This window comes from uncultured Oscillibacter sp. (genome assembly GCF_910579365.1).
GTDB lineage: Bacteria > Bacillota > Clostridia > Oscillospirales > Oscillospiraceae > Oscillibacter.
The window spans coordinates 1-41359 of record NZ_CAJTUX010000019.1 but is presented as its reverse complement, the minus strand read 5'-3'; the positions used below and the strand labels follow the sequence as shown (position 1 = coordinate 41359).

40 protein-coding genes and 1 pseudogene are annotated in these 41359 nt (G+C 59.1%); 28 read left to right on the top strand and 13 right to left on the bottom strand.

Translation table 11 applies throughout. From position 1 onward, the window contains the following. Positions 1-96: 96 nt before the first annotated feature. The 11 genes and pseudogenes from QZ329_RS06950 to QZ329_RS06900 all read left to right on the top strand — a co-directional run. Positions 97-1407, top strand: a complete 1311-nt coding sequence (locus tag QZ329_RS06950; RefSeq protein ID WP_295750218.1) for an MATE family efflux transporter — start codon at positions 97-99, stop codon at positions 1405-1407. Positions 1408-1538: 131 nt separating this feature from the next. Continuing rightward, positions 1539-2507: a BglG family transcription antiterminator LicT gene (gene licT / locus QZ329_RS06945; RefSeq protein WP_295750216.1), complete on the top strand. Its 969-nt coding sequence runs from the start codon at positions 1539-1541 to the stop codon at positions 2505-2507. A gap of 65 nt (positions 2508-2572) precedes the next feature. Then, complete coding sequence (locus tag QZ329_RS06940; RefSeq protein ID WP_295750213.1) at positions 2573-4462, top strand: beta-glucoside-specific PTS transporter subunit IIABC; 1890 nt, start codon at positions 2573-2575, stop codon at positions 4460-4462. 4 nt (positions 4463-4466) lie between these two features. Further along, the gene (locus tag QZ329_RS06935; protein WP_295750205.1) at positions 4467-5906 is read left to right on the top strand and encodes a 6-phospho-beta-glucosidase; all 1440 of its coding nucleotides are present in this window, start codon (positions 4467-4469) and stop codon (positions 5904-5906) included. A 268-nt stretch (positions 5907-6174) separates the two neighbouring features. Beyond that, positions 6175-6567, top strand: coding sequence for an Hsp20/alpha crystallin family protein (locus tag QZ329_RS06930; protein ID WP_295750202.1), 393 nt, complete (start codon positions 6175-6177; stop codon positions 6565-6567). A gap of 101 nt (positions 6568-6668) precedes the next feature. Next, the gene (locus QZ329_RS06925; RefSeq protein ID WP_295750172.1) at positions 6669-7058 is read left to right on the top strand and encodes a hypothetical protein; all 390 of its coding nucleotides are present in this window, start codon (positions 6669-6671) and stop codon (positions 7056-7058) included. 338 nt (positions 7059-7396) lie between these two features. Beyond that, positions 7397-7573 (top strand): DUF4177 domain-containing protein, encoded by a 177-nt coding sequence (locus tag QZ329_RS06920; protein WP_295750169.1) that lies wholly within the window; start codon positions 7397-7399, stop codon positions 7571-7573. A gap of 371 nt (positions 7574-7944) precedes the next feature. Continuing rightward, a complete protein-coding gene (locus QZ329_RS06915) occupies positions 7945-8472 on the top strand; it encodes a GNAT family N-acetyltransferase (protein ID WP_295750167.1) in 528 nt (175 codons plus the stop codon). A gap of 213 nt (positions 8473-8685) precedes the next feature. Further along, complete coding sequence (locus tag QZ329_RS06910; protein WP_295750165.1) at positions 8686-8883, top strand: recombinase zinc beta ribbon domain-containing protein; 198 nt, start codon at positions 8686-8688, stop codon at positions 8881-8883. Next, the gene (locus QZ329_RS06905) at positions 8847-9173 is read left to right on the top strand and encodes a hypothetical protein (RefSeq protein ID WP_295750162.1); all 327 of its coding nucleotides are present in this window, start codon (positions 8847-8849) and stop codon (positions 9171-9173) included. Before QZ329_RS06910 ends, QZ329_RS06905 begins: the two co-directional genes overlap by 37 nt. Before the next feature lie 24 nt (positions 9174-9197). Further along, positions 9198-9389, top strand: a pseudogene (locus tag QZ329_RS06900) (KilA-N domain-containing protein); the annotation flags it as partial. A 333-nt stretch (positions 9390-9722) separates the two neighbouring features. On the opposite strand, the gene QZ329_RS06895 reads toward QZ329_RS06900, so the two are convergent. Beyond that, entirely contained in the window at positions 9723-10145 is a 423-nt protein-coding gene (locus QZ329_RS06895; RefSeq protein ID WP_295750160.1) for a hypothetical protein, read from the bottom strand. 69 nt (positions 10146-10214) lie between these two features. Further along, the gene (locus QZ329_RS06890; RefSeq protein ID WP_295750158.1) at positions 10215-10463 is read right to left on the bottom strand and encodes a TOBE domain-containing protein; all 249 of its coding nucleotides are present in this window, start codon (positions 10461-10463) and stop codon (positions 10215-10217) included. A gap of 246 nt (positions 10464-10709) precedes the next feature. Between QZ329_RS06890 and QZ329_RS06885 the strand changes: the two genes are divergently transcribed. From QZ329_RS06885 to QZ329_RS06865, 5 genes are all read left to right on the top strand, one after another. Further along, positions 10710-11180, top strand: coding sequence for a 3'-5' exonuclease (locus QZ329_RS06885; protein ID WP_295750155.1), 471 nt, complete (start codon positions 10710-10712; stop codon positions 11178-11180). A 506-nt stretch (positions 11181-11686) separates the two neighbouring features. After that, positions 11687-12430 (top strand): DeoR/GlpR family DNA-binding transcription regulator, encoded by a 744-nt coding sequence (locus tag QZ329_RS06880; RefSeq protein WP_295750152.1) that lies wholly within the window; start codon positions 11687-11689, stop codon positions 12428-12430. Between the two features lie 3 nt (positions 12431-12433). Next, positions 12434-13336, top strand: coding sequence for a 1-phosphofructokinase (gene pfkB, locus QZ329_RS06875; RefSeq protein WP_295750149.1), 903 nt, complete (start codon positions 12434-12436; stop codon positions 13334-13336). A gap of 91 nt (positions 13337-13427) precedes the next feature. Continuing rightward, the gene (locus QZ329_RS06870) at positions 13428-15314 is read left to right on the top strand and encodes a PTS mannitol transporter subunit IICBA (RefSeq protein WP_295750146.1); all 1887 of its coding nucleotides are present in this window, start codon (positions 13428-13430) and stop codon (positions 15312-15314) included. A gap of 15 nt (positions 15315-15329) precedes the next feature. Continuing rightward, on the top strand, positions 15330-16592 hold the full coding sequence (locus tag QZ329_RS06865) for a zinc-binding dehydrogenase (protein ID WP_295750143.1): 1263 nt from the start codon (positions 15330-15332) through the stop codon (positions 16590-16592). A 52-nt stretch (positions 16593-16644) separates the two neighbouring features. Here QZ329_RS06865 and glmS read toward each other — a convergent pair whose 3' ends face one another. Beyond that, positions 16645-18483, bottom strand: coding sequence for a glutamine--fructose-6-phosphate transaminase (isomerizing) (gene glmS, locus QZ329_RS06860; protein ID WP_295750140.1), 1839 nt, complete (start codon positions 18481-18483; stop codon positions 16645-16647). Between the two features lie 634 nt (positions 18484-19117). Here glmS and QZ329_RS06855 point away from each other — a divergent pair. From QZ329_RS06855 to QZ329_RS06840, 4 genes are all read left to right on the top strand, one after another. Beyond that, a complete protein-coding gene (locus tag QZ329_RS06855) occupies positions 19118-19465 on the top strand; it encodes an inorganic pyrophosphatase (RefSeq protein ID WP_365351587.1) in 348 nt (115 codons plus the stop codon). Between the two features lie 160 nt (positions 19466-19625). Beyond that, on the top strand, positions 19626-20960 hold the full coding sequence (locus tag QZ329_RS06850) for a glucose-6-phosphate isomerase (protein ID WP_295750138.1): 1335 nt from the start codon (positions 19626-19628) through the stop codon (positions 20958-20960). A gap of 174 nt (positions 20961-21134) precedes the next feature. Then, positions 21135-22295: a mannitol-1-phosphate 5-dehydrogenase gene (locus QZ329_RS06845; protein WP_295750136.1), complete on the top strand. Its 1161-nt coding sequence runs from the start codon at positions 21135-21137 to the stop codon at positions 22293-22295. 200 nt (positions 22296-22495) lie between these two features. Next, positions 22496-23515, top strand: coding sequence for a CapA family protein (locus QZ329_RS06840; protein ID WP_295750133.1), 1020 nt, complete (start codon positions 22496-22498; stop codon positions 23513-23515). A 322-nt stretch (positions 23516-23837) separates the two neighbouring features. On the opposite strand, the gene QZ329_RS06835 is transcribed toward QZ329_RS06840, so the two are convergent. The 4 genes from QZ329_RS06835 to QZ329_RS06820 all read right to left on the bottom strand — a co-directional run bounded on the left by QZ329_RS06835 (position 23838) and on the right by QZ329_RS06820 (position 27561). Further along, a complete protein-coding gene (locus QZ329_RS06835; protein WP_295750130.1) occupies positions 23838-25001 on the bottom strand; it encodes an iron-containing alcohol dehydrogenase in 1164 nt (387 codons plus the stop codon). A gap of 28 nt (positions 25002-25029) precedes the next feature. Beyond that, positions 25030-26328, bottom strand: a complete 1299-nt coding sequence (locus QZ329_RS06830) for an amidohydrolase (RefSeq protein WP_295750127.1) — start codon at positions 26326-26328, stop codon at positions 25030-25032. A gap of 16 nt (positions 26329-26344) precedes the next feature. Further along, complete coding sequence (locus QZ329_RS06825; protein ID WP_295750124.1) at positions 26345-27247, bottom strand: purine-nucleoside phosphorylase; 903 nt, start codon at positions 27245-27247, stop codon at positions 26345-26347. Between the two features lie 173 nt (positions 27248-27420). Then, positions 27421-27561: a hypothetical protein gene (locus tag QZ329_RS06820; protein WP_295750122.1), complete on the bottom strand. Its 141-nt coding sequence runs from the start codon at positions 27559-27561 to the stop codon at positions 27421-27423. A 229-nt stretch (positions 27562-27790) separates the two neighbouring features. On the opposite strand from QZ329_RS06820, the gene QZ329_RS06815 reads away from it, so the two are divergent. From QZ329_RS06815 to QZ329_RS06795, 5 genes are all read left to right on the top strand, one after another. Then, entirely contained in the window at positions 27791-28657 is an 867-nt protein-coding gene (locus QZ329_RS06815) for a hypothetical protein (RefSeq protein ID WP_295750119.1), read from the top strand. Then, on the top strand, positions 28654-29349 hold the full coding sequence (locus tag QZ329_RS06810) for a DUF4230 domain-containing protein (protein ID WP_295750115.1): 696 nt from the start codon (positions 28654-28656) through the stop codon (positions 29347-29349). The genes QZ329_RS06815 and QZ329_RS06810 overlap by 4 nt, the downstream gene beginning before the upstream one ends. 210 nt (positions 29350-29559) lie before the next feature. Continuing rightward, complete coding sequence (locus tag QZ329_RS06805; RefSeq protein WP_295750113.1) at positions 29560-30219, top strand: peptidylprolyl isomerase; 660 nt, start codon at positions 29560-29562, stop codon at positions 30217-30219. 363 nt (positions 30220-30582) lie between these two features. Continuing rightward, positions 30583-31698: an Ldh family oxidoreductase gene (locus QZ329_RS06800; RefSeq protein ID WP_295750110.1), complete on the top strand. Its 1116-nt coding sequence runs from the start codon at positions 30583-30585 to the stop codon at positions 31696-31698. Between the two features lie 17 nt (positions 31699-31715). Then, positions 31716-32888 carry a malic enzyme-like NAD(P)-binding protein gene (locus tag QZ329_RS06795; RefSeq protein WP_295750107.1) on the top strand — a complete coding sequence of 391 codons (1173 nt, stop codon included), beginning with the start codon at positions 31716-31718 and terminating at the stop codon, positions 32886-32888. Between the two features lie 19 nt (positions 32889-32907). Here QZ329_RS06795 and QZ329_RS06790 read toward each other — a convergent pair whose 3' ends face one another. Then, positions 32908-33474, bottom strand: coding sequence for a glycerol-3-phosphate responsive antiterminator (locus QZ329_RS06790; protein ID WP_295750104.1), 567 nt, complete (start codon positions 33472-33474; stop codon positions 32908-32910). Between the two features lie 217 nt (positions 33475-33691). Between QZ329_RS06790 and QZ329_RS06785 the strand changes: the two genes are divergently transcribed. The 3 genes from QZ329_RS06785 (at position 33692) to QZ329_RS06775 (ending at position 36265) form a co-directional block, all read left to right on the top strand. Further along, positions 33692-34444 carry a glycerophosphodiester phosphodiesterase gene (locus QZ329_RS06785; protein WP_295750101.1) on the top strand — a complete coding sequence of 251 codons (753 nt, stop codon included), beginning with the start codon at positions 33692-33694 and terminating at the stop codon, positions 34442-34444. Positions 34445-34764: 320 nt separating this feature from the next. Next, on the top strand, positions 34765-34953 hold the full coding sequence (locus QZ329_RS06780; protein ID WP_295750099.1) for a hypothetical protein: 189 nt from the start codon (positions 34765-34767) through the stop codon (positions 34951-34953). A 175-nt stretch (positions 34954-35128) separates the two neighbouring features. Continuing rightward, positions 35129-36265, top strand: coding sequence for an aminotransferase class I/II-fold pyridoxal phosphate-dependent enzyme (locus tag QZ329_RS06775; RefSeq protein WP_295750096.1), 1137 nt, complete (start codon positions 35129-35131; stop codon positions 36263-36265). 134 nt (positions 36266-36399) lie between these two features. On the opposite strand, the gene QZ329_RS06770 is transcribed toward QZ329_RS06775, so the two are convergent. From QZ329_RS06770 to QZ329_RS06750, 5 genes are all read right to left on the bottom strand, one after another. Beyond that, positions 36400-37326 carry a 3-hydroxyacyl-CoA dehydrogenase NAD-binding domain-containing protein gene (locus QZ329_RS06770; RefSeq protein ID WP_295750093.1) on the bottom strand — a complete coding sequence of 309 codons (927 nt, stop codon included), beginning with the start codon at positions 37324-37326 and terminating at the stop codon, positions 36400-36402. 12 nt (positions 37327-37338) lie between these two features. Continuing rightward, the gene (locus QZ329_RS06765) at positions 37339-38286 is read right to left on the bottom strand and encodes an MBL fold metallo-hydrolase (RefSeq protein ID WP_295750090.1); all 948 of its coding nucleotides are present in this window, start codon (positions 38284-38286) and stop codon (positions 37339-37341) included. A gap of 54 nt (positions 38287-38340) precedes the next feature. After that, positions 38341-39252 (bottom strand): hypothetical protein, encoded by a 912-nt coding sequence (locus QZ329_RS06760; protein ID WP_295750087.1) that lies wholly within the window; start codon positions 39250-39252, stop codon positions 38341-38343. Between the two features lie 21 nt (positions 39253-39273). After that, the gene (locus QZ329_RS06755) at positions 39274-40236 is read right to left on the bottom strand and encodes a PEP/pyruvate-binding domain-containing protein (RefSeq protein WP_295750084.1); all 963 of its coding nucleotides are present in this window, start codon (positions 40234-40236) and stop codon (positions 39274-39276) included. A 75-nt stretch (positions 40237-40311) separates the two neighbouring features. Then, positions 40312-41359 (bottom strand): PEP-utilizing enzyme (locus tag QZ329_RS06750; RefSeq protein WP_295750081.1); only part of this gene is annotated, 1048 nt, incomplete at its 5' end.

Below are 41359 nucleotides of genomic sequence, written 5' to 3'. Positions count from 1 at the left end.
CCTCGCTTGTCAGAGGACTTGCGATCAAAAATCGTTGAAGTGGGATAAGCCCGTACAGGGTTTATCCCACTTCTCATTTTATTTGGAGGTGTTTTTTTGAACGTAAGCTGGAAAAATCTATGCCGGTACATCTTCCCGGCTATGGGCGGGCTGTTTGTAACCTATCTCTACAATGTGGTGGACGGAATCTTTGTGGGCCAAGGGGTTGGTTCGGCGGCATTGGGGGCGGTGAATATCGGCGTTCCCTTCATTACCTTTGCCGTGGCCATAGCGGCGATGTTCCCTATGGGCGGCGGGACGGTGGTAGCCATCCGCATGGGACGTGAGGATAAGGAGGGGGCGAATCACGCCTTTATGACCGCGTTCCTTCTGACCGTGCTTGCGTCTTTGCTGCTTACACTCATTGGGATGGCATTTTCCCGGCAGATCGTGGACCTTAGTGGCGGGCAGACCCTCAGCCATACCATGCGGGACATGGCGGCGGATTACCTGTTTTATTACTGTGCTTTTTCTGTTCCCATGCTGATGAGTACCTGTTTGTCCGTTTTTGTGCGGAACGACGGCTCTCCAACGTTATCTTTTGTGGGGATGTGTGTGGGGGCTGGGGCGAATATCTTTCTGGACTGGCTGTTCATCTTCCCTATGAAAATGGGGGTGATCGGTGCGGCTGTCGCCTCCGGGCTGGGGCAGGTATTTTCTGTGGCTGTCCTGCTGTCCCATTTTGTGAGGAAACGGGGAAGCCTGCGCTTCCAGCGATTCCCTGTCAATGGCGCATTGATCGGTAAGATCTGCAAACGCGGTGTGCCGGAAGCGGCCTCCCAACTGACCACGCCGGTAACAGCTCTCTGTTATAACCTTATGCTGGCAAAGCTGGTGGGCGATATCGGTGTGTCCACCTTCAGCGTCTTGAGTTTCATCTACTCGCTGGTCAACGCCATCCTCTCCGGGACAGCCCAGGGACTGCAGCCCCTTTGGGGCCTCTGCTATGGGGAGCGGGATACAGATAGAATAAATTTATATTTTCGCTGGGGAATCCGCATCAATGCCATATTGTCCGTGGTCATTTATGGGCTTCTGTTTCTCTTTGCCGAACCCGTGATCCAAATTTTCAACCGGGACCCGGAGCTTGTCCAAAATGCCTCTGCCGCCCTGCCGCTGTTTGGTCTGTCCTTTATCCCCATGGCGCTGAATCTAATTTATACAGCCTTTCTGTACTCCACCAAGAGGACCCTGCAGGCCGATGCCATCTCCCTGAGCCGGGGTGTTGTTCTGAAAGCGGCGGCGATTTTCTGTATACCGGTTCTTTTGGGCATTGACGTTATTTGGCTTGCACCTTTCGCCGCGGAGCTTCTGACGCTGGTCCTGGCTTTGGCGCTGACCAGAGGCTGCAAACTGGTTGAATGCTGAGATTGATAAATTATTTTTATATGATATAAAAAACTTTGATTTCACAAATGGGCAGACTGCGGTTATAATGGCAATCAATCCAAGAATCTTTGCCAGTTCCGCAGAGCGGTTTGCTTTTACAACGAAATAGATTGGCTTGTTACTATTCAATTAGGCAATACCAAACATCAATGCCGGCGCGCTTATGGCGGGTCTTGGCTGGTGTTTGGTATTTTTACTTTTCATTTTCTGTGGGACTGGGAAAGAAGGGGGATACGATGGTCGTTGATAAGGTTTTGAACAACAATATCGTCAGTTCTTTCGATGAAAGCGGTCGGGAGATCCTTCTGGCGGGCCGGGGAATTGGGTGGCAGGCAAAACCAGGGCGGGCCGTAGACCGTTCCAAAATCGAAAAGATCTTCCGCATGGATTCCCCGGACTCCACGAGCCGCCTGAAACAGCTGCTGCTGGAGGTGGACCTGGAAGCGGTTCGGGCAGCCACGAGGATTATCGAATACGCCCGGGAAACCCTGAAGAAAAAGCTCAATAAGAATCTTTATATCACTTTGACAGACCATATCAGCTTTGCCGCCGAGCGGATGAAGAACGGGCTCACATTTCACAATATGCTTTCCCTGGAAACCAGGAAGCTCTATCCGCAGGAGTATGCCATTGGCCTTCGCGGCCTGCAAATCATTCAGGAGACCATGAGCGTTTCCCTCCCTGAAACGGAGGCCACCTCCATCGCTTTGCATATCATCAACGCTGAATATGACTGCGATATGGAGAAAACCCAGGGAACCCTCAAAATCGTGCAGAACTCTCTCAATATTGTGCGTTATAGATTGTGCGCCAGCTTCGATGAAGAATCGCTGGACTACCAGAGATTTTTGACCCACCTGCTCTTTTTCGCCCAGCGGGTTATGGAAAACAAAATGCTGCCGGATGAAGAGGATTTTCTCTATCAGAACATCAAGCGGCAGCACCCTAGGGCATTTGACTGTACGCTCCGCATCCGGGATTTCATCAAAAAAGACTATCAGATCGATTTGCCCGCCGAGGAGCTCACTTATTTGTGCGTGCACATTGCGCGGGTAGCAGGGGATCGGAAGTGTCCCTAATAAGCGGCTATAAGGCGGAGGCGCCCCGCCAGAAGCATAAAAACTGAATGGGAGGAATCCGAAATATGGCATTGGATTATGTCGAGACCTCGAAAAAAATCGTGGACGCTGTCGGCGGCGCATCGAACATCACCAGCGCCGCCAACTGCATGACCCGCCTTCGTCTGGTGTTGAAGGACGAGGGCCGGGCCAAAGATGACGCCGTTCAGGCAATCAAGGGCGTCAAGGGTGTGATGCGCCAGGGAGGCCAGTATCAGATCATTATCGGAAACGAAGTTTCCAACCTCTTTAAGGAATTCAAAAAGCTGGGCAATTGGGACGAGGGCAGCGCTCCCGCGAAAGCCGAAGGCGGCGCTGTACAGAGACTCTTTGGATTCATTGCCGGCTGTATGACGCCGCTGCTTCCGGCCATGCTGGGCACCGGTATGCTGAAGGTGGTCCTCACGCTGCTGACCACCTTTGCCGGAATGAGCACGGAAAGCTCCACTTATATCCTGCTCTATTCCTTTGCGGATTGCTTCTTTATGTTTCTCCCCATTTTTATGGGAATTACCATCGCAAAAAAGATGGGCGGCAATCCCATGCTGTTTATGGTCGTGGGAGCGGCGTTGTGTTACCCCAATCTTACCAGCCTGATGAGCGGCGCGACACTGGAATTGGGAACCTTCCTTGGTATGCCCTGCACCTACCTCTTTGGCATCCCGGTGATCTGCTCGACCTATACATCTTCTGTTCTGCCCATGCTGCTGATGGCCCCCGTGATGAAATGGGCGGAGGACTTTGCGGATAAGGTATCTCCCAACGTGCTGAAATCCTTCCTCAAGCCCCTGCTGTTCATCATCATCTGCATCCCCTGCTCTCTCTATGTGCTGGGCCCCATCGGCAACGTCATCGGCAATCTGCTGGCGGGTGTGTTCTCCGCCCTGTACAATAAAGTGCCCTGGCTGACGGTCGGCATCCTGTCCGCCCTGATGCCGTTTATTGTCATGACCGGAATGCACTACGCGCTGGTGCCTTTGGCGATGAACAATCTTGCCACTCTGGGTTACGACGTGGTGGTTGCGGTCACCATGTTCTGCTCGAATATTGCCCAGGGCGGCGCGACCTTTGGCGTGGCGCTGAAAACAAAAGACCAGGATACCCGCTCGGAGGGAATTGCCTGCGGCATCTCCGCCACGGTCGCCGGCGTTACGGAACCCGCCTTGTACGGAATCAATATGCGCTATGGAAAGCCTATGATCGGCGCGGTCACCGGCGCGGCGGTTTCCGGCCTTTTCTGCGGACTCAGCGCGGTCCGGGGTTATACGGCCGGCGGTTCGCCTTCGTTCCTTTCTCTGATCTGCTTCATTGGCGGAGAAGGCAATCCTATGCACGGAGTGATTTTCGGCGCAATTGGAGGGATTCTGTCCCTGCTCATTTCTGGCGCAATCGCCTTTATTCTCTATAAAGACCCTGTGAAGCCCGCCGCGGCGCCTGTGGATGCTCCCGCCCCTGCTGATCCTGCCGCTCCTGCCCGCACAGGCAAAAAGGTTTCCATTGCCGCTCCTGTACCCGGTCAGGTAGTCGCGCTGGAGAGCATCCCCGATCAGACCTTCGCCGCCGGAGTTCTGGGACACGGCATTGCTGTGGAACCTTCTGAGGGAAAGGTTTATGCTCCCTTTGACGGCACCTGTGAAAGCGTCTTTGATACCAGACACGCTCTGAACCTTTTGTCGGAGGACGGCGTAGAACTGCTGATCCATGTGGGTCTGGAGACGGTTTCTCTGAAAGGCGAACCGTTCAAGGCCCATGTCAAGGACGGCGAGAAAATCAAGAAGGGCCAGCTGCTTCTTGAATTTGATATGGAAATGATTCATAATAAGGGTTGTAAGACTGTGACGCCGGTGATTGTCACCAATGAAGACGACTTGGCCGGCGTGAGCATTGAAAACGGCGAAATCATTGTAGGAGTGTGAGTGTATGAGCTTTCCGAAAAACTTCTTATGGGGCGGCGCGGTAGCCGCCAACCAGTGCGAGGGCGCGTGGGACGTGGACGGCAAAGGGCCTTCTACCTCTGATATGTGTACCAATGGCAGCCATACGACGCCCAAAAGGATAACCACCAAAATCGAACCCGGTACCCTGTACCCCTCTCATGAGGCCATTGACTTCTATCACCACTACGAGGAGGATATTGCCCTCTTTGCTGAGATGGGATTCAAGTGCTTCCGTACCTCCATCAACTGGACCCGCATCTTCCCCACCGGCATGGAGTCCCAGCCCAACGAGAAGGGACTGGAGTTCTATGACAAGGTCTTCGATTGCTGTAAAAAGCACGGCATCGAGCCGCTGGTAACTATCTCCCACTATGAACTGCCCTACGCCCTGGTGGAAAAGTGCAACGGCTGGGAGGGCCGGGAGGTCATCGGTTATTTTGAGACCTACTGCAAGGTCATTTTCGAGCGGTACAAGGACAAGGTGAAATACTGGCTGACCTTCAACGAGATCAACTCCGGCACCATGCCCTTCGGCGCGGTGTTATCTACTGGAACTGTAAAAGGCTACTCCGGACCTGTCATGGAGGTTCCCAACGATATGCAGGCCCGGTATCAGGCCCTGCATCATCAGTTTGTCGCCTCCGCCCGCGTGGTGAAATATGCCCATGAGCACTATCCTCAATTTAAGCTGGGCAACATGATTTGCTTTGGGGCGGCCTATCCCTATACCTGCAGCCCCGACGATATGCTGGAGGCCCAACATCAAATGCGGAACATGAACTGGTACTGTTCCGATGTCCAGGTCAAGGGCGAGTATCCCTACTATGCCAAGGCGTTCTGGAAGCGGAACGGCATTGCGATCAAAATGGAGCCCGGCGACCTGGAGGAGCTGAAACAGGGCACGGTGGACTTCTACACGTTCTCCTACTACATGAGCAATTGCGTGGGCGTCAGCCGCGACGCGGCCTCTGTGGAGGGCAATATCGCTCAGGGTTTGCAGAACCCCTACCTGAAAGCCAGTGAGTGGGGCTGGCAGATCGACCCCAAGGGCCTGCGCTGGGCGCTGAACGAAATCTATGACCGCTACCGGGTTCCTATCATGATTGTGGAGAACGGTCTGGGAGCCAGGGATGAGCGGGCCGGGGACGGCAAGTTCCACGACAGCTGCCGCATTGACTACCTCCGTCAGCACATTGAGCAGATGAAGCTGGCTGTGGAGGAGGACGGCGTGGACCTCATCGGCTATACTCCCTGGGGCTGCATTGATTTGGTCAGCGCCTCCACCGGAGAAATGGCCAAGCGGTATGGCTTTATCTACGTCAACAAATTCGACGACGGCGCCGGCGATCTGAGCCGGGAGCGGAAGGATTCCTTCTATTGGTACAAGAAAGTGATCGCCACCAACGGCGAAGATCTGAGCTGACAGCAAAGCGGGGCGGACTCCAAGACGGGTCCGCCCCGCTTCAAGCCTACAGAAACGGAATGGAGCGCCTGAACGATGAATCCGTCTGAATGCGCGGCGCCGGGATATTCCTTCAGCGCCCCACTATTGATAAATAAATCTTATAAGTTATAAAATAGATTTCACAATAATTTAGCACTCGATCGTTGACAGTGCTAACACACCGGCCTATACTATAAGCATAAACCAATTCCGGCAGGAGGCCGAAATAATGAAAGGAGCAATTTTTATGCTGACCCCTTATCTGGTGGCAAAGAACATGTTTGACGAACTGGCGGAGACCGCTTTCAGCGCCAACACCCTGCGGGGCATGATGAACACGGACATCAAGGAGAGCGACCAGGGATATGAGCTGGACATCGACCTGCCCGGCGTCCACAAGGAACAGCTGGCCGCCGAGCTGAAAGACGGCTATCTCTGCATCAGCGCGACGGTGGAGCAGACCAGCAATGAGAATGTCCAGAACGAGCGCTACCTGCGCCGGGAGCGGTTCCTCGGCTCCTGCCGGCGCAGCTTCTATGTGGGGGAACGGGTGAAGCAGGAGGATATCCGCGCCAGGTTTGAGGACGGTATCCTGCGGCTGTTCATCCCCAAGGCGACCCAGCAGGCGCAGCTGGAGTAGAAAAACCTGATTGCCATTGAGGGCTGAAAACGACCGCCTCCGACGCCGCTTTGACTGCGGATTCGGAGGCGGTTTCTGTTTGACGGAGAGGGACGTTTCAAATGAATGAAGTAAAATCACCCAAAAAGCCGTTGATTTATTATTACGGCATGGTCCTTCTGATCCTGGTGCTGTTCAATTTCCTGGCGATGCCCTGGTTTGCGCGGCGGCGGATTCTTGAGGTGGATTACGGCGCCTTTATGGATATGACGGCTCGCCATGAGATTGGCCGGGTAGAAATCCAGGACAACTTCACGGACAGGACGGGCACGCAAATTTATAAGACGGGGCGCATGGTTGATCCGGGGCTGGTCTACCGGCTTAAAGATTCCGGAGCGGTATTCTCCAGTGAGATCATCGAGCAGATGTCGCCGGTCCTCAGCTTTCTGCTCTCCTGGGTCTTGCCAATTGCCGTTTTGTTGGTCTTGGGCAATTCCTGTCAAAGAAAATGATGGAGAAAGCGGGAGGCGGCAACTCTTTGATGTTTGGCATGGGGAAATCCAACGCCAAAGTATATGTGAAATCCTCCGAGGGAGGCCGGGCGTCCCTTCCCTGCCCAGTATGGACAGGCCAGCAGACGCCAACAGCGGCTTGTGCATCGGACGGAGCTGCACCAATGCACCGGGGCTTGGGTGCCATCGGCCCCAACAAGCTGCGCCGGGTATATACCGATGTATTGCTTACTGCTACTGTCAGCATCTGTTAATGAGGGTTGAATGTCATTCCCATTGGTGGTATACTTGGCTTGCGACAAATCGACAAATCGGCATTTGCATGGAGGGATCTTCAAGTGAAAAAATATGAGTATAAAGTACTGACAATTGCAACTGCTTTAACTGTAAGTACAAAGCAATATGAAAAGGTTGCGCAGGAGTTTGAAACAAAATTAAATGAATTGGGAGCCGATGGTTGGGAACTTGTTCAGCGCATGGATGGTTTCTTTTTTCTAAAAAAGGAAATTGAATAAATTCCAGTTTATGGGGGGGATATCATCTTTTGGGTGAAATCCCCCTTGACAAATGTTCTCTTGGTTGCTTATGGAGTTGGATTCGCCTTGGAGCGTGTCCTCGTGCGACAATCTCGGATAAAGGGCGGTAATGAGTTTTTGGGTGGTCTGTCTTGGCATAATGTCCTCCGTTTCCGACAGCCAGCCCCACTATTCCGTAGATTTATGATACCATAGGGCGGGGCTGGCCGTACAGTCTTTTCCGCTTCTTTATAGAAGATAATATTTTTACTTTTATATCAAGGCTTGTCGTTCAAGTTGATGATGGAAAGTTTATTTTTTCTGTGGTAAACTATTTTCGTCAAAATCTGTATACTAAGGCGGTGTAATGAATGAAAATTGTACAGGCTACAAATGACAATTTGACAGAGCTAATGTCTTTTTACAGTGTAATGTGTGATGTCCTTGGTGAAAAAAGTTTCCTGCCAAACGGGGATAAAGGTGGTTTTCCCTCGCAAGCAATGGTAGAGGAATCTATCAAAGGCGGATGTCAATTTATCGGCATAGAAGATAATAAAATCGTTGCAGCATATATTCTAAACCATGATTGCGACAGTGCATATAATACAGTTCGCTGGCAAATCAACGCTGCAAAAAATGAAGTAGTCATTATGCACGCACTTCGTGTTCTGCCGGATTATGGCGGGCGTGGATATTCAAAGCAGCTTGTCGAACATGCAATCCAGACAGCAAGAAGCAGAGGTTGGAAAGCAATACGGTTAGACTGTCTGAAAGGGAATGATATACCTGTCAAAATGTATCAGTCATACGGTTTTAAATATGTGGATACTGTGGATATTACTTATGTCGATATAGGTATTCCCATGCCATTTCATCTTTATGAGCTTGTTTTGGGATAAACAGCTTAAGCGCAATCAGCAGTCATGCCCGGTTTATGCGGTAAAAGGCGGCTTGTGTCCGGCTGCGCTTTCGGCTTCCAGCACTTTCATCATCTTGCCGGCGGCGGGGGCGGTGCATATCTACGACAGTTACCTCGCCGGCCGCAGCATCCGCAGTATCCTGAAAAATGAAAAATACTGCGGCGAGCGCGGGACTCTATACCGCAGGTGCGTATGGGTAAGAAAGGCCGGCGGTTCGCTGTATGGCGCTGCGCCAGCCGGATCAACCACGGCACGAAATACTGCCACGACTCCCCCGCGCTCCGGGAGGAACCCCTGCAAGCCGCCATCCTCGCCGCTGTCAACCCCGTTATGAGCCAGCAAGAGGCGCTGGGGTGGGACAGATCGAGGGCGCCATGCGGATGGAGCTGACTCCCCGGGAGCGGGCATGGTATATCAAAGCGGCTGGGCAGCTCGGCTGGTCGAAGATGGAACTGGCCGGAAATATCCGTGAGCGCATCCATGAAGGCACGGCCCGCGACAACACAGCCGATCCATGTTATAGTAACGGCAGCGAAGGCGATGAGGATGGCGAAGAAGAAACTTCCAGGGCATTTCTGCAAGGTCTGCGGGATGCGGAAGCCCAACGAGAGCTTCAGCGGCAGGGGGTGCCTGACCCTGTTCTGGAACTCTTATCTGCTCTTGCGGAACTCTTTGAGTAGATACAGAGCTTCCGCTATGCTATAATTACAGCAAAGCAGTGGAGGGTCAGTCACCCAGATTTGAAAGGAAACATCCAAGACTACGCCAATATTTCGCAATTAGTCTGTCTCTTAAATCTGGAGAACTTGAACGCCGTCTTTATCAATGACGGCATACCGCAGTCAAAACGGCTTGCCAAACTGAACGCAATTGCAATCAGTCAGATGAAAGTGTAAACCGAGGATCACCGGGCACTCTCGTTAGATACTCCCCAGAAACACAAAAAATAGAGCCTCCAGAGGCGAATTAGTCTTGTGGTGCGTTGAGAATAAATATTGAAGAAGCTGGTCATGCCAATGCTTTGGAGACGCCGCCTTCCTGCTTCCTGAGCCGCAGGTTCGAAAGTGGGCACGCGCTCCAAGTTAAAAGCCCACTTTAGATGCCGTAGGCGGAAAGCTTACGGCATCAGTAGTTTCCAGGCTTTTTACCCTCCTGATTTTCAGCAGTCGCAAAAAAGATGTAAACAGGGTTTGACCGTCCCACTGGATTCAAACCGCAGAGCGGCATATTCAAAAAGGCGCCAGAACATTTTTGCCGAAAAAGCGTCCAAAGTTGATTGAAAATGACAAATAGATATACCAGCCGCCCTGGAAGAGCCAGCGGAAGGCCAGGCCAATGGCTATCGTAGAGGTAACATAGGGGAGGAAATAGGTGGTCTGAAAAGTTCCGCGCCCCTGGGCAAGCGAGTTGATAAAGAGAGCTGAGCCCAGGGCCAGCGCTGTGGTAATCGGAACTCCGATCAGAACAATGATCAGGGTGTTCCGCAATGCGAGGCGAAAGGCCGGGGCCCGCAGAACATAGCGGAAGGAACTGAGGCCAAAGCCCGCGCCGGTGCCGGTGAGATAGATATAGCTTTCATAAAAGCCCATCCGCAGGGTTATCACGATGGGATAGAGGACAAACACCGTCAGAACCAGAAAGGCCGGCAGCAAATACAGATAGGCTTTGGCGCTGAAGCGGGTGTTGCCCGGGGTGTTTTCCGCCCCCCCGCCGCAGGCGCCTCACGCGCTTACCTCCCGCAGCCGCTGTCCGCTGGTCTCGTCGAAGAAATACACGAACCGCATACGAAAAGACAGGCCCGCTTGGCCGCCGGGCCGGATGAGCTCCGCCCCGTCCAGCAGAGCCCGGACCTTGGTCCCTGCCAGAGTGAAGCCAATTTGCAAATCCTTTCCCTTGGGCTCCGCGGTTTGGACTTCCGCATGCAGGTCGGACCCCTGGCGCCAGGCTTCGGGGCGGATGCCGGCCAGCACGGGCCCCTCATGGTCGAAATTCAGCGGCAGCGAGAAGCTGCGGACAGCTACACGCGGCTGTCATGACGGGGGAAATGAAATATAGTCAATGGGCGGATTTCCCAGGAAGGACGCCACAAACTGGTTTGCCGGGTCCAAATACATCTATTTGGTTTAAGATGCTTCATCTCTGCATATGCAAGTGGCATAGGGTTCATAAAATATTGGAAACCCTATGCAGCCGGTATATGGTTTTTCTGCTGGAAATTGGTAAGGTGGAGGGAAAGAGGACGCTCCGGTTCGGCGAATCTCCGGCAGGGAAGCCTGACGCTGCGCCTGCGCGGCGGCGTGGAAGCGCTGCCCCAGGTCGTGGACATGCTTGCCCTGCTGGACATGGACTGCGAGGTTTTGGAGGATGGCCGCCCCCAGTCCATGCCGGAGCGGACCGAACCGGACTTCGACTCCTTCGTCTGCTTCGATCTGGAGACCAGCGGCACCTATGGAGCCGCCGGCGGCGACGCTCCCGCCGAGATCACGGAGATCGGAGCGGTGCGGGTGGTGAATGGGGAGATTACGGAGACCTTCTCCCAGCTGGTGAACCCGGGGCGGAAGGTTGTCCCCCGCATCGCCCGCATCCCCCATATCACCGACGGGATGGCAGCGGACCAGCCGGGGCCGGAGGAGGCTATCCGCCGCTTTGCCCGTACCCTCAAGGAGGCCGGGGCTGAGAGAATGTGAAGCAGGAGTACCTGTCCCAGGTCTTCGGTATTTCCCGGCCGGACGCCCAGGCCAACGCTCTTCTGTATGGGAAGCTGAAGGCGCTGGCGCGCTGAAACATAAGATACCTATTTGAGAAGCATTGACGGAAGGCCCCGGAATCCCCATCTGCTGGCGGAATACGGCTGACGAAACTTCCAGTCTGCCGCCAGCGAGTGCGCGAAAGAACCTTTGACGTTTCCCGGCCTTGCGCGGAGGCGCGGTCCGGCGGGCGGTCCGGCCTGCCGGGGCTGCTGGCCGGCGCTGTGAATATGGAAGTGCGCCGGGCGGCGGCAATGGCACGCCATTCCGGTTTGCCGCATCCGCTTTCTGTCCCGGAGATCACACCTTTGGCAAACCGCACAAATTTTCGGTCCTGCTTTTGTGATCGAACTTGATTGGATAGTATTGACTTTGATTGTTATTGGCGGTATTATAAATAAGAACTCCAAAAGCAATAATTTCCAGTCAGAAAGAGGGGGTGAACTATGCTGGCTGAACAACGCGCGGAGCGGATTCTCAGGGAACTGGCCCAGCGGCGGGCCGCCACGGTGACAGACCTCTGCCAGGTGACGGGCGCCTCTGAGGCGACTATCCGGCGGGATTTGAACGCGCTGGCCAAGCAGGGCAAGCTGAGCAAGGTCCATGGCGGCGCTATGCTGATGACGGCGGAGTTCCTGGGCGAGGAGCTGGACATGGAGACCAAGCGGCAGCTTCGCACGGAGGAAAAGGACCGGGCGGCCCGGTACGCCGCCGGATTGATCCGGGACGACGACGTGGTCTTTCTGGACGCGGGCACCACCATTTTAAGGATGGCGGAACATCTGCCCTCTTCCAAGGCCCTGTTTTTGACCAACAGCATCGAATGCGCCTGCCGCCTGATGGAGCGGAATCTCCGGACCCACGTGCTGGGGGGGATGCTGAAGGCGGGCACCATGGCCCTGATTGGGGCCGAGACGCTGGAGGCCCTGCGCCGGTATAACTTTACCAAGGCGTTCCTGGGCGTCAACGGCGTCACCGTCGCCCAGGGCTTCACCACGCCGGACCCGGAGGAGGCGGCGGTGAAATCTCTGGCGGCGGAGCGGGCCCAGACGGTCTACGTGCTGGCGGACTCCAGCAAGTTCGGGCAGGTGACGGCGGCGGTCATGTTTCCCATTGAGGCCGCCTGCATCATCACGGACCGCCTGCCGGACCAGCGGTATCGGGACTATACGGATATCAGGGAGGTGTAAGCGGTGGTCTACACGGTGACGCTCAATCCCGCCCTGGACTATGAGGTCCATGTGGACGGCTTCCGCGCCGGGAGCCTGAACCGCACGGAGGACGAGACTTTGCATTTTGGCGGCAAGGGCGTCAACGTCTCCACGGTGCTCCACAATCTGGGTGTGGAAACGGTGGCCCTGGGCTTCGTGGCCGGCTTCACCGGCCAGGCGCTGGAGCAGGGGCTGCGGTCCGCCGGAATCCGGACCGACTTTGTCCATTTGCAGGAGGGGCTGACCCGCATCAACGTCAAAATCCGCTCCGGCGGGGAGACGGAAATCAACGGCCGCGGGCCCGTCGTTCCCCCGGAGGCGCTGGAGGCGCTGTTTCAAAAGCTGGACCGGCTGGAGGAGGGCGACGTGCTGGTGCTGGCGGGTTCCCTGCCCGCTGGGCTGCCCGGCGACACGTACCAGAGAATCCTGTCCTGGATTGAGGGCCGGGGCGTGCTGACGGTGGTGGACGCCGCCCGGGACCTTCTGAAGGGGGTTCTTCCTTACCGGCCCTTCCTCATCAAGCCCAACAGCGCCGAGCTGGGGGAGCTGTTTGGACGGGGTTCCCTCACGGGGGAGGAGCTTCTCTCCTGCGCCGAGAGCTTACGAAACCAGGGAGCCAGAAACGTGCTGGTCTCCATGGCCGGAGACGGCTCGCTGCTGCTGGACGAGACCGGCGTCCGCCGCTATCTGGGCGTGCCGGAGGGCACGGTCCGCCACTCGGTGGGGGCGGGGGACTCCATGGTAGCCGGCTTCCTGGCCGGATGGCTGCGGCACCGGGATTACGCCGCCGCCCACCGCCTGGGAGCCGCCGCGGGTTCCGCCACCGCCTTCTCCAGGGGCCTTGCCACGGGAGAGGAAGTCCAGGCCCTTTTGGGCGCGTTTTGAAAATCCCCTTTTTTCCGCGTTTTTCCCCAGCCGGGAAGTGGTACGCTTACTTCCTGATTCCCAAACATATCAAGAGAAAGGACGTTTATCTATGAAAGAGCGCGTTCAAAAATTTGGACGGTTCCTCAGCGGCATGGTCATGCCCAACATCGGAGCCTTCATCGCCTGGGGCCTGATCGCCGCCTTCTTCATTCCGGACGGCTGGTTCCCCAACGAGACCATCAACGGCATGGTGGGACCCATGCTCCGCTTCCTGCTCCCCATCCTGATCGGCTATACCGGCGGCAAGGCCGTGGGCGGGCAGAAGGGCGCGGTCACCGGCGCCCTGGCCACCCTGGGCGCGATTGCCGCCACGGAGAGCACCATGTTCATCGGGGCCATGATCTGCGGTCCCTTGGGCGGCTGGTGCATCAAAAAATTTGACAAGGCCATGGAGGGCCATATCCCCGCCGGCTTTGAAATGGTGGTCAACAACTTCTCCGTGGGCATCATCGGCGCGATCCTGGCCATCCTGTCCATATATGTCATCGCCCCCGTCTGCGTGATCCTCACCGGCTGGCTGGGCTCGGGCGTGGAGTTCCTGGTGGACCGGAGCCTGCTGCCCCTCACCGCCATCCTGGTGGAGCCCGCCAAGGTGCTCTTCCTGAACAACGCCATCAACCACGGCGTCTTTACCCCCATCGGCACGGAGCAGGCCATGGAGATGGGCAAGTCCATCCTCTTCATGATCGAGTCCAACCCCGGCCCCGGCCTGGGATTGCTGCTGGCCTACTGCGTGGCGGGCAAGGGCGAGACCCGCTCCTCCGCCGGAGCCGCCGCCGTCATCCAGTTTGTGGGCGGCATCCACGAGATCTACTTCCCCTATGTCCTCATGAACCCCATCGTCATCCTGGGCCCCATGATCGGAAACATCGTGGGCATCTTCACCCTCTCCGCCCTGGGCGGCGGCCTGGCAGCTGCGGCCTCCCCCGGCAGCATCATCGCCGAGATGCTCATGACCCCCAGAGGGGGCTACTTCGCCAACATCGCGGGCATCGGCGTCGCCGCCGTGGTCAGCTTCCTCATTTCCGTCTTCCTGCTGAAGTTCTTCGGCAAGGACGCCAGCCTGGAAGAGGCCCAGGCCCAGGTGGCCGCCAGCAAGGCCGCCAGCAAGGGCCAGGCCGTTCCCTCCGCTTCCTCCACCGGCGCCTCCGTCTCCGCGAAGGACGTGCGCAAGATCGTCTTTGCCTGCGACGCGGGCATGGGCTCCTCCGCCATGGGGGCCACCATGGTCCGCAACAAGCTCAAGGACGCGGGCATTACGGACATTGAGGTCATCCACTACCCCGTGGGCGAGATTCCCGGCGACTGCCAAATCGTCGTTACCCATCACGAGCTGTCCGGACGGGCGGCGGAGCGCGCTCCCCAGGCCCGGATCATCCCCATCAAGAACTTCATGGGCGCGCCGGAGTACAATGTGCTGGTGAAGGAGCTTCTGGAGGCCCGGAAGGGCGGCTCTCCCGCACCCGCTCCTGCCGCCGCCGCGGAGGAAAAAGCCGCCGGGGACCAGCCCATCCTGCTGGAGAAGAAGAACATCCTCCTGAACTGCAAGCCCGTCAGCCCTGAGGAGGCCATCCGGGCCGTTGGCAAGCGGATGGTGGAGAGCGGTTATGTGGAGGAGGCCTATATCCAGGGTATGCTGGACCGGGAGAAGAGCTTCTCCGTGGCCATCGGCAGCCATGTGGCCATTCCCCACGGCACCGAGGAATCCCGGAAAGCCATCAAGAAAACCGGCCTGATCGTCATGACCTATCCCGAGGGCATCGAGTGGGGCGAGGACACCGTCCGCCTCGTGGTGGGCATCGCCTCCACCGGCGAGGACCACCTGGGCATCCTGGGCAAGATCGTGGAGGTGGCCGAGACCGAGGAGGACACCGACCGGCTGGTGGACAACGCCAGCGTGGACCAGCTCTACAAGCTGCTGAACGGCCTGGAGTGAGAAAGGACTCTTGCCATGAAGTCTAAGGGTGTGCGTCTCTACGGAGCTTACGACATCCGTCTGGAGGAGTTTGACCTGCCGGAAATCCAGGACGGCGAAATCCTGGTCCGGGTCATGAGCGACAGCATCTGCATGTCCACCTACAAGCTTCTGGTCCAGGGAAAGGCCCACAAGCGCTGCCCCCAGGACGTGGACGAACACCCTGTCATCATCGGACATGAGTTTGCCGGCGATATTGTAAAGGTCGGGAAGCGGTGGCGGGGCCAGTTCCGCCCGGGTGAGAAATTCGCCCAGCAGCCCGCCCTGAATTACAAGGGAAGCCTGGCCTCCCCCGGTTATTCCTATCCATACTTCGGCGGGGCGTGCACCTACTGCGTCGTCCCGCCGGAGGTGATGGAACTGGGGTATCTGCTCCACTATGACGGAGAGAGCTATTTCGAAGCCAGCCTGGGGGAACCCATGAGCTGCGTTGTGGGCGGCTACCACGGCAGCTATCACACCAGCCGCCACAGTCATGAGCACATCATGGGCGTCAAAGAGGGGGGGCGCGTCCTCATTATGGGCGGCTGCGGCCCCATGGGCCTGGGGGCCATCGAGTACCCCATGACCCTGGAGAAAAAGCCCGCCATGATCGTGGTAACCGACCTCTCCGACGAACGGATTGCCCGGGCGCGGCAGCTGATTCCCGAGTCCCTGGCCGCCGCCCACGGCATCCGCCTGGTGTACGTCAACCCCGGCCAGTGCCGGGACGAGTTTGCCGAGCTGATGGCGCTTACCGGCGGGGAGGGGTATGACGACATTTTCGTCTACAACTCCATCCGCTCCCTGGCGGAGATGGGGGACCGGCTGCTGGGCTACGACGGGTGCATGAACTTCTTCTCCGGCCCCACGGACAAGAACTTCTCCGCCTCCATCAACCTATACAACTGCCACTATTCCTCCACCCACATCATCGGCACCACCGGCGGTACCACCGGCGATTTGAAAGAGGCCATCCGCCTGGCCGCCGAGGGGAAGATTCGCCCCGCCGTCATGATTACCCATGTGGGGGGCATGGACTCCATTGTGGAAACCACGAAGAACCTCCCCGGCATCCCCGGCGGAAAGAAGCTGACCTATACCCAGTTCGACATGCCCCTCACCGCCATCGCCGATTTCCGTGAAAAGGGGAAAACCGACCCGCTGTTCCGGCGCCTCGCGGACTGCTGCGACGCCCACGACGGCCTCTGGAACTCCGAGGCGGAGCGCATCCTGTTCCAGCACTTCCACGTGATCTGACAAAGAGGCAGCCGGACCTTACGGCTGTAAGGTCCGGCTGCCTCTTTGCGGGTTATTCCACCGTTACGGACTTGGCCAGGTTCCTGGGCTTGTCGATGTCGCAGCCCCGCTGCAGCGCCACGTAATAGGCGAACAGCTGGAGCGGCACAATGGAGAGGGACGGCTGGAGCAGCGGGTGTGTCTCCGGCACGGAAATCACCCCGCCGGCGATTTTCTCCATCCGCTCCCGGAAACCCTCCGTGGTGACAGCCAGCACCGTGGCCCCCCGGGCCTTCACCTCCACCACATTGCTCATGGCCTTGTCGAAAAGAGCGGCGCAGGTCCCCAGGGCCACCACCAGCGTCCCCGGCTCGATGAGGGAAATGGTTCCGTGCTTCAGCTCGCCGGAGGCGTAGGCCTCGGAGTGGATATAGCTGATCTCCTTAAGCTTCAGCGAGCCCTCCAGACCCATGGCGTAGTCCAGATTCCGGCCGATGAAAAAGATGGAGCTGTGGTTGAAGAAACGGGAGGCGAAGTACTTCGTGTCCTCATAGTTCTCCAGATAGCGGCTCATTTTATCCGGCAGGGCCTGGAGCTCCGTCAGGACCGCCTGATAGGTCTCCTCTTCCACCGTTCCCAGCAGGTTTGCAAGGTAGAGACCCACCAGATTCAGCGCCGCCAGCTGGGTGGAGTACCCCTTGCTGGTGGCCACGGCAATCTCGGGACCGGCCCAGGTGTAAAGCACATCGTCGGCCTCCCGGGCGATGGAGCTGCCCACCACGTTGCAGATGGCCAGGGTCCGCCCGCCCAGGCGCTTGGCCTCCCGGAGGGCGGCCAGGGTATCCAGCGTCTCGCCGGACTGGCTGATAGCGATAACCAGGGTATGTTCATCCACCAGGGGCTGGCTGTAGCGGAACTCCGAGGCCAGCGCCGCCTCCACCGGCCGGCGGAGCAGCCGCTCCCAGGTATATTTCCCCACCATTCCGGCGTGATAGGCGGAGCCGCAGGCAATCATATAAATGCGGGAGACGCCCCGGGCGTAGTCCGCCGTCAGGCAGATGTCGTCCAGAACCACCCGGTCCCCCCGGATGCGGGGGGAGATGGTCTTGCGAAGGGCCTCCGGCTGTTCCAGAATCTCCTTGAACATGAAGTGGGGATAGCCGCCCTTCTCGGCGGAGGCCGCGTCCCAGTCAATGCGGCTGTGTTCCTTCTCCAAGGGGTTCAGCTCATCGTCAAAGACGTCCACGCTCTGGGCCGTCAGCACGGCGATCTCCCCGTCGTTCATATAGGCCACGTCCCGGGTGTGCCGGAGGATGGCCGTGGCGTCGGAGGCGATGAAGTTCTCCCCCTCCCCAAAGCCGATAATCAGCGGGCTGTCCTTCCGGGCGGCGATCAGGGCGTTTGGATAGTCGGAGCAGATAATGCCGAAGGCATAGGAGCCCTCAATGCGCCGGAGGCACCGGCCCACGGCCTCCAGCAGGTTGCCGCACTCCTGATAGTGGAACTCCAGAAGGTGGGCCACCACCTCGGTGTCCGTCTCGGAGGCGAAGGACACGCCCTGCCGTGTGAGCTGTTCCCGCAGCTCCAGATAGTTTTCAATGATGCCGTTATGTACCAGGGCGATCCTGCCGTCCCCGCTGACATGGGGGTGGGCGTTGGCGTCGCTGGGTTCGCCGTGGGTGGCCCAGCGGGTATGACCGATGCCAAGCGTGCCCTCCAGGTCCGCCCCGTCATGGGTCAGGTCCGCCAGGACCTGAAGGCGGCCCTTGGACTTTCGCACCTGGAGCCCCCGGGTTTCGGACCGGACGGCGACGCCGGCGGAGTCATAGCCCCGGTATTCCATCTGCCGGAGACCCTCCAGCAGTACGGGGGCCGCATGTTGTGTTCCTACAAAGCCTACAATTCCACACATGGGATATGTTCCTCCTAATCGGGAAAATTAAGAGGACAAATGCGCAGTCACTTGCCTTCTCAGGACGGTCACGGCCCTTCTGTTCCACGGTTGCCCGTGTATTTGTAAGCCGTGTCACGCGCCCGCCCAGGGCACGGGGGGGCATCCGCCGAATCCCTCGATCCTCCCCCCTCCTCGTCGTCGTCGGGGCGAAATCCGTTCCTCTCCGTCCCCGCCGCCGGCCTGCGGCCTCTGGCGAGGTCTCCGCTCCACTCCTTTGCCCCTCCTCTCCCCACGAAAACCGCTTTGCTGGGTTTTCGCGGGGGCCCCGAAGAGACATGCGCGGCGGCGCCGCGCTTCATAGCTCCCGCTTTCGCGTCCTTTGTTCTTCGTCTCCCGTTCCCCGCAGGGGTGGGGGTTGCTCAAGGGGGAGCCTGCTCTCCCTTGAAAAGAGGAGGAAGGAATGGAGCGGGCGGAGCCGCCGCCGCAGGCGGCGGCGCAGCAGAGCGGAATTTCTTCCGACGATCTGGCGCTTTGATGGGTTGAATCCCATGGCCTCCTTTCTTCTCTGCGGTTTCGGTGCGGCCTTTCGGCCTTACTGCATTATACTAAGGTGGGTTCCAATTGTCAACTTGCCTAAAAAGGAGGCGGCTTTTTGGACAACCTGAATGGTGAATTTTGGGCCGCCCTGGACCGGCTGGTCCGCTCCTCGGAAATCGTGATCGACCGGCCCAGAGGCTCCCCCCATCCCCGTTACCCGGATCTCCTGTATCCTGTCGACTACGGCTATCTGAAAGGCACCTCCTCCATGGACGGCGGGGGAATCGACGTATGGGCCGGAACAGCGGGGAAATCCCTTGACGCCATCCTCTGCACCGTCGACCTCCTGAAAAGAGACTCCGAAATCAAGCTCCTGCTGGGCTGTACAGAGGCGGAGAAAACGGCTATATGGGACATGCACAACCGGACACCTTACATGAAGGGCATTCTGATTTGCCGGTGAACGGCACAGTCCTTCTCCGCATACTCCTCCAAAAATTTTTTACCAACTTTTTCCCTTGCCTGTCTTGCCGTCGACTTGCCAAAATGTTATACTGGTTTCGGCATCGCTTTTAGCGGGAAGCTACAAAAAATATGAAACCTCACGGAAAGGAAGCTGTATCATGCTGAATGTAAAATCCTTCCAGATCGAGCACTTTATCCCTGCGGATTATCAGGACGCCGCCGCCCCCCGGCTGGCTGAGGCTCAGGAGAAGCTCCAGAAGGGCACCGGCCTGGGACACGAGTTCACCGACTGGGTCCGCCTCCCCGTGGACTACGACAAGGAGGAGTTCGCCCGCATCCAGGCCGCCGCCAAGAAGATTCAGGGCGACTCCAAGGCCCTGGTGGTCATCGGCATCGGCGGCAGCTATCTGGGGGCCCGGGGCGTGGTGGAATATCTCTGCTCCCCCAATTACAACCAGAAAAAGAAGCAGACGCCCAACATCTATTTTGTGGGCAACGGCCTCTCCTCCGACGCGATGCAGGAGGTCTTCGATCTCATCGGGGAGGAGGACTTCTCGGTCAACGTCATCTCCAAGTCCGGCACCACCACCGAGCCCGCCGTGGCCTTCCGCTTCTTCCGGGACGCGCTGGAGAAGAAATACGGCAAGGACGGCGCCAAGGGCCGCATCTACGCCACCACCGACAAGGCCCGGGGAGCCCTGAAGTCCCTGGCCAACGAGGAGGGCTGGGAGAGCTTCGTGGTGCCCGACGGCGTGGGCGGGCGGTACTCCGTCCTCACCGCCGTGGGCCTGCTGCCCATCGCCGTGGCCGGCATTGACATCGCCCAGCTCATGGGCGGCGCGGCGAAGATGATGGAGGCCTGCAAAACCGCCTCCTTCGAGAATCCCGCCTGGTGCTACGCCGCCCTGCGGGACGCGCTGTACCAGAAGGGCTGGTCCATCGAGGTTCTGGCTTGCTACGACCCCGCCTTCCGCTTCATGCTGGAGTGGTGGAAGCAGCTCTACGGCGAGAGCGAGGGCAAGGACGGCAAGGGCCTCTTCCCCGCCAGCGTGGAGTTCACCGCCGACCTCCACTCCATGGGCCAGTATATCCAGGCCGGACGGCGCATCATGTTTGAGACGGTGGTCCGTCTCGGCGCCTCCGAGCACCAGCTCCTGGTGCCCAGAGACGAGGTCAACGGCGATGGGCTGAACTTCCTGGCCGGGGAGTCCATGGACTATATCCGGGACAAGGCCATGGAAGGCACCCTGCTGGCCCACACCGAGGGCGGCGTGCCCAACGTCATCGTGGAGACCGGCGGCAAGAATGCCGAGGCCCTGGGCGAGCTCATCTACTTCTTTGAGTACGCCTGCGGCCTGTCCGGCTATCTGCTGGAGGTCAACCCCTTTGACCAGCCCGGCGTGGAGGCTTACAAGAAGAACATGTTCGCCCTCCTGGGCAAGCCCGGCTACGAGGCCCAGAAGGCCGAGCTGGAAGCGAAACTGGGCAAATAAGTTCGCTATTCGCCCACCGGGCGATGGGGAACCGTTCCCGCAAACTGCACAGGCGCAGGGGCGGTTCTCAACCGCCCCCGCAGACGCCGCCCCGTCCCACGGGCGAGGCGGCGTTCTTAAAGTTATGGCGAAATCGATTACGACTGGAAAAATCTCAATTTTAAGGAGGAACTTATGAAACAGGCCATTCAGATTGGCGCGGGCAACATCGGCCGGGGCTTTATCGGAGCTCTGCTCAGCCAGGCGGGCTGGCACGTCACCTTCGCCGACGTGGTGGAGCCCATCATCGAGGCGCTGAACCGCGACCACGGCTACACGGTTCACATTCTGGACAAGGAGCCCGGGGAAATTTCCATCATCAACGTGGACGGCGTGCTCTCCACCTCCCCGGAGTTTGCCCAGCGGGTGGCCCGGTGCGACCTCATCACCACCGCCGTGGGCCCCAACGTCCTGCCCATCATCGCCAAGTCCATTGCCTCCGGCATTCAGGCCCGCAAGGCCGCCGGGAACACCCAGCCGATGAACGTGGTCTGCTGCGAGAACGGCCTGCGCACCACCACCCGCCTGAAAAACGAGGTGGTCAAGCACCTGAACGGGGAGGAGATCGCCTTCCTGGAGGAGACCGTTGGCTTTGCCGACTGCGCCGTGGACCGCATCTGCCCCAAGCCCAATTTCGAGAACATCCTGGACGCTGCCGTGGAGCGCTACTGCGAGTGGGATGTGGAGGCTGCGGCCTGGAAGGGGGAGAAGCCGGAGATTGCCGGACTGACCTTCGCGGACAACCTGATGGCCTATCTGGAGCGGAAACTCTTCACCCTGAACAGCGGTCACGCCATCTGTGCCTATCTGGGCTATTTGAAGGGCTACGCCACCATCAAGGACAGCATCGCGGACCCCGCCATTGGCGAGATCGTCCACGCCGCCATCTCCGAAAGCGGCGAGGGCCTCATCAAGGAATTCGGCTTTGACCCCGAAGTACACCACGCCTATGTGGAGAAGATTTTCGCCCGTTACCAGAACCCCTTCCTGGAGGACGAGGTGCTTCGCGTGGGCCGGGAGCCCATCCGGAAGCTGGAGCCCGGCGACCGGCTCATCAAGCCCCTGACCACCGCCGCCTCTTACGGTCTGCCGGTGGATCACCTGCTCTTCGGCGCGGCGGCCGCCCTGCGGTTCGACTGTCCGGAGGACCCCCAGAGCGTGGAGCTGCTGGCCAAAATCAAGGCGGAGGGTCCCGCCGCCGCTCTGGAGGCATACTCCGGGCTGAAGCCGGAGAACCCGCTGTTTGGCCGCATTCTGGACCTCTACCGGGCTCTGGCTGTGGCGGAGAAAGGATGATGGAAGAACGTGGGGCGGAAGAGATTCCGTCCCGTGTTTTTAATATGTTCTTTCCTTTTTTGAATACTTCTGTTACAATGGAACCGAGCCTCGACCCATGAGGGCGGACGAAGAGGCGGAGCTCCCGGGGAATCGGAGAGATTCCCTGGAAGAGGTTTTCGCCCAGACTTCCACTCTTTCCGGAAAGAAGGGAACGGAGCATGCGTTTTCTGGCAGGCATCCTGGCGGCGCTCATGCTGGCGTCCGTTTTTCCCGCAGCGGCGGTTTCACCGGACCTGGAGCCGGAGAAGGCGGAGGAGGTCCCCGCCTCGTTTGAGATCACCATGACATTTACAGGCGATATGCTCCTCGCCTCCGGTCACGGAAAGCGGGCGGCGGGGAATTTTCTGGACTACGCGGCAAAGCAGAAACCGGAGTACTTTCTCCAGAACGTCCGGTCCATTTTCGAAGACGACGATTTCACGGTGGTCAACCTGGAAAACGTCCTGACGGACCGGAATCTGACGCCCAGGGAGAAGACCACCGACCCCGCCTTCTGGTTCCGCTCCGGTACCGCCAACACCGGCATCCTCACCTCTTCCAGCGTAGAGGCGGTCTCTCTGGCCAACAACCACACCCGGGACTATGGCGCCAAGGGCTATCAGGACACGGTAAAGGCGATCACCGCCGCCGGAATGGACTATGGGGACAATGACCGGACCTTTTATCTGGAGAAAAACGGATACCGCATCGCCGTCATCTGCAACGGCCTTTGGAACGAGGGGCAGGCCGGCTCCATCGTCAGACGGCTGAAGGCCGCCTCGGAGGTCTCCGATTTTCAGGTTGTCTTTTACCACGGCGGCAAGGAGGGCGTCCATACGCCGGAGGAATGGAAGGTCCGGGCCTCCCGCCGCCTGGTGGACGGCGGCGCGGACCTGGTGCTGGGCAACCATCCCCATGTGCTCCAGCTCCGGGAGGTCTACAAGGATGCGGAGATTGTCTACTCCCTGGGCAACTTCTGTTACGGCGGCAGCCGCCAGCCCAAAAACAGAACGGTGATCTACCGCCTGACCCTCCAAATCGAGGACGGGACGCTGACGGAGACCCGCTCCGAAATCATTCCCTGCTATGTCCACACCGGCGGCACGGCCAATAACTACTGTCCCGCCCCCATCGCTGACGAGGAGCAGCGCCAGCGGGTGCTGGATTTTATGGACGGGAAGGCGGCGCTTCCCTATTGAGCGGCAAACACAATCCTCCCCTCCGGGCAAAGCGCAGCCCGCCGAACGTTCTTTTCGGCGGGCTGCGCTTTCATCCTTTTGTCCTGGGAGGGGCTTGAGAATAGCCCCTTGAAGCCAAAGGGGAAACAAACAGGACGCCGGCGGGCGGCGTCCTGAATGGGTCTAGCGGTCGCTTGGAAGCCAGCAATCCTGGAAAATCAAATCGTCCACGTCTCCGGCGGCGGTTCTCTGTATGCTCACGGCGGGTCCTCCTTTTTGGTTTTCAGACTATTGACCAGTCTATGCGGCAGGAGGGAAAAAGTTGCCTGTGAACCTGGGAGCCTTACAGGCTCATCCGGTAAATGTTGACGATGTCCTCCACGCTGAGGGGGACGAAGGTCCTGTCAAACCCGCTGTTCCGGGCCTTTCGGGCCATTTCCGCAAAGTGCTCCGGACCGATGCCCACCTCCGCCAGTGCGGCGGGAAGCCCCAGGGAGGTAAAGAAGTCCCGGGTTTTTTGAATGGCGGCCTCCGCCAACTGCCGCCGGGGCAGGGAGGCGTCCAGCCCCCAGACCGCGGTTCCGTACCGGGCGAAGCGCCCCTCGGTCGTCTCGTTCAGCACGTAGCGCATCCAGTTGGGCGTCAAGATGGCCAGGCCCACGCCGTGGGTGATGTCATAGAAGGCGGAGAGCTCGTGCTCCATGCGGTGGACGCTCCAGGCCACGGGCTTGCCCATTTCGAGAAAGCCGTTGATGGCCCAGGCGGCGTTCCACATGAGGTTGGCCCTGGCCTCGTAGCAGTCGGGGGTCTGGATGGCCTGGGGACCGTATTGGATGCAGGAGCGAAGGATTGCCTCCGCCAGACTGTCCGCCAGATAGGAGGTCTCGATGGGACTGAAATAGTTTTCGAAGGTGTGGGACATGATGTCGGCGGTGCCGGCGGCCGTTTGGGCGGCGGGGAGCGAATAGGTGTAGACCGGGTCCAGGATGGACACGGCGGGATAGCAGCAGGGACCGGCGAAGGACTCCTTCTCGTTGGTGTCCGGGTTGGAGATGACGGCGATGTCGTCCATCTCCGAGCCGGTGGCGGCCATGGTCAGCACGGTGAAGATGGGCAGGGCCCGCTCCGGCGCGCGCTTCAGGGCGGAAAAGTCCCAGGGGTCTCCATCGTAGAGGGCGCCGGCGGCAATGCCTTTGGCGCAGTCGATGGCGCTGCCGCCGCCCAGGGCCAGCACGCCGTCCAGCCCCTCTTCCCGGCAGAGGCGGACGCCCTTCCGGACGGTGGCGATGCGGGGGTTGGGCTCCACGCCGGGGAGCTCGGCCCACTGGATGCCGTGTTCCCTCAGCTGCTGGATGGCGCCGTCAAACACGCCGTTGCGCTTCACGCTTCCGCCGCCGTAAACCACCAGCACCTTGTGAGCCCTGGCGGCGATCTCCCCGCCCAGCTTTCGAATCTGTCCCTCTCCGAAGTGGACCACGGTGGGAATCGAGTAGGTAAAGTTTTTCATATGGCCGGTCCTCCCATAGATAGTGCGGTCAGCTGTTCAGCCGCTTGGCGGCGGCGTTGGCCTCATACAGAATTTTCTCCGCGTCCAGGGTCAAAAATTCGCCGTTTTCGTACAGAATAGTTCCGTCCACCATGGTCATTACCACATCGCTTCCCTGGGCGGAGTAGACCGCCAGCGCCAGGGGATCGAAATTGGGAACCATGTGGGGCTTCGTCAGGTCCAGGGCGATGATGTCCGCCTTTTTGCCCACCTCCAGCACGCCGGTGTCCTCCCGGCCCTGGAGCTTTGCCCCGCTGCGGGTGGCCATGGCCAGGAGCTCCGCGGGTTTCAAAATGGTGGGGTCCCGGTGGTAGCCGTTGTGAAGGACTGCGGCCAGATGGAGCTCTTCCATCATATTAAGGTTGTTGTTGCTGGCGGCGCCGTCGGTGCCCAGGGTGACGTTCAGCCCCAGGTCCAGCATCCGCTGAATGGGGGCGAAGCCGCTGCCGAGCTTCATGTTGCTGGTGGGGTTGTGAATGGGGCTGACGCCCTTTTCCAGCATCAGGGCCATGTCCTCCTCCGTCACAAAGACGCAGTGGGCGGCGGCGGTGGGGGAGTCGAAGGTTCCCAGGTCATAGAACCACCGGGCGGGGGTCTTGCCGTATTTCTCCACACACTCGTCATGCTCCTTTTTCGTCTCGGAGAGGTGAATGTGCATCCGGCCTCCCAGGGACTTGCAGTCGGCGCTGTAGGGACCCACAATGTGCTCGAAGCAGGTGTACTCCGCGTGAACGGCGAAGTCGATGCGGACCCGCCCGTCCGCCGCGCCGTGATAGTCCTTAAAGAGCTGGATGGACTCCTTGGCCCGGAAATTCTCGGCGTAGGTCTCGTCCTTGTTGAAGCACTGGACGGGGCGGCTGATGTTGGCCTTGATGCCGCAGGCTACGGCGTTTTCCACGGCGGTCTGGGGTTCGAAATACATGTCGGAATAGCTGGTGGTGCCGGTGGAGATCATCTCCAGCAGGGCCAGCTGGTTTCCAAGCCTGATATCCTCCGCCGTAAGCTTGTCCTCGATGGGCATGATCTTCCCGAACAGCCACTCCTGAAGATTGAGGTCGCTGCCCACGCCCCGCAGCAGCACCATGGGGCTGTGCCCGTGGCAGTTGATGAGGCCCGGGAGAAGCAGGCGGCCGGTCATGTCCTTCTCCTGGTCATAGCGCTCCTGGGGCCTTTCGGTTCCGATGTAGTCGATGGTGTCTCCGTCAATGCCCAGCCAGGCGCTCTCCAAACAGCGAAAGCCCGTCCCCTGGGCGGCCATAATGTCGCAATTTTTCAGCAGCAGTTTCATGGTGTTTCCTCCTGTTTCAGATCATAGATATGATTTTTTTCAGATAGACGCTGAACTCCTCCGCAATCACGCGGGCCGTCTCGTCCACCTCCGCGCCGCTGAGAGGCCGGTTCAGCACTCCGGCGGCCATGTTGGTAATGACGGAGAGGCCCAGCACGGGCAGTCCGCAGTGGGCGGCGGTGAGCGCCTCGGTAACGGTGGACATGCCCACGGCGTCGGCCCCCAGGACGCGGGCGGCCCGGATTTCCGCCGGCGTCTCAAACTGGGGACCGGGGAAAAACATGTAGGTTCCCTCATGGACCCGAAGGGAAGAATCCCCGGCGCAGTCCAGGGCCAGCTTCCGAAGCTCCGGCGTGTAGGCCCGGGTGGTGTCAAAGAACCGGGGGCCGAATTCCTCCACATTGGGCCCCCGGAGGGGGCTGTCCCCGTTGAGCTTGATGTGCCCGGAGAGGACCATCACGTCCCCGGGACGGTAGGCGGTGTTGACGGCTCCGGCGGCGTTGGTGAGGATGGCGGCCCGAACTCCCAGGAGCTTCATCACCCGCATGGGAATCACCAGCTCCTCAAAGCGGTAGCCCTCATACGAGTGGAAGCGGCCGGACATGCACACCACCCTCCGTCCGGCGGCGGTGCCAAAGATCAGCTTTCCTGCGTGGGAGTCCACGGTGGAGAGCAGAAAGTGGGGAATGTCCGCGTAATCCACGGTCACAGGGTCTTCGATGGTCTGGGCGAAGGGGCCCAGGCAGGAGCCCAGGACGACGGCGATTTCCGGCGGCGCGCCTGCCCTTGCCCGGAGGAAGTCCGCGCTTTTTTGGAAGTATTCATATGTATAGGCCATGAGATTTAAGGTTTCCTCCTGACTGTTCCGCAGGGCGGAGGCCGCTGCGGTTTGAAAGTATCCCTCCCGGCGGCGTTCCATACGTCCGGAACGTCCGACGCCGGGCCGGTTTCATGTGAAAACGAATAAGAGCTATTGTATCACAGCTCTGTTTTTCTGTCAATCTGACAGAAACCGTGAAGGGCAGTGAGGGAGCAAAGCCCCCTCGCCGTCCTTCCTGTGTCCGGCTTCCCCAGATTACCAAAAGGCAGAGTTTACGGATGCTCCTCCATCCAGCGGACCGCGCAGTGGGCCAGACAGGCGGAGCCGATGGGACAGACGTCCTCATTGAACCGGACCCGGCCGGATAGGGAGGCCTCGTTTTCCTTCAGCAGCTTTGCCGCCGCCAGCAGCATTTGCAGTTTGCCCGCCGCTATCCGCCCCCGCCCTTGGGGAGGCCAAGCGCGGCAGCCCCGCCGGCTCCGGCCCGGAAACGGCAGGGCAGGAGGCGCTTGCTTCAAGCCGCCGGATGGGATATAATGGTGGAAAAGCAAGGGGGGCGTGACGCCTGCGGCGATGGAGGAGGGGGGAACCAAGGAACGGCTGAGGGAGCGCCGAACCCACGTGAACAAGGAGGGAATCCATATGTTATCTGCAAAGCATGCCGCGCTGGCCATTAAAATTCTATCGCTGTCCCTGATCGCCGCGCTTTCGTTTTTCGTTGCCACCGCCAAACTTCCGGAGTCCCATTTTGTGAGGAACTCCCTCGAAAGCGTGGAGGACAGCAGCAATACCGTGATGAAATTTTCCGCCGCCACCCTTTCCGCCTCTTTGGCGATTTCCGCCCTGCCGGATGACTTCGCAACACCTTTGGCGGACAGTCTGGCGGATATGAACGTCTATTTTGTGGCGATCCTGGTGGTTCTGTTCCTGGAAAAAATTCTGATTCGGTATGGGATAAAGGCAGCCTTCGCGATCCTCATCCCATTGGCCTGTTTTGCGGGGAGCCTGTTCCTTGTTACCAGGAGAAGCCTCCTGAAAAGCCTGGCGGTCCGGCTTTGCGTTCTCGCTCTGGCGGCGGCGTTCGTCGTCCCATGCAGCACGCATATCGCCGGCATCGTCGCGTCCGACCTCACGGACTACGTCAACGATACGATTGAAGAGACAGCGGGCGGTTCCGGCAAGCTCCAGGAAGCCATGGAGGGCGGAGCCGGGGATAAGACCGTGTTCGAAAAATTGTCGGACCTCTTTCAGACGGCCATCCGCGACATTTCGGATTTGATGCTTCACTTTCAGAACACCATCCGCAAATGTTTGAATTCCATCGCCATCCTGATCCTGACCAACTGCCTCATGCCGCTGCTCACGTTCTTCATCCTCAAGTGGATTTTGCGGGAGTTGTTTCAAATCGCGTTTCCCCTGCCGCCCGCGTGGGAGCGAAGCGGCGCCGCTCCGGAGCCTGCTCCCAAATTCGAACCCGAGTTTGTTTCTGAGGGGGGAAAGCGGCCGTGAAAAAGAAACAGACGTTTTTGAATATCACCGCCGCCGTGCTCGCCGTGCTGCTCGCGGCGGTTGTGTTCCGGGGCCTGCTCCATGGCGATGGTCCCTTACATATGCAGGTTTCCGACGGCATTGAAGAAGTGGACCTGGACTCGATTTCCCTTCGCTCCGGCGGTGTGGAGGTCCGCTTCTCCGATGTCATCCTCTCCGGTCAGGGCGAGACCCGAAAGCTGATCGTCAGCACGCAGACCAGCACGGTTTCCATAAAGCTGACGGACCGCCTCATCAGACAGCTCGACTTCGGCTTCATGAAGAAGACACAGAATGTGTCCTATACCGGAACGGGCTACTTTGTTGTAGACCTGGACCGTCTGACCGCCGCCAATGTCATAGAGGACCACAGCGCGCGGACGGTCACCATCCGAATTGACCACCCCTATTTGCAGGCCATTGAAATCGACCCGAACCGTATCATCATAGAGGATGTGGAGGAAAGCCTGCTGGCGCGGGGAGATATTAAGCTGAGCGTGGCGGACTATGCCGCCATTGAACAGGACCTGCGTTCCCGGTTGGAGGAGAAATTTGATACCGCCGCAAACGGGCAGGCTGCGGACGCGCTTGCCGTCAAAATGGTACAGGAGGTCTATGAGCCAATCGTCAAAGCCGTTGACCGCCGTTATCGCGTCGTTGTGGAATTAACATAGCAGATTTGGCCTGCACACCTATTTGGAAATTCCGCTCGACTTTGCGAATCCGCTGTGCTATACTGATAAACGCCGCCAAAAAGGACGGCCTCGCAGCGCCGCGCTCCAGGATTTGAAACATCATGGCGCGGCTCGCCGGGGCCTGGCGGCTTGCAGAAACCTTCGCCGGCGGGCAGAGCCGGACGGTGGCAGCGGAAAGGATTTGTTATGATGAAAAAAAGAATTTGCGCCGTGGTGTTTCTGGCCTGTGTGACCCTGCTTTTGGGAACCGGCTGTTCCGGAGAGCGCCAGATGGAACAGGCGGAACAGACGGAACCGCAAACCGGCCGTGAAGCTCCGGAATCTGAAAGCGCCTCCGCCGCGGAAGACACGGCGGAGGGGTCTTACACCGCGGTCATAGAGATCGACGGATATGGCTCCATTACGGTTGAACTGGACGCGTCTGCGGCGCCTGTGACCACGGAAAATTTCGTATCGCTGGCGCGGGAGGGCTTTTACGACGGATTGACATTCCATCGCATCATGGAGGGCTTCATGATCCAGGGCGGCGACCCCGACGGCAATGGAAGAGGCGGCAGCGAGCAGACAATCCAGGGCGAATTTCGTAAAAACGGCGTGGAAAACAACCTGTCCCACACGCGGGGCGCGATCTCCATGGCCCGCGCAGAGGACTACAACAGTGCCAGCTCTCAATTCTTCATCGTCCACGAGGACAGCACGTTTCTGGACGGCAGCTATGCCGCGTTTGGATATGTAACGGAGGGCATGGAGGTTGTGGACGCCATTTGCGCGGACGCGGAGCCGGTAGACGGCAACGGTTTCATTGCTCCTGAAAATCAGCCGGTCATCCGCAGTATTGCCATACAATAAATCCCAAAGGATATGTCCGCCTGCTGCGGATATCGGTCCCTGGAACCGAGGGGCACGCCAGTTCTCGCTGTATTGCACAAAAAAATATAAAGCAAACGTTTGCGCAAGCTGCCTTTTTGAGGGGGAAGACGCCCGTATCCCTTGCCGGGCCTGGCTTTCGTGCAAAATGTACAAGCGCCCTTTTGGGCGTGAAAATTGACTCTTGCAATTCTCAGGATGCTCTGTTATACTCAAGTCACTGATGACAGCTTGCTACGAGCAGAGTATGTGAGACGAGTGCGATAACTGGCCAGTGTGGTGTAGTTATTGCGCTCTTTTTGCATATATTAGCGTCCAAAAATTGGTAAAAGGAGTTTGGTACACATGGAGACAAGACCTTACGTATCCTGGGACCTGATGAACAGCTTCCTCATCGACGCATTCAAGGGCTACGGCGTGCCCGAGGACGACGCAAAAATTTGCGCCGACGTCCTGCTGGAGTCCGACCGCCGGGGGATTGAGAGCCACGGCTGCAATCGTTTCAAGCCCATCTACATCGACCGTATCGTCAACGGGACCCTGCTCCCGGAAACCAAGATGGATATTGTGAAGGACACCCCCACCACCGTGGTGATGGACGCCAACAACGGCATGGGCATGGTAGCCAGCTACCACATGATGGAGCGGCTGATTGAGAAGGCCGCCAAATACGGCATGGCCGGCGGCGCGGTGTATAACTCCACCCATTACGGCATCGCGGGCTACTGGACCACCATGGCGGAAAAGGCCGGCATGATCGGCATCACCGGCACCAACGCCCGGCCCTCCGTGGCGCCCACCTGGGGCGTGGAGCCCATGATGGGCACCAACCCTCTCACCTTTACCATGCCCACGGACGAGGAGTTCCCCTTCAACTTTGACTGCGCCACCTCCACCATCCAAAACGGCAAGATCGAGTTCTATGCCCGCAGCGGCAAGCCCACTCCCGAGGGTCTGGTGGTCACCAAGGACGGCGGCACCATGAGCGATTCCGCCCAGATTCTCAAGGAAATGCGGGCCGGAAACTGCGCGCTTTTGTCCCTGGGCGGCCTGGGGGAGGCCACCGGCGGCTACAAGGGCTATGGCTTCACCACCATCGTCGAGATTCTCTCCGCCGCCCTGGCCGGGGGACCCTTCCTGAAGGACCTCAACGGCAAGGCCGCCGACGGCAGCAATCAGATGTACCGCCTGGGTCACTTCTTCTTCGTCATCAATCCCGAGTTCTTCATGGGTCTGGATACCTTTAAAAAGACCGCCGGCGACATCTGCCGCGGACTCCGGGCCTCGGAGAAGGCCCCCGGCGCGGAGCGCATCTACACCGCCGGTGAAAAGGAGTGGCTGGCCTGGCAGGAGCGCAAGGACAAAGGCGTGCCCGTGGGCGAGACCATCCAGAAGGAGATTCTGGAGATTCGGGACAAGCTGGGCCTGCCCTATCACTTCCCCTTTGAGGATCAGAAATAAGAAGGAGGACCTGTTTTATGGATTACGCGAAGGAATCCCTGCGGCTCCACAGCGAGTGGAAGGGAAAGATCGAGGTCGTGGCCACCGTCCCCGTGGAGACCAAGGACGACCTGAGCCTCGCTTATACCCCCGGCGTGGCCCAGCCCTGCCTGGAGATTCAAAAGGATATCAGCAAGAGCTATGAGCTTACCCGGCGGCACAACCTCTGCGCCGTCATCACCGACGGCTCCGCCGTTCTGGGCCTGGGCGACATCGGCCCCGAGGCCGGCATGCCCGTCATGGAGGGCAAATGCGTGCTCTTCAAGTCCTTCGGCAACGTGGACGCCTTCCCGCTCTGCGTGAAGACCCACGATGTGGACGAGTTCGTCAACGCCGTGTATCTGATGTCCGGCTCCTTTGGCGGCATCAACCTGGAGGACATCGCCGCCCCCCGCTGCTTTGAGATCGAGCGGAAGCTGAAGGAAAAATGCGACATCCCCATCTTCCACGACGACCAGCACGGCACCGCCATCATCACGCTGGCGGGCCTGACCAACGCCCTGAAGGTGGTGGGCAAGAAGAAGGAAGACGTGAAGGTGGTCACCTCCGGCGCGGGAGCCGCCGCCATCTCCATCGTGAAGCTGCTGCTGTCCGCGGGCTTCCGGGATGTGGTGATGTGCGACCGGAAGGGCGCCATCTACCAGGGCCGGGAGGGCCTGAACTGGATCAAGGAAGAGATGGCTCAGGTGACGAACCTGGGGAAGAAGGCCGGCACCCTGGCCGACGCGCTGGTGGGCGCGGACGTATTCATTGGTGTCTCCGCCCCGGGCACCGTCACCACCGAGATGGTGAAAACCATGAACAAGGACGCCATCGTTTTCGCCTGCGCCAACCCCACGCCGGAGATTTTCCCCGACGAGGCCAAAGCCGGCGGCGCGGCGGTGGTCTCCACCGGCCGCAGCGACTTCCCCAACCAGATCAACAACGTCCTGGCTTTTCCCGGCGTGTTCCGGGGCGCCTTCGACGTCCGGGCCAGCGACATCAACGAGGAGATGAAGATGGCCGCCGCCAAGGCCCTGGCCGGCCTGATCTCCGGCGAGGAGCTGTCCGCCGACTACATCATTCCCAAGGCCTTCGACAAGCGGGTGGGTCCCGCCGTGGCCAAGGCCGTGGCCGAGGCCGCCCGTGCCTCCGGCGTCGCCCGGCTGTAAAGGCGGGATTTGGCCGCTCTTACACGGACCAGAGCCGTTCGCTGGTGGTGGACACCGCCGCCGCCCCGGCGGAGAGAGCGGCCACCACGTCGGACTTTTCCATCAGCAGTCCGCTGGCGATCAGGGGCTGGTGCACCTCCTGCACCAGGTGGCTGATAACGCTGGCGATGGCGCCGGGGAGCACGTCCACAATGTCGGCGTTGGAGCTCTGGCGCAGAACGTTGGCAAAGGACAGGGAGTCCAGCATAAAGAAGCGCTGAATGGTCAGCAGCCCCAGCTCCCGGGCCCGGCGGATCAGGTTCGGGTGGGTGGATATGATACCGTCGGCCTGGGTGCGGCTGGCGATGTACTCGGCGGAGATGTCCTTTGCGGATATGCCCTCTACCAGGTCAATGTGGATGAAGGCCAGCTTTCCCGCCTCCTTGACCCGGCGGACCAGCTCCTGAATGTTCAGGATGGTTCCATAGAGCAGAAAGACCACCGTATTGTCGGAGGCCAAAGCCCGTTCCAGCCCCTCGTCGTTTTTAACAGCGGCGATGACCGGCGCATCCTGAATTGCCTCTATAAACAGTTCCAGTTTTTCCACGATAAGCGTCCTCCTCTGTCCGGCGCACTGGGGACCTCCGGCGCACCTTCGTCATGCCGCAGCGGCGCGGGCGGTTGGGAATGTACATATGTATATTAGAATACAAATCCGCCGGAAAAGTAATATGTAAAATATCCAACATTTCTCTTTTTTGTCCGTCGAATCCACCAAAAAAGGAACAGTTTCCCGCAATGGGAAAAGGAAACGAGGTTATCACATGGACTCCAAAAAGACGCTTCTTTTCGCGCACCGCGGGTTTTCCGGCAAGTATCCGGAGAACAGCCCCCTGGCCTTTCGCAAAGTCGTGGAAGAAACCGAGGCCGACGGGATTGAAAGCGACGTTCACATCACCAAAGACGGCAAGCTGGTGATCTTCCACGACGCGTCGGTGGAACGCACCTCCAACGGAACCGGCTTCATCAAGGACCTGACCTATGAGGAGATGCTTGCCCTGGATATCGGCGCGTGGATGTCCCCCGAGTTCGCCGGGGAGCACGTCTGGACCCTGCGCCAGCTGCTGGACTTCTGCAAGGAGACCAAACTGCTTTTGAATATGGAGCTGAAGAATTACGAGGTCTTTTACCCCGAGCTGGAGGAGCGGGTCATCGCCGAGATTCGGGATGCCAAGATGGAGGAGCAGGTTTTCGTCTCTTCCTTCAACCACATCTCCATGCAGCGCTTCAAGACGCTCTGCCCGGAGATAGAGACGGGCCTGCTCTACGATAAGCCCTTCCTGGACATGGCGCAGTATATCGCCCGAAGCAACGCGGACAATATGCACCCCCGCTATATGCTGCTGCAATACCAGCCGGAGCTCATGGACCTGTTCCACGGGCGGGGCATGAAGGTCAACACTTGGATCGTCAACGACGAGGAAAACATGCGGGACATGCTGGCGCGGGGCGTGGACTGCATCATCAGCAACTACCCGGATCTTCTCTGCCAGGTGGCAAAGAGCTTCCAGGGATGAGAATGAACGGACCCGGACCGGCAAACGAGCTGTTTGCCAGCCTGGGTCCGTTTTGGCAGTACCAAAGCCAGCCCTCGGCTAAGTAGACAAGGGGTGGCTTTGGTGACAATGACCTAAAAATTAAAAATTTTTTGTGCATAACGTATAACTTCTCATCTGCGCGTCCGGAAACTTTGCCCAGTTTGCTTCTTGCGGAAAGGGCTGGAAGAGGATATACTGACGTCAATCTCCGGGGAGCACCCGCCGGAGAAGTCCCAAACCGAGCTGCGGGAGCCCAAGCGGGCATTCTCCCGCGATCAGTGGAACAGGAGGTTATCAGAATGTTTCAGAAGATTTTTGATGAAGCCGGCGCCCCTTGCCTTGGCGGCCTGACGCTCACTTCCAATATGGATAAATCCGGGCTGGAGCCCAGCTTCGACCGTATGCGCAGAGCCGCCGCCCGGAAAAACCGGAGCACCGCCGGCGACGGCATGTTCTGCCGCAGCAGCCGGGTCTACCGCCGCGGCTGACCGCACCAAAATCCAAACGGGACCGTCTTTCGAACCGCGTTCGAGAGGCGGTCCCGTTTCGCCGCGCTCTCCCCGCCGCTGTGGCTGGTCAAGAGAAACTTTCACTTTAAAGCGTTGACAAGCTTCGCTCCAGCGCATATACTGATCTCGTATTTTAATAAGGAGCGTGAACCCTATGGACCTGACTTTAAACAGCGCCGTACAGAACGTGGAGCTGTCCGGAATCCGCCGTTTCACTTTCCTGGTGCGGGATACCCCCGGTGCCTGCGCCCTGACCATCGGCGAACCGGACCAGAACACGCCGGAGGTGGTGAAAGACGCCGCCAAGGCCGCCCTGGACCGAAACGACACCCACTATCCTCCCGGCAACGGCTATCCATACATGCTGGAGGCCATTTCCAAATTTGAGGAGCGGGCCCACGGCCTGCGCTATTCCCCCGAGGAGATCATTCTGACCATCGGCGCCACGGAGAGCCTGTTCATCGCTCTGTCCACCGTGCTGAATCCCGGCGACGAGGTCATCATTCCCACTCCCGCCTTCAGCCTCTATGAGTCCATTACCCAGCTCTGCCGGGGCGTGCCGGTGGCGCTTCCCACGCAGAACCACCGCTTCCAGATCGACCCCGCCGCCCTGCGGGCCGCTATCACACCGAAAACCAAGGCCATGGTCCTTACCTCTCCCAACAACCCCACCGGCTGCATTTACACCCGGGAGACCCTGGACGCCATTCACGACATCTTGAAGGACAAGCCCATCTTTGTCCTCTGCGACGACGTGTACCGGACCCTGGTCTATACGGACCGCTATCACAGCTTTGCCGAGTACCAGGACATGCGGGACCGGATCATCGTCATCCAGAGCTTCTCCAAGCCCTACGCCATGACCGGCTGGCGGCTGGGCTACTGCCTGGCAGACGCTCCCATCCGGGACCGGATGCAGATTTTCCACCAATACTCGGTGGTCTCCGCCCCCGCCTTCGTTCAGCCCGCCTGCGCCGCCGCCCTGGAGTACGACACCGCCCCCGTGACGGAGCTTTTCCGCAAACGCCGGGACTATGTGTACCGGCGCCTGACGGGCATGGGTCTGGAGGTCCAGGAGCCAGAGGGAGCCTTTTACATGTTCATCAACATTCAAAAGTTTGGCATGGACTCCCTGTCCTTCTGTGAGAAGATGCTGAAGGAGGGGCTGGTTGGCCTGATTCCCGGCGTGTACTTTGGCACCGAGGGGTATATGCGCCTTTCCTACTGCTACTCCGACGAGGATTTGAAGGAGGGTCTGGATCGCGTCGAGAGGTTTATCCATACGCTTTGATGCGGCAGCATGGGTCCTTATCTTCTGAAAAAGTGTGTTTCTTTCCAGGAATGCAGCATAAAACGGGGATGTTTTTCGGCAGAAGAGTTCGAAAAACATCCCCGTTTTAAAATGATGAGGGCGTTGGCGGCCGGTCAGTCCGGCAGCTTCCAATTAAAGAACCGCAGATACGGGTCGCTGATCTTTTTTCGGAAAGCGTCCATATCCCGCTCCCGCCAGTCGTAGTACCCCACGCCGGTTTTATACCCCAGGTCGCCCCGGTCCAGGCGCTCCTGGAGAGAAGGGTGCACGGCCTTGGTGTCGCACAGGTCGGGGTAGAGGTAGCTTTCGATGTTGGCGATCAAATCCAGTCCCGCGTAGTCGAAGTGGTCAAACAGGCCGATGGAGGTATACCGGGGACCCCAGCTGGAGCGGATGCACTTGTCGATGTCCTCCGGGCCGCAGATGCCCTGCTCCACCATGTACACGGCTTCCCGGTACAGCGCGTGCTGGAGACGGTTGGCAATGAAGCCGGGGGCGGGCCGGTTCATCTTGCAGACCTCCCGTCCGCAAGATTCCAGCAGCTCTGTGACGGCGTCGATGGCCCCCTGGTCGGTGAAATCGTTTTTCACCAATTCCACGCAGGGCACCATATGGGGCGGGTTGTAGGGGTGGGCGACCATCAACTTCTCCCGCTGCGTTATCCCCTTGGCCAAATCGGCGGGAGAGATGGCGGAGGTGGTGGAAGCAATCGCTTTCAGCGCCGGACAGTACGCCTCGATCTGCCCATAGACCTCATACTTGACCTCCAGCTTCTCCGTGACGCACTCGAAGACGATCTCCGCGTCTTTCAACCCGGCGTAATGCTCCGTGAAGGACAGCAGCTTTTCGCAGGCGGCGGCCTGCTTTTCCGTTACCAGTCCCTGGGCAATCAGGTCCCGGTAGTAGGTACGGTACTTCTCCAGCCCCACCTCGCGGGTCTTTGCCAGCACAATGGTGGGGATGCCGTTGCCGGTAAAGAGCACGGCAAGGCTGATGCCGATCATGCCTTTGCCAATAATGGCAACCGGACGTTCAGACATAGTACCCCTCCGTTACAGACTGCCCTTGCGGACGAGATAGTCGTAAGCGATGCGGGCGTTGTTGGTGGAGATATACTCCATGCAGTCGGACTGGCCGATGTCCACGGGGCAGCGGCCGGCAAAGTTGATCTTCTCAATGCACTCCTCTTTTGTCCAGCCCTTGTTGATGATGGCGTCTCCCACCACGCTGAGCCAGTTGTAGATAAACTGTTTGTTTTCGGCGATGCACTCTTTGCCCCGCACCGGCCCGTGACCGGGAACGATGTAGTCCACGTCCAGGCTCTGGAGCCAGTCCAGGCTTTTGAACAGCGCGTCGAAGTCAATGCTGTGGAACCAGATCTGGCAGTCGTTGAAGATGTTGTCGCCCACAAACGCCACCCGCTCCTCGGGGCAGTAGATGCTGGTCTGCTCGGGGGAGTGGCCGGGGGTGTGATAGCACTCGAAGGTGTGATCGCCCACCTTCAGCGTCAGCTTGCCGGTGAAGGTGATGTCGGGCTTTCCGATTTCCTCCTCGCCCTCCGGCAGCAGACGGGCGGTCTGGGTGGGGTCCTGCCGCTTCAAAAGGTCCAGGTTGTATTCATAGGTGGTCTGATTGAAGGCGGGGGGAATCTTATAGTATCCGTCCAACACTTTTTCGTGGGCAATGATGGTGGCGCCCTCCTTTTTCAGGTAGGGATTGCCAAACACATGGTCAATGTGGGATTCCGTGTTGATGAGGTACTTGACGCCGCCGCACTTCTCTTTGGCGAATTCGATCATCTGGTCCAGCTGGGTGAACCACTGGGCGGTGTCGATGAACACCGCGCCCTCGCTGGTCAGGACCATGGAGGGGTCGCAGCCCCGGATGCCGGTGAAGGTGTATACATTCGGTGTGATCTGCTCAATTTCAATGTCGGGGGAGCTGACGGCGTGGTCATAGTCCGCGCAGTGGCTCTGCCCGATTCCAACGACTTTTAACATAGGATCATGTCCTCCTCTATCAAAGTTGTTTCAATTGTTAATAGGAGAAAAGCCTCAGACCATCTTCAGCTCTTCCATCAGCTTGTCGATCTCATCAAAGACCAGCTGGGGGCTCTTGGCCCGGATCATGTAATAAGGCCGTCCGGCGGCGTACTTGGCGCAGAAGGCCGCCCGGTCCTGCCGCCGCGCGTCGGTGTCGATGATGGGCATGGCCAGACCGGACTTGCCGCACAGCAGCTGGTTCAGCCCGAAGAAGTTCATCATGGAGTGATAGCTCTGATAGGACGCCTCGAACTGGCCCATCTTCTTCACATCGGTCTTGAACCATCCGTCGATACAGGGCATGACGGCCAGGGTCATCTGCTTGGGCTCATAGCACATGGGCATCTCCGGCTCGTCTCCAAAGAACATCTTGACGCCCTCGTCTTGGTCGGCCAGGTCGGAGCGCTCGGTGCCCTTGGCCCGCTTGCGGACGTAGATGTTCTTGGAACCGTAGAGGGCGATGCCGGTCTCGTGGTCCATGACCGTGGTCTCCGTGGAGAAGATTTCCGCGCCCCGGCGGCAGCCCTCCAGCTGTGTCATGGACTTGCCGTGGTTGTTCTCGCCGCCCACCAGCAGGATGCCGTGGCCCTTGTAGATGACGCTGGAGGAGTGGAAGGGATGGAGGCCCGCCTTGTCCATCTCATTGGCCAGCATGGAGACCATGATCTTGTTCAGCTCGCCCTCTTCCCAGAAGCTGGTGAGGATCAGCTGGTTATTCTCATAACGGATGGACTTCACGGCCTCGTCGTAATACCAGACAATATCGGGCGTCTCCTTGGTGATCTCGTGGGAGACCTCCACGGAGCCCAGACGGTAATTCAGGAAGGACATATCCTCCGCCACAGCGGTCCGCTTGGGGCCGCCGACGACGTCAAAGCGGAGGACCGCCTTGTTGCTGCTGATCTGTTCCGAAAAAGTGCTCATATGACTGCTCCTTTTTGATGATTATTTCATGGTGGTGATGGGGCGGGACTGGAGGAGAAAGACCTCGCCGTCAATGATAGCCCACTCAATGTCCTCCGGCTTTTTGTAGAAATCCTCAATCTTCCGGGCAAGGTCCACCAGGCGGTTCCGCTCGGCGTCGGTCAGCACCGGGGCCTCCCGCAGCTCCTCGGGGACGGGTTCCTCTTTGGTGCCGCCCCGCTCGCTGAGCCGGACCACCATGGTCTCCTTTTCCGAAATATACTCGGTGGTGACCTCGCCGGTCTTTTTGTCGATCCAGAGATTGTCCGGCGTGACAATGCCGGAGACGATGGCTTCCCCCAGGCCCCAGGCCGCCTCCAGCACCACGGTGTTATAGTCGTTTGTGATGGGGTTGGAGGTGAACATGACGCCCGCCTTCTGGGCGCTGACCATGCGTTGGACCACCACGGCAATGGAGATGCTCCGCTCGTCGAATCTCTTCTCCCGGCGGTAGAAAATGGCCCGGTCGTTATACAGGGAGGCCCAGCACTCTTTGATGAACTTTACCACGTCGTCATTGCCGATGACGAAGAGGAAGGTTTCCTGTTGTCCGGCGAAGCTGGCGTCGTCCAGGTCCTCGGCGGTGCCGCTGGAACGGACGGCCACCGGCTCCCGGCCGCTGCCGATCTGCATATAGTGCCGCACGATGTCCTCCGCCATCTCCTGGGGAACAGGACAGTTGATGATCTTCTGCCGGATTTCCGCCGAGACGGCCACCAGGGAGGCCTCACTGGAAAAATCGATGGTCTCCAGCTTCTCGAACACATAGTCCCAGAGGCCGTTGGCCTCCATATAGGCGTTGAACATCTCAGAGCGGACAATGAAGCCTCCGGGCACCGGGAGCCCCGCCCGGGACATCCGGCAGAGGCTGGCGCCCTTGCCTCCGGCAGCCAGGGCAAGCTCTTCGTCGGGAATCTCGTCAAACCAAGCAAGATACTGATTCATGGTACATAAATCCTTTCCAACAGAAGTGGGACGCGGCGCGCGGACAGGCCGTGCGCCGCGCCGGCGTGAGACAAATCAGCCAATGACCTCTACGACGCCCTTGGAACCGTCGACGCGAATCTTATCGCCGGTCTTGATAAGCTGGGTGGCGCGGCGGGTGCCGACGACGCAGGGCACGCCGAACTCGCGGGCCACCACGGCGGGGTGAGAGAGGGCTCCGCCGGTGTCGGTGACCAGGGCGGAAATCTTGGAGAAGGAGACAACCCAGGCGGGGTTGGTCATCTTGCAGACCAGAATCTCACCCTCCTTGACGGTGTCCAGCTCGGAGGGGTCGGACACCAGATGGGCCACGCCCTCCTGCACGCCGGGGCAGCCCGGGATGCCCTTTAGAACGGTCTTGCTGATCTCGGCCTTGGTCTCTTTTTCCTGCTGCTCGGCCTCGAACTTCTGGGGATAGCCCCACAGGGATTTATAGGGCTCGTTGTAAACCTGCCACTCGGTGACGGTGCCGTACCACTCCTGGGGGGCGATCTTTTTCGCGGCCTCCATCTCGGCCCGGCGGGTCTTCACCAGCTCCTTGACGGGATAGTCAGAGGTGCAGGCGCAGCGGATTTCGTCGTACTTGAGCATGAAGATGTCCTCGGCGTCCTCCAGAAGGCCGGCCCGGACCATGGCCTTGCCGATCTGGACAAAGGCGACGCGCATGTGGGAGTAGATGCCCTGGTCGATGTAGAAGTGATGATCGGGGGTGAGGGGGGCCATCTTGACGCAGAGGTCCAGGGCGTATTTCAGCTCGGCCAGCAAAGCGGGGTCGCTGACCCGGGCATAAAGCCCGTCGATGGCGGCCTTCTGGGAGTCCATGCAGGCCTGATACTCGGTGTTGAAGTTATAGTCGTTGGCCACATAACCCCGGACAGCCTCGTAAACAGGGGTGGGGTCCTCGTACCAGGTCTTGTAGATGAACTCGTGGGTGTACATGGCCTTGAAGCCGTACTCCTCCCGATAGGCCTCCATCATGGAGAGGAACTTCTCGCTGCCGGGGACGCCGGCCACCTTCTCCATAATCACGGCGTTGTCCGTGGTGGAGAGGAAGAGTTCCTTCAAAGCGGGAACCCGGCAGACC

What these genes read in the sequence shown, in the direction of transcription:
- QZ329_RS06940 (WP_295750213.1), top strand. Translation starts at nt 2,573, where the DNA reads ATGGCATTGGATTATGTCGAGACCTCGAAAAAAATCGTGGACGCTGTC.
- QZ329_RS06765 (WP_295750090.1), bottom strand. Translation starts at nt 38,286, where the DNA reads ATGTTAAAAGTCGTTGGAATCGGGCAGAGCCACTGCGCGGACTATGAC.
- QZ329_RS06915 (WP_295750167.1), top strand. Translation starts at nt 7,945, where the DNA reads ATGAAAATTGTACAGGCTACAAATGACAATTTGACAGAGCTAATGTCT.
- QZ329_RS06935 (WP_295750205.1), top strand. Translation starts at nt 4,467, where the DNA reads ATGAGCTTTCCGAAAAACTTCTTATGGGGCGGCGCGGTAGCCGCCAAC.
- glmS (WP_295750140.1), bottom strand. Translation starts at nt 18,483, where the DNA reads ATGTGTGGAATTGTAGGCTTTGTAGGAACACAACATGCGGCCCCCGTA.
- QZ329_RS06835 (WP_295750130.1), bottom strand. Translation starts at nt 25,001, where the DNA reads ATGAAAAACTTTACCTACTCGATTCCCACCGTGGTCCACTTCGGAGAG.
- QZ329_RS06755 (WP_295750084.1), bottom strand. Translation starts at nt 40,236, where the DNA reads ATGAATCAGTATCTTGCTTGGTTTGACGAGATTCCCGACGAAGAGCTT.
- QZ329_RS06795 (WP_295750107.1), top strand. Translation starts at nt 31,716, where the DNA reads ATGGATTACGCGAAGGAATCCCTGCGGCTCCACAGCGAGTGGAAGGGA.
- QZ329_RS06800 (WP_295750110.1), top strand. Translation starts at nt 30,583, where the DNA reads ATGGAGACAAGACCTTACGTATCCTGGGACCTGATGAACAGCTTCCTC.
- QZ329_RS06865 (WP_295750143.1), top strand. Translation starts at nt 15,330, where the DNA reads ATGAAGTCTAAGGGTGTGCGTCTCTACGGAGCTTACGACATCCGTCTG.
- QZ329_RS06880 (WP_295750152.1), top strand. Translation starts at nt 11,687, where the DNA reads ATGCTGGCTGAACAACGCGCGGAGCGGATTCTCAGGGAACTGGCCCAG.
- QZ329_RS06805 (WP_295750113.1), top strand. Translation starts at nt 29,560, where the DNA reads ATGAAAAAAAGAATTTGCGCCGTGGTGTTTCTGGCCTGTGTGACCCTG.
- QZ329_RS06780 (WP_295750099.1), top strand. Translation starts at nt 34,765, where the DNA reads ATGTTTCAGAAGATTTTTGATGAAGCCGGCGCCCCTTGCCTTGGCGGC.
- QZ329_RS06825 (WP_295750124.1), bottom strand. Translation starts at nt 27,247, where the DNA reads ATGGAACGCCGCCGGGAGGGATACTTTCAAACCGCAGCGGCCTCCGCC.
- QZ329_RS06910 (WP_295750165.1), top strand. Translation starts at nt 8,686, where the DNA reads ATGGGTAAGAAAGGCCGGCGGTTCGCTGTATGGCGCTGCGCCAGCCGG.
- QZ329_RS06840 (WP_295750133.1), top strand. Translation starts at nt 22,496, where the DNA reads ATGCGTTTTCTGGCAGGCATCCTGGCGGCGCTCATGCTGGCGTCCGTT.
- QZ329_RS06925 (WP_295750172.1), top strand. Translation starts at nt 6,669, where the DNA reads ATGAATGAAGTAAAATCACCCAAAAAGCCGTTGATTTATTATTACGGC.
- QZ329_RS06760 (WP_295750087.1), bottom strand. Translation starts at nt 39,252, where the DNA reads ATGAGCACTTTTTCGGAACAGATCAGCAGCAACAAGGCGGTCCTCCGC.
- QZ329_RS06930 (WP_295750202.1), top strand. Translation starts at nt 6,175, where the DNA reads ATGCTGACCCCTTATCTGGTGGCAAAGAACATGTTTGACGAACTGGCG.
- QZ329_RS06850 (WP_295750138.1), top strand. Translation starts at nt 19,626, where the DNA reads ATGCTGAATGTAAAATCCTTCCAGATCGAGCACTTTATCCCTGCGGAT.
- QZ329_RS06830 (WP_295750127.1), bottom strand. Translation starts at nt 26,328, where the DNA reads ATGAAACTGCTGCTGAAAAATTGCGACATTATGGCCGCCCAGGGGACG.
- QZ329_RS06820 (WP_295750122.1), bottom strand. Translation starts at nt 27,561, where the DNA reads ATGCTGCTGGCGGCGGCAAAGCTGCTGAAGGAAAACGAGGCCTCCCTA.
- QZ329_RS06870 (WP_295750146.1), top strand. Translation starts at nt 13,428, where the DNA reads ATGAAAGAGCGCGTTCAAAAATTTGGACGGTTCCTCAGCGGCATGGTC.
- QZ329_RS06845 (WP_295750136.1), top strand. Translation starts at nt 21,135, where the DNA reads ATGAAACAGGCCATTCAGATTGGCGCGGGCAACATCGGCCGGGGCTTT.
- QZ329_RS06770 (WP_295750093.1), bottom strand. Translation starts at nt 37,326, where the DNA reads ATGTCTGAACGTCCGGTTGCCATTATTGGCAAAGGCATGATCGGCATC.
- QZ329_RS06775 (WP_295750096.1), top strand. Translation starts at nt 35,129, where the DNA reads ATGGACCTGACTTTAAACAGCGCCGTACAGAACGTGGAGCTGTCCGGA.
- QZ329_RS06785 (WP_295750101.1), top strand. Translation starts at nt 33,692, where the DNA reads ATGGACTCCAAAAAGACGCTTCTTTTCGCGCACCGCGGGTTTTCCGGC.
- QZ329_RS06815 (WP_295750119.1), top strand. Translation starts at nt 27,791, where the DNA reads ATGTTATCTGCAAAGCATGCCGCGCTGGCCATTAAAATTCTATCGCTG.